This window comes from Ferruginibacter sp. HRS2-29, assembly GCF_024343615.1.
In the GTDB taxonomy this organism is placed as follows: domain Bacteria; phylum Bacteroidota; class Bacteroidia; order Chitinophagales; family Chitinophagaceae; genus Ferruginibacter.
Genome location: NZ_RJUB01000162.1, coordinates 57672 through 115342 on the forward strand (window position 1 = coordinate 57672; position 57671 = coordinate 115342).

Below are 57671 nucleotides of genomic sequence, written 5' to 3' on the forward strand. Positions count from 1 at the left end.
TATCCGTTATCTTATGAAACACCTGCCCGTTCAGCTTTCGCAGCCGGCTTGCCCTTCTTCCATCCAGCAACCTGCCTTTTTCATCAAAGGTTTGGGGGCGTTCAAAATAAGCGATGATATAATACTTTGGTGGCGATAACGGATACCGCACCACTACAGGTTTGATGCTGATGAAGATCAGTCTTCGCTCATTATCATTGACGTAATAGTCGAAATTGTTGATCCATGTGCAACTCACTTTTTGCATGCTGCCGATGAGTGCCAGCACACTGTCGGCCTCTAGTCCATATTTATGAAGCGTATCGGAAAGCCTTTTTTCACTTACCTCAAAATCATAGATGTAGGTAAGGCTGTCGGTGATCATTTCCACAGAAACCTTGCTGAGGTCTTTGTTGGTAAACGCAAGGCTGAAAGGCTTTTTACTGTACAGGCGTTTATAATTCTGCTCGATCTTCTGTAGTTCTTCACCATGCTCCTGGTAAAAATTCTTTGATACGATCTTTGCGGAGCAAGACCATAAAAACGCCATCACCGGCAACAACGATATGGTATGATTCAGTTTCATATCAGCTCATTTTTGGTGCAGAAACTGATGCCATAAATGATCTTCTTCAAAACTTTCGGGGTTATCTGTAACAATGTTTTTCCGCCATAATCCCAATAGGTGAGTGTTATGAGGCCATTATCTTCCATCCGGATATTTTCAAGCACCACAAAATGTGTGGGAATGGAAAGTTTCACTTTGTCGTGGTTCTTTTTGTGGATCACGCGGTTGTTGATGTACAATACCATCACACCTTTGCCCAGCCTGTCGTGCAGGTAACGGAAGGTGTTTTTCAACCAGGGATGAAAAAGGTCGCTGCCGACGGCTTTCGTTTTGTAATGGCACATCTTGCGCACCATGCGGTTGAATTTAGCGAAGTTGGTAGCAGCCCAGAAGCGGTCTTCATCGCCAAGATCATAATTTGGATTGAAGATATTCAGGTAACCTTTGAAATGGTCGGCCAGCACGAGGAACCAGATCTGCTCTGCATGGCGGATGTCAAGCACACCTTTGAACCGTAAGGTGCCCGCGGCGGATTTTATTGATTCTGAAGGCGTGAAATTGTTGCCGTTATAAGTCGCTTTGCCGGTCCGGTAAAGCGAGAGCATAAACTGTGCGTACCCCAACGGATCGTCTTTTATAACGAGATAAGACAATGCACCGTAAGCGCAAAAGTTAGTTCCCCGGCCAGGATAAAAACTCAGCGGCTGATGTATATTCAGCTTCAGGTTACTGAGGAACAACGTTGATTTCACATGCGGCCAGTAACCGCTTGGCTCGAGCGTTTTGATGGAATCGATGAAACTGATGGCCTGTTGCTGCGTAGATGTAGATGTTATGACGGTATCCGTACCTGATGCGAGCAGGCGGTTATTTACAAGAAAAAAAATAAAGATCAATAAAAAAATCCTGATGTTGAACTTCAATCCTGTTGGCGTTGGTTATGAATAGATTTTTTGAAAATTAATCTAAAAAACGGCAATAACCGCCATCCTTATTAAAACTTTTTAGCTTCGATCGTTGCCCTTGCCGGCATATCGTCTTTCAGTAAAGTCACATTTTCTTTGAGGTCGGCGCTACCGTTCTCATTCATAGTAGCCACTACTTTTTTTACACGGCTGATGAAAAGCGTGCGTTGTTTTTTGGAGAGTTCTTTCAGGGTGAAAGCCAGTTTATATTCGCCTTCGCGGCCATACGGGCCGATGCGGTCTGCTGAAATGGACTTGATCTTATTGGCCTTCCTGAATTTTGCGATATAATCAGTCAGTGGTTTGCTGCTCGGTACGCCGGAAGCGAAGCTGTGGAAAGAAACGACCATCTTGTAGTTGCGGGCAGAATCGGATTGTGCAAAAGCGCCTGAGAATAATAAACCGGTGACAGCGAGTAAAAATAGCTTCTTTAACATGATTGTTTTTTCTTTTAAGAGTGTTCTTTTTTGTAAATGTTTAATCCAATGGCAGATCAGGAGGCAAAACTATCCATTTAAAGGCTAAATGAATGGTTAAAAGCATTTTTGATACCTTTTATATATATCAAATTACACTCCGGAAGGAAAAAAATGCCTTTCGTTTGTCCATTTCTACCATTCGCTAACTGTATTATTAATGTAAAAATTACCGGATGCATCTTTACATTATCAAACAGCGGTACAACAGCAAGCAACGGAAAAAGCTTTTGATGCGTCTTTGGAATAAACAGATCTGTATAAAAATATTTTAAGACAGGAAGTAAACGATCCTGGCTTATAAACTCGGTTTTTCATAGGATATTGAATTTAAAACGGGGTTGGATTTCTATCTAAGCCCCCTTATTTTTTCTTAAGAACTTATAAAACTGACCGCTTGTAGGATAAAAACCGCCGTTTGTAGGATACGGTTGGCAGGGACAAAAAAGAAATGCATTTTTACAAGGTGGATATGAGGAAAGGACAGAGAGGGTTAAAACATAACACAACGAACACAAAAATATTGAGACAGGAATTAAACTCCCCTGGCTTATAAACTCGGTTTTTCATAGGATATTGAATTTAAACGGGGCTGGATTTTTATCCTGGCCCCTTTTTTTTCGCATGAATTACTGACGACTGACCACTGACCACAGACCATCGACGATTTTCAGCGGATGACCACAGGCTTTATAGAACTGTTGGGTTAATTATCTTCTTCGCGAATTCGTAGAATTTGTGTAATTCGTCCGGCACGGGCGGAAATTCGTGTAATTCATCTAATTACCCTAATTTTGCCGCATGACAATAGAATTACTTAAAGATATGAGAGACCGTTTGGTGGTTTTGAGGAGGTTTCTTTGACGTCGCTAACCGCGAATCCAAAATCAACAACGACAAACAATTATCACTCTCTCCCGGCTTCTGGGACGATAATGCCCGTGCCACCTCCATTTTAAAAGAGATCAATGCCAATGAGTATTGGGTCAACATGTACCATCGTGTATCTACCCTGGTAGAAGACTTTGCCGTGCTTTTTGAGTTCTGGAAAGAAGGCGAGGCTACCGAGGAGGAGGCACGACAGGCTTTTGATGCCGCCAATGCCGCCATTGAAGATGCGGAATTCAAAAGTACCCTCAACGATCCTTCCGATGCGCTTCCTGCCGTGGTGCAGATCAACAGCGGTGCCGGTGGTACCGAAAGCCAGGATTGGGCAGAGATCCTGCTGCGCATGTACCGCATGTATGGCGAAAAGCAGGGCTGGAAACTCACCGAAGTGGATTACCAGGAAGGCGATGGCGCCGGTATAAAAAGCGCTACCATCGAGTTTGAAGGACCATTTGCCTACGGTTTTCTTAAAGCCGAAAGTGGTGTGCACCGCCTGGTACGTATTTCGCCATTCGACAGCAACGCCCGCAGGCATACTTCTTTCGCCAGTGTATATGTGTATCCGCTCATCGATGATACGATCGAGATCGAGATCAACCCGGCTGACGTGAAAATGGAAACCTCGCGAAGCGGTGGCGCCGGCGGACAGAATGTGAATAAAGTAGAAACCAAAGTGCAGCTCACGCATATTCCTACAGGCATAGTAGTGGTTTGTCAGCAGGATCGCAGCCAGCTAGGCAACCGCGAGCTCGCCATGCAGATGCTCAAAAGCCGCCTGTACGAAATAGAACTTCAAAAACGCAATGCACTGAAAGATGCCGCCAACAGCAGCAAGAAAAAGATAGAGTGGGGAAGCCAGATACGATCATACGTTTTTCATCCTTATAAAATGATCAAGGACCACCGTACCGATTACGAAGTGGGCAATGTTGGCCCGGTAATGGATGGCGAACTCGATGGTTTCATAAAAGCATACCTGATGAGTGAGAAAGATTCGGAGGCAAATTAAAAAAGTTTCTGGTTGTTTGATCGTTTGCGTAGAACTCTGCGAAACCTTTGCGTTCTCTGGCTCTCTGCGGTATAGGAAACGTCGCGTGACCGCAGAGAACGAGAGTTAAAAGAGTTTTCGCAGAGAGAATAGGCTGAGCTTCGCGAACGATGAATGAACCCGCCACTCGTCACCTGCAACCAACTAATAAAAGATCCATTTATGAAATATTGCCTCATTATACTATCAGCCTCTGTTTTGTTTTCCTGTAATTCAGGAAGTGAAAAAAACACTACTGCCATATCGGATACTGCAAATGTACAATCTCCAGCTGCGGCGGATAACGCAGGTTATTCTGCTCCGCAAAACGGTTCATTGGCCGTCACACCTTTTGAAATGAAAGACGACAGCGTATTTGTAGATGGCTCAGTGCCCGCCAGTTGGGAAAACGCGGGTTTTACCGATGTAAAAGCATTCAAGCTTTTTTTGAAACAGGCACAGCTTTGGATCATGGATAACGACAAGCAAAAACTGGCTTCAATTGTACGTTATCCCTTAAAGAATATCAAAACTCCTGAAGAACTGGTAGAAAAATACGACGCGGTTTTTACCAAGGATGTAAAACTTTCTTTCGCCACGATCAACTTCAATCAGATCTTCCGCAACCAGCAGGGTGCCAGCACGGAAGGTGGCAAAGTCTGGTTTGCGCAGCAGGGAAAAGATTTTAAGATCATCGCCGTTAATTACTGAGCTTATTGAAGAAAAACACCTGGATACTGATCACCCTTATGTTGGGCACAATGATGGCCGCACTCGACAGCAGCATTGTTAATGTGTCCTTGCCCGTCATCCGTAACGAATTCCGGGAATCACTTTCAAATATCGAATGGGTCGTTACGGCATACATGATCTGTTTCTGTCTCTTCATTCCGCTTACCAACTGGCTCAAGCTCCGCATCGGTTATTACAACCTTTTTCTTTTCAGCGTGATCATGTTCACATCGGGCTCCCTGCTTTGCAGCCTTTCGCAAAGCCTGCCCATGCTTGTTACAGCCAGGGTGATACAAGCCACCGGCGGAGCCCTGATCTCTCCGGTTTCTCTTGCCATACTCAGCGAAAATTATCCACCCGAAAAACGAGGCAGCGCCATCGGCTGGTGGGGTATCGGAAACGTAATGGGGCCTGCACTGGGGCCTACTTTGGGCGGACTGCTCACCAACCTGCTGGGATGGCAATCCATTTTTTACATCAATATCCCGCTGGGAATACTCACCATTTTTCTTACCATACGTCATTTAGGGTTTCTAAAAGCGCAACCAGTTTCAAATACGAAATTCGACCTGGCAGGATATTTCTTTTTCGCCGTATTTATCCTGTCGTTACAATATATGGTCACCGCCATTTCCAGCTTTGGTATTTCCTGGCAACTGGCTGCAGGAGTGGCCGGCACAGGCATATTCCTGTTCCTGTTTCTCCGGTCGTCCACCAGGACGTTTCCATTACTGGACCTTACCGTTTTCAAATCCCGGGTTTTCCGCAAATCGGCCATCATCGTGGTCATTCGTTCGCTGGCATTGTACGGCGGATTATTCTTTCTGCCCTTTTTATTACAGGGGGTGATGGGGTTCACTTCGCTGGAATCCGGGCTCATATTGCTGCCCAATGCGCTGATGATGCTTTTCACCCGCCCGCTGGCGGGAAAACTGGCCGATAAAGGCATGGTGCGGAATGTGTCCATCACCGGGATCATTATCGTAGCGGCATCTTTTGTGCTGTTTGCTTTTGTAGAAAAAGGGGTTCCGCTCTGGTTCATCATACTGCCGATGGTCATACGTGGATTGGGGATGAGCCTGCTGGTGGCGCCGGTTTCCACGGCATTGCTCAATTCGGTTACCGCGGCGCAAACCAGCACTTCCACAGCCATCAACAGCCTGCTGCAGCAGATCGGTGGTTCCATCGGTATCGCATTGAGCGGCGTGATCCATACTTTTATCAATGATCATTATATCAGTAAACAGCATACTGCGGAAGTGGCCGAACATTTTGCTTTGCAGGATGGATTTTTCATTTCCGCTTTCATCATTGCTTTGGCGATCATCCCGGCGTTGGGATTGCCGGAGAAACAGGCGGTCAAAAATGCCGTGAGAACTTCAGTAGCAAATTGAGATCAGAGATTAGGGATTAGACTTTGGATGGAATAAGTTTGAACCTAAATCCTGGTCTCTGATCACTAAACCCTAATCTCTAATCTCTAATCCTTATTTTTGCCATCTAAAAATTACCATTATGCAATACGGAGATTTTTATTACCCGATGCCGGTCAATGAGCCTGTTCTTAACTACGCTCCCGGTAGTAAGGAAAAATTAGCCCTTAAAGCGGCATTGAAAGAATTGAAAAGCACCAAAACGGACGTTCCGATGTACATCGGCTCGGAACAAGTTCGCACCGGAAATACAGTAGAAATCCGTCCGCCGCACGAGCGTAAACATGTGCTGGGACAATTTCACCTGGGTGAAGCAAAACACGTGACCAAAGCCATCAACGCCGCATTGAAAGTGAAAGATAAATGGGCGAACATGAGCTGGGAAAACCGTGCAAATATATTCCTGAAAGCTGCCGATCTGCTGGCAACCAAGTACCGGCCTTACATCAATGGAACAACGATGCTCGGGCAAAGCAAGAATGCATACCAGGCTGAGATCGATGCTGCCTGCGAGCTCATCGATTTCCTGCGTTTCAACGTGCACTTCCTGAGTGATATCTATCGCCAGCAGCCTATCAGCGGCGCGGGTATGTACAACCGCCTGGAATACCGTCCGCTCGAAGGGTTCGTATTCGCATTGACCCCCTTCAATTTTACGGCTATAGGCGGAAACCTGCCTACCAGCGCCGCCATGTGCGGCAATGTGGTGATCTGGAAATGCGCCAATACACAGGTATACAGCGCACAGCTTTTCATGAAAGTATTAAAGGAAGCGGGTTTGCCGGATGGCGTCATCAACCTCGTATTCATCGACGGGCCAACGATCGGCGAAGTCATTTTCAATCACCCCGATTTTGCCGGGATACATTTTACCGGAAGCACCGGCGTATTCAATGGCATGTGGGCTACCATCGGGAAGAATATGAATACTTACAAAACTTATCCGAGGATCGTTGGCGAAACCGGCGGTAAAGATTTTGTGATCGCTCACAGATCGGCCAATCCCGATGTAGTGGTGACCGCACTTGCCCGTGGTGCTTTTGAGTACCAGGGACAAAAATGTTCTGCGGCTTCAAGGGCGTATATCCCTTCCAATATCGCAGCAGAAGTGAAGAAAAAACTGGTAGAGCAGGTGAAGACCATGAAAATGGGAACGGTGGAAGATTTTACCAACTTTATCAACGCGGTGATCGATGAAAAGAGTTTTGATAAACTGGAAGGATACATCAAAAATTCACGCAAGCGTGATAGCGGCGCCAAAATATGGGTAGGGGGAAAATGCGATAAGACCGAAGGTTATTTCATCGAACCAACCATCATCGAAGCCAGCGATCCGCATTATGTAACGATGTGTGATGAACTGTTTGGCCCGGTACTGACTGTTTACATTTATGATGAAAACAAATTTGAAGAAACCCTGAAGCTGGTAGACACCACTTCTTCTTATGCACTTACCGGTGCGGTGATAGCACAGGACCGCTTTGCGGTGGAACTGGCTACCAACAGGCTACGCAACAGCGCCGGTAATTTTTACATCAACGATAAGCCAACGGGTGCAGTAGTAGGGCAGCAACCATTCGGCGGTGCCCGTGCCAGCGGTACAAACGACAAGGCCGGCAGCCAGCTGAACCTTTATCGTTGGTTGAGTGCAAGGACAATTAAAGAAACATTCAATCCGCCAACGGAATATGGTTATCCGTTCATGCAGGAAAAGTAAGGGTAAATAAGGAATGAAAAATAAGGAATAAGGAAGTTGGATATCTCATGATGACACTTTTTTTATTCCTTATTTTATGTTTCTTATTATTTATAAAAAAAACGTAACCATTGCCTATATGAAGATGTTATTGCTTTTAGTATCGCTTTTTTATCTCAATGATGCAAGTGCTCAATCATCCATCAATATAGATTATGTAAGTATCGCTACAGTTCCATCGGATTCTGTGATCACCGAAGTATTTAAAGACCGTTTTCCGCCGTATATCCGAATGGTGATCAACGATTCATTTTCGCTTTCCTTTTTTTTATCTCACATTGAAAAAAAAGTCTACCGGAAAGCCATTATCGGCGATAAGCTGATCCATCATGCCGAATTCTCAAATTACATCACCGGCGAAACATTTTCTGAAAGTGACTGGCCGAAAAATAAACGATATCTCATCCGTTACGATTCTTCCCGCATAAATAAATGGGAAATGATGGCCGGGGAGAAAATGATCCTTAATTACAGGTGTAAAGCGGTAACATCTGTCAATAAGAATAATACAACAACCATCGTCTGGTATACAACTGAAATGAAGTTCAAACGGGGAGATCTGTTTTATCCTGGAGTTCCGGGTGTTGTACTTGAAGTGTACGATTATGGATGGAACGGGACCGGTCAGTATATCCGGGCAATCTCTGCCAAAGAGAGTGGGCAGGTACTGGTAGCTCCGAAACATACAAAAATTGTAACATTTGAAGAAATAGGGATAAGAAATAAGAAATAAGAAATGTTTAATAAGGAATAAGGAAGCAGGGCATCTTACAGGATGCACTTTCTTATTCCTTATTTTATATTTCTTATTCCTTATTTTCGTGTTTACAAATGAAAACGATCTTAGATAAGCAACAACTTCAGTTAACCATTCTCCGGCTGGCGCACCAGTTGCTGGAAAACAACGACGATCTTTCCCAGGTGGTCTTCCTGGGTATTCAGCCAAGGGGTGTGCAGGTGAGCCAGCGGATCGCGACTCATATACAACTGCTCAGTAAAAATACAGAAGTGCAATACGGCGTGCTCGATATCACTTTTTACCGCGATGATGTGCGTGATGAATTGCATGTAGCCGGCAAGACCGATATTAATTTTTCCATTGAAGGGAAACGCGTGGTGCTGATCGACGATGTATTGTACACGGGCCGTACCATCAGGGCCGCATTGGACGCACTACAGGATTTTGGCCGGCCAAGTAAAGTTGAACTTGCCGTGCTGGTCGACAGGCGCTTCAACCGCGAATTACCCATCCAACCCGATTTTTGCGGCATCGCCATCGATACGGTGGCTTCGCAAAAAGTAAAGCTGGAGTGGGACAAGGAGGAAGTTGTTCTTTATTAAATTACGAATTATCAATTACGAATTATCAATTACGAATTACGAATTACGAATTTTTTCATACTATCTTGGAATATTATTTACCGATCAGAAGATGGAATTGAGTAGAAAAAAGAAGCCAATAACAAAATTCGTAATTCGTAATTCGTAATTCTTAATTATTTGCCCTAGTTTTGTTCCTTAATGCAACTATCCACAAAACATTTACTCGGCATTAAAGACCTTTCCCCGAAAGACATTTCCCTTATTTTATCTACCGCTCAGCAATTCAAGGAAGTATTACAACGTCCTGTGAAGAAGGTTCCATCGTTACGGGATGTCACCATCGTCAATCTTTTTTATGAAAATTCCACGCGTACACGCATCTCTTTTGAGCTGGCGGAAAAGCGGTTGGGAGCCGATACGATCAATTTTGCGGCTTCCGCTTCTTCTGTAAAAAAGGGCGAGACATTGCTCGATACCGTCAACAATATCCTCAGTATGAAAGTGGATATGGTGGTGATGCGGCATAGCGCCAGCGGCGCCCCCCATTTCCTGGCGAAACACCTGCCCAACACCGGCATCGTGAACGCAGGCGACGGCATCAATGAACATCCTACCCAGGCTTTGCTGGACGCATTTTCCATTACAGAAAAAACCGGTGGACTTGAAGGAAAAAAGATATTGCTTATCGGGGATATCATGCACTCACGGGTTGCGCTCAGCAATATTTACCTGCTGAATAAAATGGGCGCCGAAGTGATGCTTTCCGGTCCGCCGACACTTATACCACCTTATATCAAAGAAGCGATGGGCGTGCAGGTAGAATACGATCTTAAAAAAGCCCTCAAATGGTGCGATGTAGCCAACGTATTGCGCATACAGCTTGAAAGGCAGAACCAGGTATTGTTTTCTTCCCTTCGGGAATACAATCTTTCTTACGGGGTAACAAAAAAACTGCTGCAGGAAGTGGATAAGGATATTGTGATCATGCACCCGGGGCCAATCAACCGTGGGGTGGAAATAGACAGTGATGTGGCGGATGGCAACCAATCGATCATATTGCAGCAGGTGGAAAACGGGGTGGCAGTGAGGATGGCAGCGTTGTATCTGCTGGCGGGAACAGCGAATTAATGGATAACGGGACAATGGATAATGGATAAATCCTTTAACTTGTATAATATTCAGATATTCGGATAACATTTAAACCGAAAACATTATCCATTATCAATTATAAAATTATCCATTCATGAGAATCTGTCTCTTTCCCGGAACCTTCGATCCCGTAACGCTGGGCCACATCGATATCATCAACAGGGCGCTTCCTTTATTTGATAAAGTGATCATCGGCATCGGCCGCAATGTAAACAAGCAACCGATGTTCAGCGAACAGCAAAGGCTGCAATGGCTCAAAGATATTTACCGCAATAACAACAAGGTGCAGGCGGTGGTTTACGAAGGGCTTACTGTTGATTGCTGCAAAGAATACAATGCCAATTTCATCCTCCGCGGCATCCGTTATGTGAATGATTTCGAATACGAAAAAGCCATCGCCGATATGAACCGCAGCCTTGCAGAACACATCGAAACGATCTTCCTTACCTGCCTGCCGCAATACACTTCCGTAGCAAGTACGCTGGTACGCGATGTGCTCAAGAATGGCGGCGATGTAGCGCAGTTTTTACCAGAAGAAGTGAATCACTCTATTTTTAAAGACAAGAATGGCGCAGAATAATAATGAGCCGATCTGGTTCAATAAACAACTCTCTACAAAAGATCTTTCTGGCGTTACACCCGATACCATGGGGCAGCACCTGGGCATGGAATTCGTGGATATCGGCGTGGATTTTTTAAAGATGCGCATGCCGGTCGATCAGCGTACCCATCAGCCTTACGGTTTATTACATGGCGGCGCCAGTTGCGCCCTCGCCGAAACCGTCGGCAGCGTAGCCTCTTTTTTGGTGATCGATACCTCAAAATTCATCTGTGTAGGATTGGAAATAAATGCCAATCACCTGCGGGGCATCCGCACAGGATTTGTTACCGCAACGGCCACACCTTTACATCTTGGCGGTACCACGCATGTGTGGGATATCAAAATTCAGGATGAGGAAGAAAAACTGGTTTGTGTAAGCAGGCTTACGGTGGCGATTTTGGTGAAAAAGTCAATAGTCAATAGTCAATAGTGAAACCTTCAACGTTCATACTGCCTGGCAGTTCTGTAAAAACTGCAGTTCAATTCGTGTAATCCGTAATAATTCGTGTAATTGGTGCTTATGGGGCATCAAAAAAACAATGCATAATATCCTTTATCGATGCATAGGTAGTTTCCATCGGTGTCTTGATATCCTTCGTTTTGATCCATTTTATTAACGTGATGTTTTCTTCCAGCTGGGGTTGCAGTTTCTGATGGCTGTCGCTGGTGAAGTAAAACCAATGCGTGGTTTTCAGGTAATGTTTGCCGTAGGCATTATAAGTATGGTAGGTTTCGCCGATCTTTTTCTTCAGTATGATGTCTTTCAACCCGGTTTCTTCTTCAATTTCCCGGGCAGCAGCTACCTCGATCTCTTCGTTTTCCTCCACTTTCCCTTTAGGCAGGTCCCATTTGTCAAGGCGGTAAATGAACAACAATTCTTTTTTATCATTCTGCACAATCCCGCCTGCAGCTTCTATAGTGGTGAAATGTTTGAAAAAGCTTTTCCTCAGCTTTTCCAGGTCATCGCTTAAGATCACACCGGCATGAAAATCTTCTTTTTTGATCTCATGCAGCAGCGAATTGATGGCCGGTGTGGAAAATTCATCGATAAACACCGCATCAGGATGATGAAGGATCTCTTTCAATTCTTCGCTCAGTTCGTCACACAGGTAAACCGGCTTTTCATCGAAATAGATCTTTAACTGCATGGGAGAAGTTTTTGTAAAAATAATACTAATGGATAATAGTATAATGGACAATGGACAATGTTTTCAAAATGAAAATTGTAATGAGTGGTTAGCAATTATAATCCTGACCTTCGTAAAACAATTTATCCATTATCCATTATACTATTATCCATTATAAACTATTTTTGCCGCATGACAAACGAAACTGTTGTAGCCGAAAAATTATTACAGGTAAATGCCGTAAAATTGAGCCCGGATACCCCTTATACCTGGGCGAGTGGCTGGAAAAGCCCTATCTATTGCGATAACAGGAAAGTGCTTTCCCATCCTTACGAGCGTGATTTCATCAAAAGCGAACTTTGCAGCGTAATTTTCGAGCAGTTTCCGGAGGTGGATGCTCTTGCCGGCGTGGCCACGGCCGGTATCGCCTGGGGCGCCATGGCGGCGGATCAGTTGAAATACCCTTACATGTATGTGCGCCCAAAGCCTAAAGAGCATGGGATGGGCAACCAGATAGAGGGGGATTTTACCGCGGGACAACGCATCCTGGTGATCGAAGACCTTATTTCTACCGGGAAAAGCAGCCTGCAGGTATGTGAAGTATTACGTAATGCAGGGATGGAAGTGGCCGGAATGGTCTCCATATTTAACTATGGTTTTCCGCAGGCGGTCAGCGCTTTTGAAGCCGCGGGGGTGCGTTTTCATTCGCTCACCAACTACGAAATACTCATCGAACTGGCCGTGAAGAAGGGCATCGTTTCGGCAGAGCAGTTAAATACATTGTTAAACTGGCGCAACAATCCTTCAGAATGGGGCAGATAAAATATCTTTATAAAAAATAACCTATATAAATATGAAAAAGTTTCAAATGACCATTTTCGCGCTGCTCGGACTGCTCATGGTGTCTTTTGCGCAGCAAAAAGCGGTGCAGAAAGCGGTAATTAAGACGCCTACGGTGCAATGCGACATGTGTAAGGACAAGATTGAAAAATACCTTTTCCGCACAGAAGGGGTGACGGCCGCCAAAGTGGATGTAAAGAAAAAGACTACCACAGTGACTTACATTACGGATCGTACCAACGTTGAAAACATCAAAGCAGCCATTGCAAATGCAGGGTTTGATGCAGATGATGTTGCTGCGGAAGAAGCCGCTTACAAGAAATTACCTAAATGTTGCCAGAAACCGGAAGAGGTGAAGGCTAACAAATAAGGAATAAGAAAGGTAAAATAAGGATAAGAAAGTGGGAGCTTTGAACGGTTTAGGCTGGTTTGAAGCTCCCCATTTCATTTAAATAAGGAATAAGAAAAGTAGAATAAGGAATACAAAAGTGGGGAGTTTTGAACGGTTGCTGAACCGTATCAAAACTCCCCACTTTTGTATTCAGCAGGTTCAGGAGGGTGGAACTGCTACGGAATTTACTTTCTTATTTCTTATTTTATCTTCCTTATTTCAAATTTATCTTCCTTATTTTCTATTTAAAAAGAGAAAAATTCTGCCTCGTGGTGTAATCCACATTAAAACTTTTGTACACTCCGGCCTTCCCGATCTTCACTTTTCCCAACAAACGTACCCCGATCTCTTTGCTGAAAAGACTGTTCAAACCATTTTTCAGCAGGTTTTTCATGTCCAGATCCACCTGTAGCGGAAGGGTAAAAACATTCCTGCGGGGGATGGCTACCTGGATATTCTGGCTCGAATGGCCAAGAAAACTGCTATCCACATAAAGGTCGAGATCGGTGCGATTAAGCTCCAAACCGAAATTATTCGGGTTGTAATAAACCAGGTCGACCTTCAGGATGGCCTTCGAAAAACTCAGGTTCTCGATGGTAAGGTTTTTAAATTCTCGGAATTCGAGGTCCTTTGGCTCACGACAGGATGTCATAAAAAGGATAGTGAGAACGATGAGGGAGAGATAGGTGAGTAGCTTCATTTTACCTTGGTTATTTTCTATTGCAATATAGGCAAGAGGAGTGAACTGTGAAAAATTCAGGCGACTATATACTTGTTGACACAAGGTAATTAACATTCAATTGATTAATGATTTTTGGTATTATAGGGATTTGCGATTTGTTTTAGGGAAAGTGAGGAGGAAGAAATGGAAATTTAGCCGGGAAGAAAAAAGGCGGCGGGGATGTGATATTTTACTTTAGATAAGATTATTATTGGGTATTTAAGGGAATAAAAAAAGCACCTATTTATCGATGCTTATAATTCTTTAATTTTCCTATTACCCAGCTATCATTTTATGTAGGGATTCGGTTATACCATTAATTATCGGTGCAGACTTTTTGTTTTCTTCTGTCGAAACAATTTCGTCAACTGTAAAATACAAATCCCTTAGGATGTTATACTCTTCCGTTTCATCAGAACTATCGCATCTTACTATTTCGTCTACCAGTTTTCCCTCTCCTGTAAATATTGAAAAATTCAAACATGGAATTTCTTTATCTTCCTCTTGGGCGAAATATTTATCCAGAAGCATTTTGCTATTATCTGGGGTAAGGGAAAAATATAGGTAACTATTGGTTAATTCCCTTTGCCAAGATAATTTATTCGCTTTTGTAGCATCTAGCAATACGGATAATAGGCTTTTATAATCGGGAGTACTCATTATATAGTTATTTTACTTTCACAATTTGATAATTCAGTAATTAGCTGATTAATGTCAGAACTTATACTTTGGCGCTGAAATTTTTTATATGATTTTTCAGTATCAATTTTCTGTAATCTCTGTAAAATTGCTTGATGTAAAGTTAGCGAATTAGTACAGTCTATTAGATTGTTGCCTGTTAAATTATCTTGTTGGATTTTTATAGATGATATGGTTGTTTCTGTCTTGTAAAAAGTAGATATACAGTCACTTAAAAGCTGGTCATCTATCAAAGGATGCCTTAAAATCTTGTCCCTGATAGTCATCAGATCCGCTTTTATTCCTGCAAGAGTACTGAGTGTCATCTTTTTAAAAGTGTTGGTTTCCGTTTGAGCTATAGTTTCTTTTTGGAAATCTTTACGACTTTTTAAGGCTGCAAGCTGATATATGGTTAGTAATAATGCAATAATCGTAAAAAGCCCGCATACCGTATTAAAGAAATTAATTTCTAAAGTGCCGAAGTGAACATATATGTCTTCATCAAACCATTTCCAAAGTAATAAAGAAAGCACTATGCTAGTTACTGCTATAACTAATAACTGTATAGAAAACTTAACCCAGGTACGGCGTAAAAAAGGGATCATCAATAAATATAAATAGTTTTTTTATATCTTACAAGTGTAAAACATATTAGCGTTTAGCTTCTTCTTGCTTTTTCAAAACTTGGCAGTTAAAAAATAAGCAGTACAGGAAGACAATAATAAACGCCTACGCTAAAAAGCGTGGGCTATTTATTTTGTCCCATTGTGCTGTAAGGTCTGCCAAGTACCTGAAAAAGCGATGTGGCTGATAAGTCCCACGCTTTTTTTATTCGACCTGCCTATAGGGATACAAGCAGACTATCTGTTCTTATGAGAGTACAAATAACGTTGGCTGTTATAATTGTTTTAAGTTTTCTTCTTGCTTTATGGGGAGGTAAGAAAAGAATTGGAGTATGGTATTCGCTTTTGATAAGCCTTTTTTTATCTCCCCTGGTTGCTGCTGTTTTAATATCAATCAGCCCGTCTTTAAAAAGTTACAAAGCGTATTTGCCAAATAGTGAGGGAAATCGTGTACTAGGGATTATTTGTTACGTGATCGCAGGGTTCATTACTGTTGCAATAGGCTATTCGTATTGGCGTTCATATGATAATGAAATTTTAAAGGAGAACTTAAACGTATGGCCTTCAATTGCAGTTGCATTAGGGTTTTATATTTTGGGTGATTATCTGTGTAGAATGCCGTTACCTGAAGGAGAACCTGTATCGAAACCTATTATACAAGAACCAATAAAAGAAATATTAGAAAAGCCCAGAAGAATAGATTATCAACCGGGAGGCAAGTATAATTCAGAAACAAAAAGCGTTGAAGTTAAGAGGTGGAATTTTAAATATTTAAAATCTGCATTAGCCGTTCTTCTTATAGTACTTCTAATTACAAACCCAGGCGTAAAACGATTTAAAGACTTTAGCGGAGATAGCAGCTATTCAGATTTTAAACGTACTCAGAATTGGTTTTTATTTTCAATTTATGAAGATTACGATCATACTGAATACATAGGAATTCTTTTTAATTCCTTTAAAACTTGATTCCATGAAAATTTAGGGATATGAGCCAGTTGAGTGTAATTAATTTTTTGAATCCTTGTCCTTTTTTACTAGCTTTTTCGGCAATGGTGTAGAGAGTGCTTTTTTCATAGCATTTGTAAAAGACATGGCAAGTCTAACGTTTTGCTGTGAATTTCTTGGATTTTCACCATTTGGAGCTGTATTCTTACTGTTAGCCATGATTGTAAATTTAAGGATATTCCTTGTACTTTACGGAGTATATGGTTATCATTGTTGATAGGTTGTTTCCAAAACTATCAACGTATGATCCCAAAAGCTATTACACAGTCTGAATTTGATGAATTTATCGATGGATTGTTACGAATGACTGGCGAAACCTCTCGTAATAGAATTGATTTAGTTAAAATCATAGCTGAATTTTCCGACACAAAAGACCTGGGTTGGACAAAACGACAACAGGGAGTTTTCAAAGAACGTATCTATGCTACGAAATTATTCAGGAGGTTTTTTAATGAAGGATTACCTGCTTTGACAGACGAGATATTTCTAAGTGACGAAGGGATTAAAGTTTTAGAAGAATATGATATGTATAAACAATATAGGAAGCAAATTGAATGGAAGGGGCGGAAGAAAAAATGGGCTGGAGTATTCCCTCATTTATTCAGAAGGGGGCGCAGGATTTTGGAATCTGGCTCATATTTGATAACTATCATTTTAGGAATAATAACAATATCGACCCTAGTAATAGGATCACACGAATTAACACAATTAAACCGGCGAGTAAAATTGTTGGAAGACAAAGCCAATGCAGTTCGGGTAAAACAGAATCCGATACTAGACACGCCCAAAGTAAAACCACATCCCGAACCAGTAAAAGGAACATCTCAATAATTTCTATTTTTTCTTCTTCTTTTTCCATTTTCGTTTAATTTTTAAGTTTGGTTTTGGATATAACAGTTTCCAGTATTCAGGGAAAGGAATCTGCATTTGTTTTCATTCAGGATTTGCCTTTGGTTCATAAGTCAAGTCAGCATATTTTAATCTGCCTTCTACGTTTTGTAACGTTTGATTAAAACGCTCCTTGTCGGTTATTTTACGGGTATTGTAGCGATAGGAGGTTTCAATACAATATCGTTGAAGGTGTTTCGGACTTACGGTGTGGTAAACACCAATGATCGACCGTTTGAGGCATGAAAAGAACCCTTCCACGCTGTTTGTGTAAGCTAAACCGTCCCTGAACTGCATCTGTGAGTGATTTACGGTCATGTGTCCGCCAAATTCCTCTGAAAGACCTACCTAACCCAGATGGCTATCGGTCATAACGGTGGCTTTTTTGTTCACGTTCTGCCTCACTACATCCTTAAAGCTGCTTTCTCCGATAACGGTCAGCCTACCTTTACCGTCCCTTTCTACAAATCCCATCACGGCAGTTTTGTTATCAATGCACTGTTCCTGGTATTTTTTACGCCTTCCCCGGTTCATATTGGCGAACTTTCCGCCCACATAAGTTTCGTCCACTTCTACGATATTTTCCATTGGAGCGGGGGCAGGATCTGACATGATTAGCCTAACACGGTGCAAAACGAACCACGCCGTTTTCTGGGTAATCCCTAAATCACGGCTCAATTGGAGGCTGCTCACGCCTTTTTTGTGAGCGGTGCAGAGATAAATTGCCGCCATCCAGGTCGATAATTTGACCTTTGAATTTTCAAAAACCGTCCCGACCGTCACCGTAAAATTCTTCCGGCAACCTTTATTTGAGCAGCGAAATGTCTTTCCGTCTTTCAAACGATACGGTTTTGTGGAGTTACAGTGAGGGCAAAACGGCGCTCCCTGCCATCTCATTTCTTCCATATAACTCCGGCAAACATCCTCATTGGACATTTTCTGCATCAATTCTTTTAAGTTTTTGAACTCTAACATTTTCATTTTTCCTCACCAAAAAGGTGGAAGTGTTAATACAGTTGTGAAAAAAATGTAACCCTAAGATTTTTAGAAAACTGCCATAACGGCAATAATATCTTCCAATCGGTAAAGCTAAAGCCGTTGGGAAAGTGGGAGAGAACTGGCTAAGATTTTTAAATCAGTTTGTGTGAAGACGCATATACTAGCCAAAATTCATTTTTAAATGTATGGAAAAATACTACTAAAAAAAGTAGTATTTTGATGCAAAGGGCAATATTTAAATACCGGAAATTCGAACTATTATACTTAGTGAATAACTTATAGTATAATTTACTGTTTAACAAAATTTAATTTACTTTAAATTAAATTTAAAATAATTATATTTACATGAAAAAAAGAACAAAACCCTAGTTTTTTGGAAAAGTATATTTTGAAGATACATTTGTTTTAATATCTTTGTTAGTTTACTGATTATTAACTTATTATGAGTTATAAATGAAATTTTAATTTATGAAATAAAATGAATTTTATAAAATATTAATACATCAATTCAACAAATCTTCATTTTTGGCTGTTTTTTGACTTGCCGGACAACTATGCCAGCCAGTGTCAAAACTCGAATAGCAGGTCTTAAAATGACACAAACGGAAGGATGAGTCTAGGAGGGAGAAAAGACGGACATTAAGGCAGTAAGTATAAAATTTCTTAAAAAACCGGCTCTTTTTTAAAGTTTTCAAAAAAATATGGTGCTGGATTGTGTTTTTGTGGGTTAAATTGATTTTTTATTGAATTTATTTCAAAAAAATACAAAAAAATGGATATTTTACCCAAATGATGTGGAAATTACGGTGGAGGCATTTTGATTTTAAAAAAACGCATATTATGTTTGCATCAGAAATCAGGAAATGGCTGTTACCTCTGTCATCCCGGTTTTCTTACCTCTCCAATTTTCTGCGATCAGATACAGATGTATCTGCATAACCGACCCAAACACCCAAACCGCAACGAAATGAGAAAATTTTACATATATCTTCAGGCTTTATCAAGCTCAACTATCAATCTTATCCATGTGCATTTTTTTCCAATGCATCAACCGGACAAATTAGAGAAAGTATATGTCTACAACAGAGATTACAAAAATCTCCCATAAGATCGGTTGCCGATGATCATCGGTTCTCCCTCATTTTTATCCATTATTCATTAAAAAACTTTATATCCGGAAAAACTGGTAAACCCAGTCGTATATTCAAAAGTTATATATAATGAAAAAGTTTTTTTTAGCAGTCGTAGTAATCGTAATGGTTAACTCAGGAGTTTTTGCCCAAAAAGCAACTATTGAAAGTGTGGTGGCAAAAGTTGATAAGGGGCATTTAATCGTCAACTGGAGCAGCAATCAGCAGGCAAATGCTTACTGGCAGATACAGGGTAGTGTAGACGGGAAAAATTACAGCACCATCGGTTTTGTAATGGGAAATGATCCTGCTGCGCAAAATAATTTTAAGTTCAAACAGCCGATGGCCAAGCTAAAGCCCGGTTTGAAATATTTCAGGGTATTGCTGATGGAAGATGCCGAAAACGGTATTGCCAGCAACAGCATACAGCTGACAAAATAATTCGCCAATCCTTCGGGAAGGTAAAGATGTTTTCTTTGGGGGTTACAGAACCAAAAGGTTCTTAACAAGGGCTGTATTTCTATACAGCCCTTTTCTTTTACAATCACACAGGTTTTCTGAAAGCGTTCAATATATGACCCACTTCTTTAATGTGTAATAAAAAGCCGCTTCCGGCATCATTTATCACGTATTTTCATTAGATTTGGTTCCATTTTTCCAATACCTGCCTCTACTATCACTACCACCAAAACTAGTATTACACGCATGAGAAAATATTTACTCCTGGTTACCAGTTTGTTTATTATAGAAGCAGCTTTTGCGCAGGATTTTTCCAATAAGGGGAAAGATTTCTATCTATGCTTTCCGCAGCATGTGGCAAACTCGACTCAAAATCTGGCGGTACTCAGTATATATATCACTTCCGATAAAGCAAGTTCGGGAACGATAACAATGGCCAACGGTCAATTTTCTGCCACCTTCAACATTGCAGCCAATGGGATCCAGGAGATACGCATACCCTTTAACGTAAACATTCACATTTCGAACAGTGAATCCAATACAGTAATAAAAAAATCCATCCGCATACAAACTGATCCGGGCAAACCTGCGGTGGTAGCATATGCGCAGCAATGGGCAGGTGCAAGAAGCGCCGCTACTTTATTATTGCCGGTAAATGTATTGGGGAAAAAATATTACGCAACGGCTTTCAATCAGTCAGGTGCCGATTTCAGTACGTACTCGTCCAGGTCGCAATTCCAGATCATTGCCGTTAAAAATAATACTACCGTAAATATCACTCCCAGGAAAAATGGGGTATTGGAGCCAACTTTCACCATCACTTTACCACTTGCCGGTGATATGTACCAGTATCAGTCTACTGATGCGAATGCGGCTACCCAGGATATTACGGGAACGTTGATCGAATCGGTAGCTTCCGGAGCCGGCGCTTGTCTGCCCATCGCGGTTTTTTCCGGTAGCTCCAATATTACGATCGGTGCCAATGCGGGCTGTGTTGCCGGTCAATCATCTTATGATCCCTTATTTCAGCAATTATATCCTGCCAGCACCTGGGGGAAAAATTTCGGTTTCATTCCTTTCGACGATTACCCGGGCGGGAATCCATACAGGATAATGGCTTCTGAAAATAATACACAGGTAAATATCAACGGGCTGCCGACAGTTGTACTGAATGCAGGAGAAATATATCCTGCAGAATATACGCTTACTCCAAAACTGTTGAGTGTGCCTACCAGCATCACTGCCAATAAACCTATTTGTGTTACGCAGTATATGCAACGAAATGGTTGCTCCGGACGTCCTGTCACCAGTACATTGGGGGATCCCGACATGGTGGTGCTCAACCCGATCGAACAGAATATCAGTGATATCAACATATTTTCATCTACCAACCAGGCCATTACCAAACAGGTAGTGAATGTATTGATCAAGACAAACGCTACGGCCAGTTTTAAAATAAATGGTGTGGCCCCATCGGCCGCCTGGCAAACTTTTACCAATTTGTCCGGTTATTCTTACCTCCGCCAGACCTTGTCGGGAAGTTCTGCACGACTTACAGCCGATAGCGGCTTCAATGCGATCGCTTATGGGATGGGAGCAAATGAATCTTATGCTTATTCTGCAGGTACAAACGTAAAAGATCTTTACCAGCAGATCGGTGTATCAAGCCTCTACGGAATTGAAACGACCCCATCGGTTTGTACCGGGTCTCCATTTAAATTCAAGATATCGCTTCCATACCAGCCGGATTCCATGTACTGGGACCTGAGCCCGCAGCATACCCCGGTATGGTTGAAAAGGGTAGCACCGGCGGTATTGGCTTTTGACTCCACCACTAATTTGAATGGTAAACAGCTGTGGTGGTATTCTTTACCATTGCTGTACACATACAATACTATTGGAGAATACCCGATTACGATCACTACCTATAATTCTAATTCAGATGGTTGTGGTAGTCAGCAGGAGATTGATTTCGAGTTGGAAGTATCCGATCCGCCGGTAGCTGGATTTACCTGGGTAGCGCCGCGGTGTGTAGCCGAAACGGTACAGTTCAATGATGCATCCACTACCGTAAAACCGACATATCATTGGTGGTGGGATTTTAATGACCCTGCCAGTGGTGCTGCGAACAACACTTCCAACCTGAAAAATCCTGCACATAAATTTACCACTCCGGGCACTTACAGGGTGCGCTATTCTAATATTACCACGCCGGGTTGTCTGAGTGATACGTTATTTCATGATGTGGTAGTACCGGCTATGCCAACAGCTACTATTACCGGTAATACATCTGTTTGCCAGAACGCACCTTCTCCCAATATCACTTTCACCGGTGCCGGTGGTTCTGCTCCTTATACTTTTTCTTACAGGATAAATGGAGGCGCTGTGCAAACGATCACTACCGTAACAGGTAACAGTATCACCGTTGCGGTGCCAACCACCACGCCCGGTAGTTACATTTATACACTTACGAATATTCAGAACACAGGTTCTACTTTGTGTACACAGGCTCAGACCGGCATAGCTACCGTTTTGGTGAGGCCACTGCCAACTGCAACCATTGCTGGTACCATCGCGGTCTGCCAGACCGGAACCTCTCCGAACGTTACCTTTACTGGTGCCGGCGCAACGGCTCCTTATACATTTACCTACACCATCAATGGTGGGGCGCCGCTCACGGTCACCACCGTTACGGGTAATTCGGTAAATGTACCGGCACCAACCAATACGGTGGGAGTGTTTACCTATACTCTTACCAATGTTGAAGACGCCAGCAGCAACACCTGCAGCCGTGCCATCACCGGCGCATCTGCTGTGATTACTATCCGGCAATTGCCAACAGCAACCATCAGCGGTACTACGGCTGCCTGCCAGAACGGAGCTGCACCCAACATTACTTTTACCGGAACCGGCGGCGTAACGCCCTATACTTTCACCTATAATATTAATGGCGGGGCAAACCAACTCATTACCAGCACCGGGAATTCAGTGACGGTACCTGTACCAACTGCCGCAACCGGCACCTTCACTTACACCCTCACCAGTGTACGCGATGCCAGTCCGAATATATGTACCAATGCAGTTGCGGGCGCAACAGCGGTTGTAACCATTCGTCCATTGCCAACGGCCACCATCGCGGGTACCACTTCCGTGTGTGAAAGCAGTACATCGCCGGCGATCACATTTACCGGTGCCGGAACCACCAATCCTTACAAATTCACTTATACCATCAATGGCGGCGCGCCGCAAACGGTGACTTCCACCGGCAACGTTGCTACGGTAAATGTGCCTACCAACGTGCCCGGCACTTTTGTATATAACCTTACATCGGTAGAAGATGCTACTTCTACATTGTGCAGCCGAACAATCACCGGTGCAAGCTCAACTGTGATCGTTCGTCCGTTGCCAACGGCCACCATTACGGGAGCTACTACAGTTTGTCTGAATTCAACAGCGCCCATCATCACACTTACGGGGGCTACCGGCACAGCGCCATATCGTTTTACTTATACTATCAACGGTGGAGCACCAATAACGCTCGTATCGGGAGCGGGCGGTGCTGTCACCGTGCCTGTACCTACCAATACCGCTGGTACATTCGTCTATGCCCTTACCAGTGTGACGGATGCCAGCAGCAATACCTGCAGCCGCATCAATCTTACAACCAGTGCAAGTGTAGTGGTAAAACCATTGCCTACGGCCACAATAACTACTTCATCAAGCGAGTTATGCCTGAACGCGGCCGCGCCGAATATCATTTTCACCGGTGCAGGTGGTGCCCCGCCTTATCGCTTTACGTATAAGATCAATGGCGGACCGGATCTTTTTGTTACCACTTCAAATACCAGCAGCAGCGTAAACGTTCCTGTGCCGACCGCTACCGCAGGAACTTTCAACTATACACTCGTAAATGTGCGGGAAGGAAGTGCCAGTCTTTGTGCAAGTGCCGCTACCGGATCCGCAAGTGTATTGGTAAATCCGCTTCCTTCACCGGGCTTTACCTATACGGTTCCTTCCTGTGATACGAGAAGGATCAGTTTCAACTCTTCCACTTCGGTGGCGAATGCCGGAACGATCACTGCCTGGCGCTGGAGTTTTGGCGATGCGGCCAGTGGTGCGGCTAACAATACTTCTACGGCTCCAAACCCGGATCACGTGTTTTCGGGCGCAGGAACGTTTACCGTTACCTTGACCATTACCACGAATAAAGGCTGTGTAAGCGCTGTATTTCCAAGGCAGGTGATCATCACCCCAAGACCGAAAGCAGGGTTCGTGGTACCGGAAGTTTGTCTGAATGATCCGTTCGCACTTTTGACCGATACCAGCAAGATTGCGGCTCCGGGCAGCATCACCGCCTGGGAATGGAATTTTGGCGACGCGGCCAATTCTACACCGGGTAACCCGAATACTTCCACGCAAAAAGACGGCCGCCATAAATACACGGCGGTAGGTGATTATACGGTACGATTGATCGCCATCAGCAACAGCGGTTGTCGTGATACCACCGAGAGCATACTTACGATCAACGGTGGCAACCCGGTATCAAACTTCATACCCGTTGCCACCAACAGGTATTGTGGAAATGATACGATCAGGATCCAGAATAAATCCACTATCGCTTCTGGTAAGATCACCAGGCTGGAGATATTCTGGGATGATGTTGCGGCGCCAACTGTTTTTGAAGCAGATGAAACTGCTACACCGGATAGTATTTTCAAACATAAATATCCGGAGTTTCAGAGCCCCGCTACCAAACAATATGTCATACGGGTGAGGGCTTATTCGGGCGCTACCTGCTTTAGCGACAGCAGGAGAACGATCGTGCTCAATGCTACGCCTGAAGTTGCTTTTGCAGCGATACCAAATGGTTGTATCGATGTACCTCCTTATCGCATCACGCAGGCAACCGAAACTGGTGGAGTAGCCGGAACAGGCGTATACAGCGGCCCCGGCATCATAGCGGTAAGTCCGGGAGTGTATAATTTCAGTCCGGCACTTGCAGGGCAGGGCACGCACACCATCAAATACGTGTATACATCAACCGCCGGCGGTTGCGTGGATTCCGCCAGCCAGCAGGTAACGGTATATCCTAACCCGGTGGTGAATGCCGGCCCGGACCTTACCATCCTGGAAGGGGGAAGCATCACGATTCAACCGACGGTAACCGGTAACGATCTGCGTTATTTATGGACAGTCAATCAATATCTAAATAACAACACCTTGAAAAATCCATTGGCGAGCCCGCCGGTAGATTTCACTTATACACTAACGGTAACGGCCAGGGGCGGATGTACGGCATCAGACCAGGTGTTCATCAAAGTATTGATGGCACCTAAGATCCCGAATACCATCACGCCTAACAATGATGGTAAACATGATACATGGAAAATAGAATACCTGGATACCTATCCGAATTGCAGGGTGAAAGTGTTCACCCGTACCGGTAAACTGGTATTCGAATCTATCGGCTATAAGAAACCGTGGGATGGAAATATGAATGGAAAATCATTACCGGTGGATACTTATTATTATATCATCGAACCGGAAAGCGGAAGAGCGCCGATCACAGGGTATGTGCAGATCATCAAATAACAGCATGCTGTTGAACTTATAAACCGATTGTTGCGAAGCAGCAAAGAAATGCAGGAAACATGAAGAAGACCTTTTTTTTTATCGTAGGAATATGCGCCGGCATTGCTGGTTTCGGGCAGGCCAAACCTTCTTATACCCAATACGTACTCAATAATTATATTTTAAATCCTGCGGTTACGGGTATTGAAAATTACGTGGATGTAAAATTCAGCAACCGCAACCAATGGACAGGGATCGCGGGTGCGCCGGTGACCACGTATGTGAGCATACATGGGCCTATCGGCAAATCAGACCTTCGTACCAGCGCCACTTCTTTCCAGGTACCGGGTGAAAATCCGCGGGGAAAACAATACTGGGAAGAATACACCGCTCCTGCGCCACATCATGGCATCGGTTTCATGGCGATGAACGATAAAGCCGGGTATGTCAGCCGATGGTCGTTGGCGGCTTCTTACGCATATCACAAGCCATTGGGTGTAAAAACTACGCTGGCCGCGGGAATCAATGCAGGCTTTAACAGTGTGAATGTGGATCAGTCTAAAATTGATTTTGCAGATCTGGATCAGAACGACCCGGCGATCGGTATTACCAGTGGCGAGCTGAAAAAAATAAAACCGGAAATAGGAGTGGGGCTTTGGCTGTATTCCGCAAAGTATTTTGCAGGCATATCTGTATTGAACATTATTCCCGGCAAATTCAAATTTGTGAAAAATGATAAATACGGAACTTATTATACGCCCAATTATTTCCTGACGGCCGGTTACAGGGTCAACCTGGATGATAATTTCAATTTTATCCCTTCGGTGATGGTGCAGTACTGGGAACCTCAATTGCTGGGGCTGCATGCCAATGCAAAACTGCAGTACCAGGACAAAGCGTGGATCGGTGCCAGCTACCGTTATGGGGATCTGATCTCCGGCTATTCGGCAATGGCCGGGGTGAATGTAGCCAACTTCTTCAATGTGAGTTATTCCTACGAAGTAGCCACCACGGGCAAACTACGGGCATACACCGGTAATACCCACGAGATCATGATCGGGTTCATCATAGGGAATAAATATGGTGATACTTGTCCGAGGAATGTATGGTAAGGCAATTACGGATTAAGAATGAAGGAATCTCCGTGATTTTGTATTCAGATGTAGGGTTATCGGAGTAGCAATAATAAAAGTTATACCTCATCAGGCAATTTCACTACTTGAGAAGTAATTCGAAAAATTCGTGTAATTAAAAAATTTATTGGGCCAGCGGAACCAGTTTCAATTTCCAGGTTGTATCCGCTACCTTCTTCAGCAAAGAATCCTTCGGTTTTGTTTCAGCGATCACCCAGAGTGGTTCACTCACCCAAACATCCCCTTTCAATTTTACGCGATAAGCACGGGTGATCATTTTACCGGTAGAACTTTCTTCATTGATGATCACTTCTTTTCCTTCATTGGCGGGCTCTGTGCTGGTAGTTAACGATACAGGAACTACTTTTATCTCCTGTATATGTGCAGGGGAGATATCATTCAGCGCTACGGCATCATCTTCGGTTAGGGCAGTTTCGTCTGTAACCATTGCTTTTTTCATCGCAACCGCAGCAGGTTTTATTGGCATAGGTTTATTTATTACCGGTTCGCTTGCATAAGCTACCGACTCAGGCAGGGCAGGGGCTTCGCTGGTAGTGATGATAGAATTGGCCGTTTCTTTTTGCAGCAGTATTTCCTTTACAGGGTCACTTAAAAGCGATACGGTGAAAAACAATAACAATAATAATCCCGCAAATGAAAAAGGCATGCTGGGGCGATTGCGCATGCTGAGTTTTTGCTCCACAGAAAAAAAACGGATACGGGTAAGCAACTGCGAATGGTTGAATACAGCGGCCAGCTGAAATGCTTTTACACGTTGCCTGAGCCTGGCAGTTTTCAAAAGTGCATCTGCGTAACCGATCGTGCAGTAATTGAATTGTAATACCTGTATATCACAATTTTTCTCCCGCTCCAGTTTTATTTTCCCAGCCATGATACGGAGGAAGGGGTTGAAAAAGTAAACCGTTTCCGTAGCCAGCAACAACCAGTTAAGGAGATAATCGTTGTAACGGATATGCGTAAGTTCATGAATGATGAGCGCTTCTGTTTCTGATACACTCAGTTGATTTACCAACGCCACCGGCAACAATATCACCGGTTTGAAAAACCCGAATACGATAGGTGTTTGTATGTTGGTACTGTACCAGAGCGTGACTTTTTTGACGATGCCAAACTGGTGCGCTTTCGACGTAGTGAACATCCTGGTATCTACAGGCGGTTTTACTAACGACAACGAATAGTTGCTTTTGAAATCGAGCCAGCTGCGCAATTGAATGGCTGATCTGATGATCACCACCACTACATATAAATAGAATATCCAGGGAGCGTACTGCTGCAACCATTGCCTGGCGGGCATTTCGGAAGGTAATAACTTGTAGAGGCCGCTTTGCAGCGAGGCGAACGAACCATTGTAATAAAAGCTGAAAGTAGCCAGCGAAGCCATCAGTTGTACTGCTATCATCCCGAAAAGAAGATTGCGTTTGAACAACGGGTGTGGGTTTCTCAACAGCAGGATGATCGCATAATACAGTCCCAGCAGTACGGCAGATTGCCATATACTGTGCATCATACTTACAGCGAAACTATAAGAGAATTGTCCCATGTATCAGTCGGTTATTTTTTGGCTTTTAATTCCGCTATCAGCGATTCGATCTTTTCCAGTTCAGCATTGCTGGCTTTATGGCCCCCCAATGCCTGCAGCACCAGGTCCGCAGATGACCCGGCAAAAAGTCCGTTGATCATCTTATTCAAAAACTGCTTCTGTGTTTTTTCCTTTGTTACCGCAGCCTGGTAAATATGTGTCTTGCTGCTGCTGTCACGCGTTACCAGTTCTTTCTCAAACATGATCTGCATGAGCTTAAGGGTAGTGGTATAACCGCTGTCTTTTGTTTTGCACAGCTCTTCATAAACGGTCCGAACGGTAGCTTCGCCTTTTTCCCACAGCACCCCCAGTATTTCCAACTCGCCTTCTGTAGGTTTAATTACTTTGTTCTTTAGCATAATACGATGTGTTTCGTATGGCAAAGTAGGAAATTATTCGTAAATGAGATGTAAAAATTTTGTTAAGAGGAGAATTGGGATGATGGCTGGAGAATAGGGATCACAGATTACAGAAGGATGAAGGGGATTACACAGATCATTTTTACCTCGTAAAAATGGAAATACAGTTTGTAAAAATCTCAATTCGATAATAAATATGAAATTCTTACAAACTGCATTTTCATTTCCTGCTTGCAGGAAATAATCTGTGTAATCCCCTTCATCCTTCTGTAATCTGTGATCTTCTTATTTAACGCGGTTATATTTCTTCAGCACCTCCATCACCAGCTTGTGCGGCAATCCATAAGCTTTATTGCTGTTGATGCCCTCCATCGTTTCCGCGGCCACCATCGCGTTGATGATCGCTTCTTCCACGGCCTGCACGGTTGCTTCAAATAATGGATTGATGAGGTCGTTCGGCAGTTGTTCTACTTTTGTAAAATCTTCCCGCTGAAACGCAGAAGGATTGGCGGTAGAGAAAGCGATGAAAATGTCACCGGAGCCATTCTCCCCACGTCCGCCTACTTTGCCCACACCTATCGGTATCCTGGCAGTGATACGCTTCAGCTGGTGCGGCAACAAAGGTGCATCAGTAGCTACCACCACAATGATGGAGCCATCCCCAGGCTGATAGGAGGGCGGCGCTTTGAATTCGTAATTCATAGTATCCTTCAACTCTTTTCCCACCGGTACACCGGCGATCGTGAGATTTCTTTTGGCGCCAAAATTCGACTGCACCAGTACCCCAACGGTATAGGCAGAATCTTTGATCTTCACTTTTCTCGATGATGTGCCCGTACCACCTTTGAAACCGAGGCACATCATGCCGGTGCCACCGCCAACATTTCCTTCTTTGATAAAACCGCTTCTGGCGCTGTCCAGCGCTTCATAAGCATTGCTCTCTTTTACATGAAAACCGTAGATATCATTCAGGAAACCGTCGTACGTTTCGGCTACTACCGGGTACGTATACCAGAAATCTTCTTTGTACCAGCCGGTCTTTACAAACCATTTCAATACGGCATCCCTTACCACACCTACGCTGTTGGTATTAGTGATCATGATCGGCGTTTCCAGGAAACCCGATTCCGTGATCCAGGTGGTGCCGGTCATTTCACCATTGCCATTGAGGGAATACCAGTTGGCAAAAACAGGATTGTTGTTGCGGCCTCTCGGCAAAATGGCTGTAACTCCCGTGCGTACCGGTCCCTGCCCGCGAACATTTTTTCCCTTGCCCGAAATGATCGTGCTATACCCAACTTCAACTCCCCTCACATCCGTGATAGCATTGAATGGCCCCGGGGTTCCGTCAAATGGAATACCGATATCTCTGGCCCTTGGTTTTTGGGCGAATGAAATTGTGCAGATGAGCAGCAGTAAGGCTGTGATTGGAAATTTGTACATGGGTGGTGAATGGTGAATGGTGAATAGTGAATGGTGAATAGTGAATGGTGAATAGTGAATGGTGAAAATAGGAAGTTTAATACATAAATGAAACTATGGCCTGACTAAACCCCTAAACCTCTCCTAAACCCTAAACCCTAATCCCTAAACCCTGAAAGTACGCACCACAGGCACGACCCTACACCATCCAATCCACGATGCGGTTCTCATAATCCTTTTGATGCGGGATCGTGATCTTGATGTAATTATCCGTATATCCATCCATCATGCCATTTTTATTGGCGATCTCGAAGAGAGTCCGGCGGCTCTGCCCGATATGTTGCGCAGTGAAAGCCTGCATTTTAGTGTAACTCAGGCTGCGGAGCATTTTGTTGCGCTCATGGCGCACGCTCATCGGCACTACCGGGCCAAGTGTAAGCGCATGTGTATTGTCCCTTTCGGAATAGGTGAAAACGTGGAGGTAGGAAATGTCCAGTCCCTGTAGGAAATCCATCGTTTCTTTAAAATGCTCCTCCGTTTCGCCGGGAAAACCAACGATCACATCCACACCGATGCAGCAATGCGCCATGAATTGTTTGATGAGCTGCACTTTTTCGGCATACAGTTCCCTTTTATAACGCCTCCGCATAGCCGCGAGGGTAGTGTTGCTGCCGCTTTGCAGCGGAATGTGAAAATGCGGCATGAACTTTTTGCTGTTGCTTACGAATTCGATGATCTCGTTGCCCAGCAGGTTCGGTTCTATGGAAGATATCCTGAAACGGTCGATGCCGTAAGGGTTGTTATCCAGTTCTTTTATAAGGTCGAAAAAATTCTCTTCATGTTTGCGGCCGCCGCTTTTGGCGCCTTTTCCAAAATCTCCAAGGTTGATGCCGGTGAGCACGATCTCTTTTGTTCCGCCTTCGGCGATAGCCTTCACACTGTTCAGCACGTTGTCGATACTGTCGCTGCGGCTTTTTCCGCGTGCCATCGGGATGGTACAGAAACTGCAATTGTAATCACAGCCATCCTGCACTTTCAAAAAAGTACGGGTGCGTTCCTTGATGGAATGAGATGCTTCAAAAATGTTGACTTCCTCAATATCGCAGCTGCAGATTTTAGCCGCATCGTTTTTACTGATCTCTTTAAGGTGAGCCGAAATATTGAATTTTTCGGCAGCGCCGAGCACCAGGTTCACCCCGGGAATGGCGGCAATTTCGGCTGGTTTCAGTTGGGCATAACAGCCGGTGATCACCACAAGCGCTTCCGGCGCCTGGCGGTTGATACGCCGTACCAGGTGACGGCATTCCTTATCGGCATTTTCGGTAACCGAACAGGTATTGATCACATATACGTCGGCCACTTCGTCAAATTCTTTTTTGACAAAGCCATCATTCTCCAGCAAACGGCCGATGGCGGTGGTTTCGCTGAAGTTGAGCTTGCACCCGAGGGTGTGGAGGGCGACTGTTTTTTGCATCGGGGGGCAAAATTACGTTTTTTTAAGTCAATAGTGAATAGTCAATAGTCAAAGTATGAGGTTTTTGGTGTATTGGAAAGACCCAATATCAGGCGTAAAACCTTCTTAGTGAACAAACTTCAATATCTCTGAAACCTTCAATGATTTGACTATTCACTATTGACTATTCACTATTTCGCTTAAATTGCATTCAGAAATATACATATGAGTAAAAAGCAACAAGGAAATTCCCCGCAAAAGAAATCTTCGCAAACGCAGATCTTGAAGGGAAAACTCGACATCAGCCGCAGCGGGATGGGGTTTGTAATGGTAGAAGGGCAGGAAAAAGACATCATGGTTAAACCGAACGATTTCGGTAAAGCGTTTCATGGCGATACTGTAAGAGTAGAGATACCCAAACATGCCGGGTTCGGCAAAAGGGTGGAAGGTAAAGTAATAGATGTGGCCGAAAGGAAACAGACAGAATTTGTGGGTAATGTGGAAGTAAATGGCAATATCGCGTTTTTTGTGGCCGGTGGCGAAAAGCCGGTGCCCGATTTTTATATACCCATCGAAAAATTGAATGGCGCTGCCAATGGCGACAGGGTGGTGGTAAAACTTACCCGCTGGGATAAGAATGATAAAAAACCTCAGGGTGAAGTCATCACGGTAATAAAAGCAGAAGACGAAGGCGATCTCGCCATGAAAGAGATCATCATCCAGGCAGGGTTCCCCTTGAAGTTTGAAGACGAGATATTAAAAATTGCGGCAGCCCTTCCTGATACGATCAGCCGGGAAGAAACCAAGAAAAGAAAAGATTGCCGCGACATTCTCACCTTTACCATCGATCCCGCTGATGCGAAGGATTTTGATGATGCCATTTCTATCCGCAACCTCGATAACGGTAATTATGAAATTGGTGTACACATCGCCGATGTGAGCCATTTTGTTACACCCGATAGTCCGCTCGATAAGGCCGCTTATGCCCGTGCCACCAGCGTTTACCTGCCAGACAGGGTGAACCCGATGCTGCCGGAAAGGATATCCAATGAGCTTTGTTCGCTGAGGCCGAATGAAGATAAATATACCTTCTCTGTCATTTTCCAGATCAACAACAGGGCGGAGATAAAGCACAAATGGATCGGCCGTACGATCATTCACAGCAATCACCGCTTTACGTACGAAGAAGTGCAGGAGACAATAGAAACCAGGGATGGCCTGCATTTCAAGCCATTGCTGCTGCTGAACGACCTGGCTAAAAAATTCCGTAAGGAAAGATTCGATAATGGGGCGATCAATTTTTCTTCTACCGAAGTAAAATTCCAGTTGGATGAAAAAGGAAAACCTGTCGGCATCGTAGTGAAAGAGAGTAAAGATGCACATAAACTGATCGAAGAGTTCATGCTGCTGGCTAACAGGACAGTGGCGGAGTATGTTTCCAAGATAAAGATCAACAAAGAACCCATTCCCTTTCCCTATCGTATTCACGATACCCCCGATGATGAAAAACTGGCGCCGTTTGTGGCTTTTGCAAGAAAGTTCGGGTACACTTTCAACATGAAAGATGAGAACCAGGTGGCGGCATCTTTCAACAAACTATTGAAAGATGTGCAGGGCAAACCGGAGCAGCATGTGCTGGAGCAACTCGGCATCCGTACCATGGCGAAAGCGGTGTATACGACCGAAAATATCGGTCATTATGGATTAGGTTTTGAAAATTATTGCCATTTTACTTCGCCGATACGCCGCTACCCGGATGTGCTGGTGCATCGTGTTTTGCAACAATGCCTGGATAAAAATGTGAAGATCGATAAGAAGATGGAAGAAAAATGCAAGCATTGCAGCGATCGCGAAAGATCGGCTATGGAAGCGGAGCGTGCCGGAAATAAATACAAGCAGGTGGAATATATGCAGCAGTTCATCGGCGACGAATTTGAAGCAGTGGTGAGCGGCGTTTCTACCTTCGGTTTCTGGACGGAAACAGTGGCGCACAAATGTGAAGGGCTGGTGAGCATCCGCGACCTGGTGGATTACGATGAATTCCGCCTCGATGAAACAGACTACTGCCTCGTAGGCCAACGTACCGGCACACGCTTCAGGATAGGAGATAAAGTGATGATAAAAGTGGTGTCGGCCAACCTTGCCAAACGCCAGCTGGATTATCATTGGATCCCTTCAAAGCCAGATAGGGCGGCACCTGCAGGAAAGGTTAAGAAAACACCTGCGGCACCTGCGGCTAAAAAAGCTGCTCCTAAAAAACAAACGAAAAACAAAAAATAAGAAATAATAAATAAGGAATAAGAAAGTGAGTTCGCATTTTCGGACGCTGCTTGTTTATTCCATTGTTAATTATTAATTATAATTATTAATTATTAATTGTCTCAATGTTCTCTTTCACCGAGCTCTCTTCCTTATTCGAACAACATTTCAATAAGCGGCAATTCCCGGTTTCTCCCGCCAATCTTTACGATCCTGCGCAATACATTCTGCAGATCGGTGGAAAAAGGGTGCGGCCGGTATGTGTGCTGATGGGGAACGAATTGTTTGGAGAGATCGACCCGGATGCATATCATGTGGCGACTGCTATCGAGTTGTTTCACAATTTCAGCCTTATTCACGATGACATCATGGACAAAGCGCCACTGCGGCGGGGCATGGAAACCGTGCACAGCAAATATGGCGAGTCTACCGCATTACTGGCCGGCGATGTGATGATGGTGCAGGCATACGATAATCTCAACCAGATAAAACCACTTCATCTTCAGAAGATATTATTTCATTTCAATAAGAGTGCGAAAGAAGTATGCGAAGGGCAGCAGCTCGATATGGATTTTGAGCAGCGCGATAACGTAACTATGGAAGAATATGTGAACATGATCACGCTGAAAACTTCCGTGTTGCTGGCCGGCAGCATGCAGGTAGGCGCCATCCTGGGGGGCGCCGGCGAAGGTAACCAGCAACATATCTACAATTTTGGCAAAAACCTCGGCATAGCCTTCCAGGTGCAGGATGATTATCTCGACGCATTTGGCGACCCGGAAAAATTCGGCAAGCAGGTAGGGGGGGATATCTTATCCAATAAAAAGACATTCCTGCTGATACATGCGCTGGACGTGGCTTCTGCTACGCAAAAAGAGGAACTGAAAAATTTGCTTTCCGGCAATGCGCCCGATAAAGTAGCCAGCGTATTACAGATCTTCCGCGATTGCAAAGTGGATGAATGGGCAGCGGAATTGAAAGAAAAATATTTCCAGGAAGCATTGAAAAACCTGGAAGATATCGCGGTCTCTTCTTCCCGTAAGAACGAATTGCGCAAGCTGGCGGAGTATCTTTTGCAACGCGAATCTTAATTTTACCACAAAGACCCAAAGCGACAAAGAAGCACAAAGGATTTCTATTGACTCTTTTGTTTTTATTCTTCGTGAACCTTTGTGTCTTCGGGCCTTCGTGGTCGAATCCCAAAAAATTTCCCTATTTTAGTTCGCACAAAACAAACTGACATGTCTACTTCCTTATTCAGAAAAAAATCTATTGATGTAATATTGAAAGACGCGGCCGCAGGGCTGGGGGATGGAGAACATGGCGGTGGCGGGCTCAAAAAAGTATTGGGCGTTAAAGATCTTACTTTCTTTGGTGTGGCCGCGGTTATTGGTGCCGGGGTATTCAGCAGCATTGGCAAAGCCAGCTACGATGGCGGTCCCGGCGTGATCTATCTTTATATTTTTACGGCTATCGCCTGCGGGTTTGCAGCGCTTTGTTATGCGGAGTTCGCCAGCACGGTGCCGGTCAGCGGCAGCGCTTATACTTATTCTTATGTCGCCTTCGGCGAAATATTCGCCTGGATCATCGGGTGGGATCTGTTGATGGAATATGCCATCGGCAACATCGCGGTAGCGATCAGCTGGAGTGATTATTTTACCAACCTGATGAACAAAGCCGGCCTGCACATCGCTGACTGGCTTACGATGGATTATACAACGGCGCATCATGGTTTTACTGCCGTAACCGAAGAACTTGCCAAAGGTTCTACCCTGGCTTCACTCGATCCGGCGATGGTAGAAAAATACAATGCCTGGATCACTTCACCGACAATAGGCGGGTTGCATTGCATCATGGATCTTCCGGCGTTTTGCATCGTAGGACTTATTACAGCCGTGGTATTCGTAGGAATAAAAGAAAGCCGGTCACTCAGCAACATCATGGTGATGATCAAACTGGCCGTGATATTCCTCGTGGTAGTGGTGGGGGCAAGTTATGTAAATACAGACAACTGGTCGCCCTTTACACCTAACGGTATCGGTGGTATCTTAAAAGGGGTATCGGCTGTATTCTTTGCCTATATTGGTTTTGATGCCATCAGCACTACTGCCGAAGAGTGTAAGGATCCGCAGAGGGATCTGCCGCGTGGCATGATCTATTCATTAATCATTTGTACTATATTATATGTGTTGCTCGGGTTGGTCCTGACGGGCATGGTGCGTTATACTTCTCTCAACGTTGGCGATCCGCTTGCACTGGTATTCGATCAGCGTGGATTGAAATGGATCGGAGCCATCGTTGCGTTCAGTGCCATAATCGCCACAGCAAGCGTGTTGCTTGTTTTCCAGATGGGGCAACCGCGTATCTGGATGAGCATGAGCCGCGATGGTCTGCTGCCGAAAATATTTTCCCGTATCCATCCGAAATTTCATACACCTTCTTTTTCTACCATACTCACCGGCCTGGTAGTGGCGATCCCTGCATTGTTCCTCAACCTGGAAGTGGTATTGGCGCTTACGAGTATCGGGACACTGTTCGCTTTCATATTGGTATGCGGTGGTATCCTCGTATTGCAGGGAAGAAAAGACAAGGCTGAAAGCAAATTCAAAGTACCTTATATCAACGGAAGATTCATTCTTCCCGTATTGTTTATTCTTGCCCTTTTTCTTGGCTGGAAATATAACAACGACAGCATGAAAGAGTTTTTTAACAACAAATTGCTGGTGGCAAAAGAAAATATGTATGACAGGCTGGGAGCAGATAGCGTGCAGTTGAAGACGAGTTTGCTGCAACTGGATGGCGACCATTTCAATCAATATGGCGGCAATGTGAAACAATACCTCGACAGCAGTTTTACCACTAAGTACCGCCCGGTTATACGTAAATCGGGTTTGCCGGAAAAGACAATTTACTACACCGGTTCGGAAGCTTTCCTGCTCAATTTTCCGCAATGGCTTTTTGTTATCGTGGCGCTGATATTTGTAATACTCACTTTTGTGAAAAAATTCTCGCTGATACCCGTACTTGGGCTCGTCAGCTGTTTTTACCTGATGGCGCAGGAAAGCCATACTAACTGGCTCCGGTTTTTGATTTGGCTGATAATAGGGTTGATGGTGTATTTTGTTTACAGTTATAAGAATAGTAAACTTTCGCCAAAAAAAGTTTAGAGATGAGCGATCAGGGTTGAATAAGTCTTAATGATTTGAAAAATTTCAAAAAGATACACCTAAACCCTCCACCCTAATCTCTAATCCCAAACCTGAAACCTGTACTTTTGCAAAATGAAATACGAAATAGGAGACAAGATCATTGTGCTGCACTCCGATGAAGAAGGAAAAGTGGTAGAGATCATTAATGAAAAAATGGTGATGATCGAAGTAAGGGGCGTAAAATTTCCTGCTTACATGGATCAGATAGATTTCCCTTATTTTAAAATGTTCTCCCAGAAAAAAGTAGTGGAGAAAAAGAAAATTTATGTGGATGATATCCGCAAGGAAAAGCCGGTGGCGAGAAAGAAAGTAGGCGATGGCGTTTTCCTGAGTTTCATCCCGGTATTCGATAAGGATATTTTTGAAGATGATGTGGTGGATAAACTCAAGATCTATCTTATCAATCAGAATGAAGAAGGCTATCATTTTACCTACAACCTTTTATTTTCCGGGGAAAGCAATTTTCAGCTGAAGAACAATATCGACGGGCTTTCCGAATTCTACCTGCATGATATCGCGTTTGAAGATGTAAGCGATAATCCACGTTTTGAATTTGAATTTTCACTGGTGAATGAACACAAGAAGAAAGCCCCTTTTTTTGAAGCATCGCTGAAAGTAAGCGGTAAAAAATTATTCAAAAGGGTAGAAGAACTGCAGGAAAAAAATGAAGCTTCTTTTAAATATGAATTGTTTACACATTATCCCGATAAAGTAGAAGAAGAACGTGTAGACCTCTCAAGCCTTGGTAATGCCGGCTTTAGGGTGTACGACGCCGGTAAAGGCCGTCAGCATTTACCGCCGGCAAGATCGGTGGTGGATCTTCACATCGACAAACTTACCAATGATTGGAAACATCTTTCCAACTTTGAAATACTCACCATTCAGCTCAATGAATTTGAAAAGTATTACGACCTAGCGGTAGCGCACAAACAGCCTACGCTCATCATCATCCACGGTGTGGGGGAAGGGAAATTACGTGATGAGATCCATGAAAGCCTGCGGTTGAAAAACGAAGTAAAATCATTTGTAAACCAGTTTCACCCGTTGTATGGATATGGGGCAACGGAAATATACTTTAAGTAGTTTAGGGATCAGGGTTTAGGTATCTTTCGGTTCAACGTCTAAACCCTGATCCCTAAACCCTAATCTTTAATCTTTAACTACAGATTCCTTTAAAATGATGCGTAGGAAAACCAGTCCGCTGATCGCGGTGATCAGTGATGCAGCGATGATGGCGATCTTGGCGGTGGAGATATGATGCTGATCCGTAAACGCGAGCAATGTTACGAATATACTCATCGTGAAGCCGATACCTGCCAGCAAGCCTGCGCCCAGTAAGTGTTTCCAGCGTAGATCGGAGGGAAGTGCACAAATGCCGGCGGTTACTGCCAGGAAGGAAAACAATAAGATCCCTACCGGCTTGCCGATCCCAAGTCCTGCGATGATGCCCATACTTTCTGTCGAGAACAGGCCATTTGTCCAACCAGCTTCAAAAACGATGGCGGTATTTGCCAGTGCAAACAGCGGCACAATGAAGAATGCGACAGGTTTATGCAGAAAATGCTGCAGGCGGTAAGAGACAGACCGTTCGTTGCCATCGCCGAAAGGGATAGCGAATGCAAGCAGTACGCCGGAAATAGTAGCGTGTACGCCCGATTGCAGCATGCAATACCACATGGCTACCCCGGCCAGGAGATAGATTGGAAGCCAGTTTACCTTCAGCCTGTTGAGCACACATAAAAAGGCAAATATGGCTAATGCGATTCCAAGATAAAGCAAGGAAATGCCGGAAGAATAAAAAATGGCTATCACAAGAATGGCGCAGAGGTCGTCGATCACCGCCAATGCAGTAAGAAATATCTTCAGAGAGGTTGGCACTTTGCTTCCCAACAAGGCCAGTACACCGATAGCAAAGGCTATATCAGTTGCCATAGGGATCCCTGCACCGCTTTGTGTAGGTGTTCCGTAATTGAGCACCAGGTATATTCCCGCAGGCACCAGTACCCCGCCGATTGCGGCTACGATGGGCAGCAAGGCATTTTTCAGTTCGGATAATTCACCTTTATAGATCTCTCTTTCGAGTTCCAGCCCGATCAACAGGAAAAATATTGACATCAGGCCATCATTGATCCAATGGGTGATGGAATGCCCAAAAGCCTGTAATTGCCAGAAGGAAGTGTAATCCTGGCTAAACCCGCTGTTGGCAAGTATCATAGACAAAACCGTACACACTATCAGGATAATACCACCGGCTTTTTCACTGTTGAAAAATTCGGAGAAAAGACGGGAAAGGGGCATGAGATATGAGTTATAAGTTATAAGTTATGAGTTGCGGACACTATGGGATTAGAAATCGGAATTTAAGAAGATAATCAGGAATTCATCGCTAAGTGTAATTCGTTACTCCTCACTTATCACTTATCACTCTTACCCCTGCAACCTCCGTTTCTTGATCATCCCTCCCTTCATATCCTTCACGCTGCTCATCACCACAAAAGCATTCGGATCTATCTTTTCCACTTCGAGCTTCAGCTTGCTTACTTCAAGACGGGTGATGATGGTATACACGATCTTCATTTCATATAAAAATTTTTCGCCGCTTTTGCCATAACCACGTTCGCCTTTGTAAACCGTAATGCCCCGGCCGAGTTTTTCGGTGATCATGCGGGTGATCTTATCCGCTTTTACAGAAATGATGGTAACACCGGTATATTCTTCGATGCCTTCTATGATGAAATCGACCGTTTTGGAAGCTGCAAGATACGTCAGCATGGCGTATAGCGCTGTTTCGACGCTCAGCAACCAGGCGGAAGACGCAAAGATAATGATGTTGACGATCAGGATCACATCGCCGATGGTAAGCCCCGAGCGTTTGCTGATGCCGATGGCCAGTACTTCGGTGCCATCGATCACGGCTCCGCCGCGAACAGATAAGCCGATGCCTGCTCCAAGGAAGAAACCACCAAATACCGCTACGAGTAATTTATCATGCGTCACTTCGGGATAGGGGATGAACGCGACAGCCAGCGCAAGCCCGGTGATAGCGAAAGCCGTCTTGATCGCGAATTTTCGGTCGATGATCGTATAACCCAACAAGATGAACGGAACGTTGATGAGTATGATGAGCATTGATAAGCTGATGCCGGTGAGTTGTGATATCAGTAATGAAATACCGGTGGCGCCGCCATCGAGAAAGTGATTGGGAAGGAGGAAGCCGCGTAAGCCAAAACCCGCTGCCAGTATTCCCAATGTGATGAGGAAAAGATCTTCGAGAAATTCGCGGACTTCAAGCCTGCGTTCTTTACTGCGTCGGGCATTGCTCAGCTTCGATAGTTCGGTATCTTCATTTTCCTTACCAAAAATGAGATCGAATAATATAGATCGTTTTCTGCCCATGTTTTAAATTTAAGTTTTTTTAAATAAACCTGAAATCCTCAGCCGGGCAAGCAATCGAAATCATATCATCAGAGTTCTTTTTTTCTTTTCTCTACCAGGGTACCAACACGATCAAGAAATATATCCATGTCAAATGGTTTACCCAAGAAATCATCAGCACCTGCTTCCCTGCAGGAGATCTCGGCATCGGGGTGTGCGGAGATCATCATTACGGGAATATCTTTTGTAGCTTCATTGGCTTTTAATGCCGTGCATATCTCGCGGCCATCGCTACCCGATAAAAGCATATCCATCAGTATCACCCGCGGCATCACCTGCGATAATTTCTCTTCGAGAAAAACAGGATTGGTCATACGTTGCACATCGTGCCCGGCAAATTTCAATAATGATTCCATCAGCAGGCAAAGATCAGGATCGTCATCTATCACCAGTACATCTATGATTTGTTTATTCTTCATGCAGTTTTTTATTTTGATTGAATGGGCAATGAAAAATAAAAGGTCGACCCTTTATCTTTTTCGCTTTTTACCCAGAGTTTTCCCTCATGCAGGGACATGATCTCGTTTACGATGAACAACCCGATGCCAAAGCCGGGAAATGTTTTTTCATCTTTACCTGATACTCTATAAAAACGTTCGAATATTTTTCCCTGGTCTTCTTCCGCAATTCCGATACCATAATCCTTTATCGAAACAACGGCCATGTTATTTTCATCTTTCTCCAGCCTTACCAATACTTCATCAGCTTTGGGCGAATACTTGAAGGCGTTGGTAAAAAGATTCAGCAATACCTGAGAGATCCTTTCCCTGTCTGCATTTACGGGCACTTTTAAATCCCGTTCGAAAATGATGCGATGGCTTTTGGAAGCGGCTTCCATATCCATGATCGTATCTTTTATAAGATCGTTTAATAAAAAAGATTCCTTGTTGAGTGGAAGGCTTCCGCGTTCGATCTTGGTTACATCCAGGAGATCGGAAACAAGGTTGGTCAATTTTGTTACCTGTTTATCTACCGTCGCCAGCGCATCTTCACTGTTCGCATGGGTTTTCATCAGCAACTGCACATATCCTTTGATGGTGGTCACCGGTGTTTTCAATTCATGGTTGGCCATTTTGATGAAATCATTTTTTTGCTGCTCATGCTTTTTGATCTCATCGATATCCGTGCTGGTGCCCACCCACATGGTGATCCTGTCATCTTCATCTTTTTGCGCCGTGGCCCGGCTCAGCTGCCAACGGTAGATACCATCCTTTCTCCTGAACCTGTGCTCAAATAAGAACGGCTCACCTGTATTGACACAATGCATCCATTTGCGGATATTCTCCTGCCTGTCATCAGGATGGATAACGCTGAGCCAGCCACCGGCCGACATCTCCTCCGGTGTGAGCCCTGTATATTCGAATACCGCATCATTGAAATAAGACAATATCCCATCCGGGCCGCCGGTCCACACAAACTGCGGCATCGAGTTGGCGAGGAAGCGGTAGCGTTGCTCATTTCTTTCCAGTTCTTCGAGCGCCAGTTTTTTCTCCGTAATATCCAGGACGGTTCCGGAAAACCTGTACGCTGTTTTTTCTTCTGTAAACTGCGCTTTGCCTTTGGCATGTACCCAGCGGAGTTTATTGCCGGGCAAACCCACGATACGATATTCCGCATCATAATTTTCAGCGATCGCGGGATCGAGTGCACGTTGCATTTTTTCCAGCGCAACAGGCATATCATCCGGATGAATTCTTGAAAAGAAAAGTTCGGTGGTGATCATTTCTTCCGGGGGCACGCCAAACAAGTCGCGGGAAGCGTTGTCCCATATCATCACACCCGTAGCAGGCGTGTAATCCCAGGTGCCGAGTTCGCTGGATAAAGCGGCGATGCGCAACCTGCTTTCACTTTCTTCAATCATTTGCTGGTACTGCTTTTGAGCGGTAAGGTCGCGGAGCGTACCGATGAACTTCAACGGTTGTTCCTTTTCATCGTAAAATAATTTTCCTGTAGCTTCCACCCAATGAATACTTCCATCTTTCCAGTTGATGCGGGTAGAGTAGTGCATCAGGCCGGTTTCCAAACCTTTTTTAAAAGCTTCGTCCCTGATCGCTCTATCCTCGGGATGCAGCGTCGCCAATAGTTCTTCATGAGTAGGCCTGGCATTTTTATCAAGGCCGACTATTTCCAGGTATCTTGAAGAATAATTGATCTCTCCTGTTTGCAAATTTATTTCCCAGGTACCAAGATCGCTGGCATTGAGGACGATATTGAGTTGTTCATTGTTTTCAGCGATCAGCCGTTCGCTTTGTTTTTGCCGGCTGATATCACGTGCTATCTTGGAAGCGCCGATCACTTCGCCCTGGGAATTTTTAACCGGTGAAGTGGTCAGGGAAATATCCAGCAGCTGACCATCTTTGGTCACCCTTTGTGTTTCAAAATGATGAATGAGGTTGCCCTGGCGTAACTGCTCCACGATAAGTGCTTCTTCATCCAGTTTATGGGGTGGTACAAGCACCGTGATCGATTTGCCGATGATATCTTCGGCTTTGTACCCGAATATCCTTTCGGCAGCACCGTTCCAGCTGGTGACGGTACCGTCCAGCAATTTGCTGATGATAGCATCATCGGAATGGCGTACGATGGACGCCAGCCGGGCACTTTGTTCTTCGGCATTTTTTTGTTGTGTGATATCGGCCAATGTTCCCAGCATACGCACGGGCTGTTGATTTTCATCAAATATCACTTTGCCGCTGGTGCGTATCCAGCGGATAGGGCCGTCAACAGGCAGTATACGGGCTTCGTAAGAATAATTACCTGTTTTAAATGCTTTCTCAAAAGCAGGTTCAACAAGAGCGATGCGGTCGCCGGGATGTATGATCTTTCGCATAGCCGCGTGCGTTAGCCGCGTGGAAGGATCGTGCCCGAAAATGACGGCTAGCCTCGGCGAATGAATCACTTCATAGGTGAGGAGGTTGAGATCCCAGGTGGCCAGCTGTGTTCCTTCGGTTGCCAGCAGGAGACGGTCGGCCGCATCTTTTATCTGCTGCCGCGTTTCTACTTTTTCAGTCACATCATTTACTGTGACCATGATGCCTGAAATTTTTTTATCGGCATCAAACAGTGGCGCATATTCATAATCCAGGTAAAAATTTCTCATTCCGCCCGGTCCGTTTACCAGGGCGAGTGCTTCGTTAGCCTTGTGAGGAGTTCCTGTTTCCAGCACTTCGTTCATCAGGATGGGAAATTCCTGTCCCTTCAGCTCGGGAAATATTTCGAGCAGCGGTTTGCCCTGTACTTCTTCCAGCGTGCGGCGCCAGATATTGCGCAGTAACGTGTTATTGGCCAGTTCTACAATCAGCTCTTTTCCTCTGAAAATAGCCATGGCTACGGGTGATTGGGTGACGAGGTCGCGAAATTGTTTTTCACTTTCCTGTAACTCCTGTTTTGCCCGTACCTGCCCGGTAACTTCAGTAGCGATCACGATGATGCCACTGATACTGTTGTCAGAATCTTTCAGCGGGTGATAAACAAAATTGAAATACGTGGTTTCTTTTTTACCATGGCGATGGAGCGGCACTTCAAATTCAATCCCGTAATACGGTTCACCGGTAAGTAATATTTGGGTGAGCAAACTGCCCACTTTATCTTTCACTTCGGGCATGGAATAAAACAAGGATCGGCCGATGAAATTTTCTTTTTTTCGGTCAACGATCTGCAGGTAGGTTTCGTTGGCCATTTCCACAATAAAATCTTTCCCCTGGAGGATGACGATGCCGATGGGGGCCTGCGAAACAATGTTGCGGAATTTTTCATCGCTCCTGCGTAATGCCAGTTCAATGTTCCTGCGCTCGTTCACATCCTGGAGAATGCCGCTGAATTTATAGGGGATTCCCTCTTCGTTGAACAATGCTTTTCCTTTTGCCAGCACCGTGCGTACCTCGCTGGTGCCGGTTTTTTTGATGCTGTATTCGAGTTCGTAATTGCCACCCGACGAAGGCCTTAATGCCTCGCTGATGGCATCGGTTACTTTTTCCACATCTCCCGGAATGATGGCATCGAGTGCATCTTTGAGGTCTATTTCATCCTGGGGTTGCAGCCCGAACCACTTTTTGAGGCGGTCGTTCCCCACAAAACGGTTGGTTTCCGGATTCAGGTCCCAGGTACCCAGTTCGGCGGAATCGATGGTAAATTGCAGCTGGTGACTATCGTCGGCGATCTTTTTAACAGCCTTTACCTTTTCGGTAGTTTCGTTACATACTACCAGTACGCCGTTTATAGCGCCTGTTTCGTCCATTACCGGGCTATAGCTGAAAGTCCAGTATACATCATCCAGTTTTCCATTACGGTAAATGGGGATGAACTGGTCTTCGTTCCAGGTAGCTTCGCCGGTATTCAGCACCTGGTCTATGAGTGGCTGGATGACGGGCCATATTTCCGGCCAGCAGTCTTTTCCCTTCTGGCCCAGTGCCCGCGGGTGTTTGCCTTCAATACCAAGGCTGGGGTGGTAGGCGTCGTTGTAAAACTGTATGAGGTCTTTTCCCCACCATAAAAACATCGGGAACCTGGAATTGAGTAAAATGCTGAGGGTGGTACGCAGGCTTTGCGGCCAGCCAGAGGGATGCCCGAGGGGCGTTTGAGTCCAGTCTTTTTCTCTGGTAAGGCTTCCCATTTCCCCGCCACCGGATAAAAATGGATAGTCTTTTTCAGGAAACAGTTTATGCATGTAACATTGGCTTTGCAGTAAGTTTTTTTTATGGATACTTTCCCTTTAAAGATAGCGCATAAAAAATGAAAATGCGGTCGTAAAGGGAGTTGTAGCAAATTGTGTGCCTGTTGGAGTTATAAGTTCTGAGTTATAAGTGATAAGTTGCGGGTGGCGGAACTTGCAATTCATAGCCTATAACTTCTTACTTATAACTCATAACTTAAAACTCCCAACTTATAACTATTTTCGCTTTTCTATCAGCCGGCTATCGTTCCAACCCCGGTTGGAAAGGAAAGTCCGGACAGCAAAGGGCGACACACCGGTTAAGCGCCGGCTTCCCGCGAAGGCGGGAAAGAGAAAGTGCCACAGAAAATAACTACCTCCTCAGTAATGTGGGGGAAAAGGTGAAAATGTGAGGTAAAAGCTCACGGTCCCGGATAGTAATATCGGGGATGGGTAAACCTTGTGTGCTGTAATGCCACGTATATCAACGTTCGAGGGCGGCTCGTCCGATCCCCGCAGTATTGTGGGGAACGTTGAAGGGTAGGCAGCAAGATTGTAACAGTAATGTTGCAGCTAGATAAATGATGGCCGTTCTCACAGTAATGTGAGGATAACAGAATCCGGCTTATGGCTGATAGAATTTTTAAACACTAATTACACGAATTATCTAAGAAACCCCGGAGGTTTTCAAAACCTCCGGGGTTTTAATTCGTGTAATCCCTTTTGGTTATTGTTTTAAGAATTTGATCAATCCTGTCATGTAAGTTTGCTGGTCATCGTACATCGACATATGGCTTCCATTCGCACATAATAAAAATTGCCCGTGTTGCACCTGGGTACTCATCCATTTCATGTGTTCGGGATCCATGGTGTCGAAAGACCCGCCGATAGTAAGGGTGGACACTTTTATCCGGGGAAGTTCTGCCTTCACATCCCACTTCAATAATTTACCCGCCACGCCAAACTCACTGGGGCCCTGCATTGTAACGTACAAGGAATGGTTCATTTTAGAGAAAGAACGGTTCACCGGTTCAGGCCATTGGCTTGCCGGACGGCGAAGAACATGTTGTTCATAAAAGTTGGGAATTAGTAATTCCATGTATTTCGGATTTTCAAAATCGGCTTTCGCTTCTATGCTGCGGATACTGTCGAGCACTTTCGGATCCATTTGTTTCGCTAACACTTCTTCGGCATATTTTCCATAATCCGGGGCGCTGCTCATCATATTTGAAATGATCAGTCCTTTCAGGTTGTCCTGGTATTTGAATGCATACTCCATGGCCAATATGCCACCCCAGGAATGCCCGAGCAGATAAAAATTATCTTTTGTAAGATTGAGTGCTTTCCGCACCTGTTCCAGTTCGTCCACATATCTCGGCAAATCCCACATAGAGGTGTCTTTCGGGTCATCAGAAAAACCTGTGCCCAACTGGTCATAATAAATAAATTCGATGCCTTCGGCAGGAAGAAAACTTTCCATGCATTCAAAATACTCATGTGTGGCACCGGGACCGCCATTGAGCAGGAGTAATTTTATTTTCGGATTGTTGCCGAAACGTTTGGTCCACACATTGAATTTCCCTTTCGGTGTTTCAATGCTGATCACTTTTACACCACCATTCAGCATGCCGGTATCAGTACTTTTGAAATAGGAAGAAGTGTCCGGATTGGCAGCTTGTTTATTTTCCCTGCAGGCGATGAAGAAGATCATCGCAGACAGCAAAAGACAAAATTTTCTCATAGCAATTACATTTAGATATAATAATAAATAAGAAAGATACAATAAGGAATAAGGAAGTTAAACGTTTCACGAAATTTACTTACTCACTTCTATTTTCTTATTACTTATTAAATATCCTTTCTTTGATTTCCGGCCATTCTTGCTTTATCATCCCAAAATAAACGGTATCCCTTACAAAACCATTTTCGGCAATCATGTGCTGGCGCAATATTCCTTCTTTGGTAGCGCCGATCCCTTCAATGGCTTTTTGAGATTTCAGGTTGAGGTGGCTGGTGCGGAGTTCGATACGATTGAGCTGCAATTCTTCAAAACCATACGAAAGCAACAAAAGTTTACAATTGCGGTTGAGCCCGGTGCGTTGCAAGGAGGGATCGTACCATGTCCAGCCAATCTCTACACGTTTGTGCAACAGGCTGATGTTACCGTAGCGGGTGCAACCACCGTATTTGTTTTGTTCTTTATCGAATATAGCCCAAACGTATGACAGGCCATCCTTCATTTCCTGCAAGGCAGTATCAACATATCGCCTGAAAGCTGCCTCCGAATTTATTTTCGCCGTAGTGAATTCCCACAATTCTTCCTGCTTTGCAATTTCCCACAACGGAATAAAATGTTTTTCTTCCAAAGGCTCCAGGCGGGCACGGTGGTTTTCAAGGATGATAGTTTGTTTTGTGAAGTCGGTCATACTCATGAAGGAGATTAGAGATTAGAGATTAGAGATTAGGGTTTAGGAAGTTTAGAGAGTTTAGGAGGTTTAGTGTTTTCAACTTAACCCTAATCCCTAAACCCTAAACTCTTCACCATTGCAGCTACAATTTTATCGATGGGCAATGTTACAGATGCTTCTGAAAAATCATCCCAATCAATGAACCGGAAGGTTTCTGTTTCACCGGTTTCTGTGTACACCCGCATTTGCGCATCGTCGAAGTCGAATGCTGAAAGCCTTAACGGGACTGCAATCGGCGCCAATGGTTTTACATAATAATAAATAGAGATGATCTGGTGATCGGGATTGAAGGCGCTCTGCTGGTAAAAATCGGTGGTATACAGATGGCCGGTAATTTCTACCGGGAGGTTCATTTCTTCCATGAATTCACGCCTGAGGCAATCGATGGTTCCTTCGCCGATCTCTAATCCGCCGCCGCAAAATTTGGTGATATAACTGCCGCGGATAAATTCGTCGCTTACCAGCACCTGCTTTTGTTCATTGATCAATATCCCATAAACACGTATGTTGAATGAAGGCATGTTATCTTTTATTTCTGCGTATATAATTCGCGATCACAAAACCGAGGATGATCAGGCAGATGGCTACCGGGATCCAGAAAGCGTAATGCGATTCCTGGAAGGGGAGTGGTACGTTCATTCCGTAAATGCTGGCGATCAACACCGGCACGCTCAAAAAGATGGTGAGTGTTGATAATCGCTTCAATACCTGGTTCTGGTTATTGCTGATGATACTGGCATATGCATCGAGCGTACTTACGAGAATGTTGGTGTAAGTATTCGCGGTTTCCAATGCCTGTGAGGTTTCGATAACAAGATCTTCAAGAAAATCTCTTTCATCTTCGTTCATGTGCAGGAAATTGGTACGGGCGAGTTTCATCATCAGGAGTTCGTTGCTGCGCAAGGCCGTAACAAAATACACCAGGCTTTTCTGGATGCGCATCAGCTCGAACAATTCTTCATTCCCGTTGGAGTCATACAGTTTTTGTTCCAACGCATTCCTGCGCTGATTGATCTCTTTCAGATGCTCCTGGAAATTGGTGGTGATCTTTTCAAATATTTTCAGCACCATCATATTTTTCTTATCCGGATTGCGGTTTTGAAAACTGTTGAGGAATTTTTTGATGGCTTCGTTTTCAAATGAATTTACGGTAACGATCTGGCCTGTTGTAAGAATGATACAAATGGGAATGGTGATGTAAAACGCATCACTTTCGTTGAACGAATTATTTTCTGTGGGTGTTTTGATCACGATCAGTTTTACATCGTCTTCAATTTCATAACGGCTCCTTTCATCAATATCCAATGAATCTTTGAGGAAGTCGATCGGGATATTCAAGGCATTGCTCAGCTCGGTAAATTCTTCCTGTTTGAGCGGGGGCAATACATTCACCCAACTGCCGGAAACAGGTTTGTCGATGGCGAGTGTTTTACGTTCCTCTATTTTGAAGTATTGAATCATTTTGGATTACACGAATTTTTACGAATTACACGAATTATGCCCCCAACCCCGGAGGTTTTCTAAACTTCCGGGGTTTTATCAATCAATGACCATTCACACTTATTGCTCCTTTGTATACCAGTTCTGCAGGGCCGCAAAGCCATATGTTATTAAAATGTGTTTCACTCACTTTGTTGTATTCTACGCTGAGCGGGCCTCCCGGTGTTTTTACTTCTACCCGGTTGAAGCCACGGTCGTTGTGGGCGCTTACGAGTGCGGCAGCGGTTACCCCGGTGCCACAGCTTAACGTTTCGTCTTCCACACCCCGTTCGTAGGTGCGTACAAAAATGGAATCTTCTCCGGTTCCTTCCACAAAATTCACATTGATGCCTTGTTCATGATAACGGCTGCTGTTGCGGATCGCCCGGCCATCATGCACTACGTCTGCGGCTTCCACATCGTTTACAAATTTTACATAATGCGGCGAACCTGTATTGAGTACGGCATGCGAATTATGTGATTCCACGTAATTTACATCTTTCATCTTCAGCCGCACGATACCGTTCATTTCTATTTCCGCTTCATGCGGGCCATCCACAGCCAGGAAGTTGTAAGTGTATTGGTGCATTCCCAGGTGATACGCAAATTTTACAAGGCACCTTCCGCCATTGCCACACATGCTGCTGGGGTGGCCATCGGAATTATAATAGACCATTTCAAAATCGAACCCTTCTTTCTGCTGCAGCAACATCAGGCCATCGGCGCCTATTCCAAACCTGCGGTGGCAAAGGGTTTTCACCTGTTTGTCGGTGATGCCGGAATATTCCCCGGTGCGGTTATCGATGATCACAAAATCGTTGCCCGTGCCCTGGTATTTATGAAATGCTATTGTCATCAGATGGAAGCTGAAATATTTTCTAAGGTTTTTACGATCAGGTTTTCTACAGCGGCACCACCATCCTTGCTGAATTCCTTGGTGATGCGGTTGGCTACAATGGCGCTCAATGACAGGCAATGATGCCCTAGTATTTTGCCCATACCATAAATAGCTGATGTTTCCATTTCGAAATTACTCACGCGATGGTTGCCAAAACTGAAGCTGGTCAGCCTGTCGATCAGTTGCGGGTGCGTGAGCCCCATGCGCAACACCCTTCCCTGCGGGCCATAAAACCCTGGACAGGTAACGGTGATACCGTGATGGAAACCATCTACAAATTCTTTCAGCAGCGATACTCCTGCGCCTGTGATGTAAGGGGAGGAGATGCCCTGGTGTAATTGTGTATGAGTATCGAAAGCCTGGAGGAGCTGTTTTTCCTCTTCGTTGCTGTCGTGTGTGTAAAAATTCAGGAGGTTGTCGAGCCCGAGGCCATGTGTGCTTGCCACAAAACTATCCACCGGGATTTCCTGCTGCAGAGAACCCGAAGTACCGACGCGGATGATATTGAGCGAAGTCAGTTTTTCTTTGATGGTACGGGTTTCAAAATCGATGTTGACCAGTGCATCCAGTTCGTTGAGCACGATATCGATATTATCGGGGCCGATGCCGGTGCTGGTTACGGAGATCCTTTTTTTGCCCAGGTAGCCGGTATGGGTCACAAACTCGCGGTGATTATTTTTAAATTCGATGCTGTCGAAATGTTTACTTACTTCTTTCACGCGATCGGGGTCGCCTACGGTGATGATGGTGTTGGCTATTTCTTCGGGGCGGCAGTTTACGTGATAAATGGCGCCGCGGTCGTTGATGATCAGTTCGGATGCTGCAATCGTACCCATATCTTTCTCAGAATTTTAATTTTAAAGCTTCAAATTTGAAATTATGGCTAAAAATACCCTATTTTTGCAAACCAAAATAATAATGACGTATCTATTTGATATTTATTACGTTATTAAATTATGGTCCTTTGGCCGAGTGGCTAGGCAAAGCTCTGCAAAAGCTTGTACAGCGGTTCGAATCCGCTAGGGACCTCCGAAAGGGGCTATCCATGCGATAGCCCTTTTTCTATTTTTACCTGGCCTTACTGTTAGTCCTTTGTTTGCAGAAGATAGTAACAGTTTTCCTTCTTTCTGCATTTACCTTCGGCTGCCCTTGCCCATAACACGAATTTTTGGAAACTTTTATCCTTGTTTTCTATAGCATTCAGAAGCGTTATTTTTTATAAATCATCTTCGGTAATTTTTTGTCTATCCCGAAATTAATCCACAATGCATAAGATTTTCTCTAAAGTGCTAAAAGGATCTTAAATAAATTTTTTAAAAAAAAGCAATGAAAATTTGGTGGAATACGAAATGTTCGTACATTTACGAAAATATCGTAGATATGGAAAAACTTACAGCGCAGGAAGAAGAAACGATGCTGGCCGTATGGCGTACAGGGGAGGGCACAGTTAAAGCTTTTGTTCAATTGATCAATGGAAACCTGCCATACACCACGGTGGCTTCAACCATTAAAAACCTGGAGAAGAAAGGCTACCTGCAAAGCCAAATGGTGGGCAACACCTACTTATACAAACCTGTCGTTTCAGAGGAGGAATATAAAAATAAGTTTATGGGCAATGTAGTAAAGGACTACTTTGATAATTCCTATAAAGCATTGGTTAGCTTTTTTGTAGACCAGAAAAAATTATCTGCAAAAGAGCTGAAAGAAGTAATACGGATGATAGAAAAAGAAAAATAAATTTCCAAAGGATCTTTTATGCTGCCAGATATGTTATATTTTTTGAAACTTTCGGTAAACATTGCCGTAGTCTTCCTGTTTTATTATCTGGTATTACGCAGGTTGACGTTTTATAACTGGAACAGGGTTTACCTGGTCGCTTGCACTGCTTTGAGCTTTGTTATTCCTTTGATCAATGTCACCCCTGTTGTACAACGTAATCGTGTTGCCAGCGACCTGGTAAACTGGGTTCCACCGATTCCGACGGGTAAATGGAGGTTTTCAGATCCGGGTATTGTGCCGCAGATTAATTCTTTTTGGAATGGCGGCGGGTGGCTACTCCTGATTATGTTGACCGGGATAGTAATATTATTCTTACGGTTTGTGATCCAGATAATCTCCGTTCGCCGGATGATGGCTGCTGCTGAAAAGATTTCAGACCATGGAATTAATGTTTACCAGGTAAATGATCACATCATTCCTTTTTCCTTCGGCAATTCCGTTTTTGTAAACAAGGACCTGCATACCGAAAGCGAGTTAGAGAAGATCATCGGGCATGAGTTTGTGCATGCAAAGCAAAAACACAGTGTTGATATCTTTTGGGCGGAGCTTTTATGCATGATCAACTGGTACAATCCCTTTGCCTGGCTGATCAGGAAAACAATTCGCCAAAACCTGGAGTTTATTGCAGATGATAACATGCTGCGATCCGGCATCGAAAAAAAACAATATCAGTATCTCTTATTACAAGTAATCGGCAATAATACATTCAGTATTGTTCCACAATTCAACTTTACTTCCCTGAAAGCCAGGATTGAAATGATGAACAAAAATAAAACAGCAAAAAAGCATCTTGTGAAATTTATTTTTATGCTTCCCGTATTTGTTTTCCTGCTGCTGGCATTCCGCAAATATGATCCTCTTCGAAGGGGTTCGGGTAGTGTCGTGAAAAGTATTTCTTCAAAGGTTGCCGGTCTACTCGATACGACGACCTCTATAAAAGCATCACAGCAGTTGCCGGTGTTAAAAATGCATCCAAATACACAGCCCCGGTCATCGTCCCCTGCCAAGCCGCTGCCGGAAACGGCAATAGCTACGGCTGATGTTAACGACGGTTTTACAGGACTAGAGGGTATCATCTTATACGACGATCACAACAGCGAAATCCTTACGACAAAGTTTGTAAAAATTAACGGAGCAGATCATTATTATACGAAACTCGGAGATCAGATCACTTACTATAATTTAAACGGCCAGGTAATTGACAGGGATGGTAACCTGCTCTCCGCGGTGCAAACCAATGCCTCCGGGGTTTTACCTAAACAATACATCCGGAATGTATATAAAAATGGTAAGATCGTCTGCGCCTTTCAGGATGATCTGCCACGCTCATCAAAATAAACCAATTATTTTATCACTTTTTAATCGTTAATCATGAAGTATTTACAAGTGCTTTTACTAGCCTTATGTGCCTATACCGGCGCATTTGCACAACATCTGAAGATGGTAGACCAAAATTATAAACAGGCATTAAACCTGGCATTACAGGAAAACAAATTGGTATTAATTGATTTTTATACTACCTGGTGTGTGCCTTGTAAAAAACTTGACAGATTGGTCTTTCAGAATGATAGTGTTCAGCAGCTATTGGGAAAAGATTTTATATTATTAAGATACAATGCTGAAAACGACAGTGTTTTTAATTTATCCAAAAAGCACCACATCTTTATTTATCCTTCAGCAGTTGTTCTCAATAAAAATGGATATGTAGTCAACAGGAATTACGGATTTTCGGGTGAAGACTTTTCGTCGTTAAGTAAAAGTGTTTTTGAATTTACCGGTCAAAGCCTTCAAATCAACCGGGAAAATAGTTTTATAAAAGGATATTCGAATACAATTGATATGAATGCTTATCCAAAATTCTATATCGACTATGTAAACCGCACCAATACAAAGCCTGCTCCGGCAGATATCAAAAAATATTTCGATGAACAACAACATAACCTTCTGAAAGAAGGCTATTTTTCTACCCTTTTACAATTTGGGTCTGAAAATGTCCCCTCAACTGTTATCGACAGTGTTCTCGTAAATAAAGACAAATTCATTGAGCTGTATGGTAAAAAGGATATTGATGCATTACTGTATATTTTCGCACGTAGTAAGTTTGATAACGCTATTGAAAAAAAGAATCAGGCAGACTTTGATGACGCTATCCTCTTTGTAGTAAAGACTTTGGATATGAACTATGCCTCCACAATACAATACTTTAAAACGGATTTTTTACAAGCCCAGGGTAAATGGAATGAAGTTCTTAAAGTGAACCAGGACCTCAAGAATAAGGGCGAATTCAGTGATGAAGCGGTAAATAATTTTTGTTGGGAAGTGTATAAAAAATGTGATGATAGGCAGGTAATTGAACAATGCATTTCCTGGATGAAAGAACTCACCGTACGGCGACCTGAATATGCGTATTTAGACACATATGCCTTTCTTTCTTACAAATCCGGAAATGCCGTGGAAACAAAAAAGATCGTTCAGCTGGCTATTGAAGCTGCCAGGAAAGAAAAGGAGAACTCTAAAAACCTGGAGAACCTGTTAAAAAAACTTTGATGTGCTGAAAGTAGCCTAGAAAAAATAAAAATTGGTTCGTTTGAGTAAACGTTTTATACCGAATCCGATATGAACCGTAAAGCCCGACTTCACACTAAGTTTAAAAATTTCGAATATGGTCCGGCAGCGCGTTATAGAGTATCGAATTAATCAAACACAGAACTGGCATATTTGGACTGAAGCCGGAACACGGTTATTTTTAAGGCTATAGAAATCGCCAGGAAAGAAAATAGACCTGCACTGATCGATTTTGCAGGATGTGGTTGTGAAACTTGCCGAAATATGGACGGGTTTCTGTGGGGTGAACCTGTTGTACAGCCTCTTGTCCGGGATGAACTGGTTCTGGCCTCCCTTTATGTCGATGACAGGGTAGATTCCCCCAGGTTGCTGCAAGCTGGGGGAACAGTTATCATTACCGCAAGGAACGCCCCCGAAAAAGAGAATAACAAACTGCATTTTATTCCTGCCGATCTGAGTAAGGCAGAAGGAACAAAAGTAGCCGATGAACCCCGGCGGAATAAAGGAGTTGTAGTGCCCGTGTTTTTGAGGGATACTGGGGCATTGTCTTAATCCTAAAGAGATCAGTTAGGAGGCAGCCGGGTGGAATTATTTGGGTGAACCAATGGTCTGATCGGCACTTGTTATTCTCTTTAAATCCAGATCCTGGAAATCAAAACTAAAATCAATACCCGGCGAAATGCCTCTCATTTTTATGGACGTTGCTTTTCCGCCTTCCGCCGACGAGAACGTAGCAAATACGTCACAGTTCATGTCCCGGTACTGCCACTTTACGGCAAAAGTATTTGAACTGTAGAAATGCATAGGCCCGGTCAATTTTGGTGAGCGCAGGCTTTTCATCCAGAGTTGTTTGCCTTTTAAGAAGACCTCGATTTTTCCAAACCACTTATCTTCATACATACCTGTGTAGTCACTACTTTCGATCTTAGTATTTTTTACAGAATCCACTTTTCCCCAAACCTTTTTTGTCACTTCATCTACATAGTTCGCATTTTTAGCAAAATTCTTCGCCCTGCTATCCACCCATCCTGCATCATCCAGGCCCCAATAGCTGTCCATGATTGCTCTTGTAACTGCAAAAGTAAGACCAGCCCCGCCGCTTTCTGTATTGGTTAAAATGATAATACCCAAATTCAAATCCGGGATCAGTGTGACCTGCGACAACATACCGGGTAAGCCACCAGTATGCGTAGCGACCAGATTACCTCTCATATCATTTAAAAGCCAGCCTAAACCATATCCGTTAAAATGCGTATTATATCTTTCAGATACATAATTTGGCAGTACTGTTTGTATAGTCCACATTTTACCGCTGTTAGCGGAAGAAAATAAGGAAGATTTCAAACTGTCTCCATATTTACCCCTGTTAAGTTGCATGATTGCCCATTTAGACATATCAGACACATTGGAATACATCCCTCCGGCTGCACTGATCATTCCGATTTTGAAACGATTGATCGCCTTTAACGAGCCTGTTGCAGAAGAATGCGGTGTAGCCAGATCCATTACTTCACTAACAGATCGATCTCCTACAAATGAATTTTCCATTTGCAATGGTTGCAGGATGCGCTTTTGAATAAAATCCTCGTAACTCATATTGCTCACTCTTGCTATTATTTCTCCGGCAATGATGTAAAGCAAATTATCATAGTTATATTTTGTTCGGAATGCAGATACCGGTTTAAAATGCTGGAAAAGGGTTACAACATCATTCACCGTAAAATCCGCTCCGTCGGGGTAAAATGTCAAATCGCCCGCTCCAAGGCCCAAGCCGCTTCTATGGGTTAAAAGATCAACAATATTAAAATTGTCAGTGACATACTCGTTATACATTTTAAATTCCGGGATATATTCTTTTACCTTATCGTCCCATTTTATTTTTTTTTCATCAACGAGTATAGATAATGCAGCCGTGGTAAATGCTTTGGTGTTGGAAGCAATTTGAAAGTTCGTACGCACGGTAACCGGCGTTTTGGTATCAATAGAACTAACCCCATAACCTTTTTGATGAATCACTTTCCCGTCTTTCACAATAGCTATTGCAGCTCCCGCTACCTTCAATTTGGTCAGCCCTTCTTCCATAAGCGAGTCAATTTTGCTGGAAGAAACCTGTGCAACACATGCCAGTGTTAAAAAGAAAAAAAATGAGGTCGATATAGCAAGATGGATTGTTTTTGTCATGTCGGTTAACTTTTTAAAACAGATGATTACCCTTAAAGATGCCCTGTAAGAAGAACGGGGTATTAAAGCAAAGAAAGTTCAAAAGTTATCGCCAAAATTGTAAAATTGTTACCGGCTAGATAAAAAGCCAGACATTCTTTTGATGGGTATCCACATTTTTAAAAAAACTTTTAGGGCTACTATTTGTCAGTGCCCTGAAGTCTTTAATAAGATGTGATTGATCGTAGAAGTAATTCTCATAGGCCAGTTCTGTTAGGCTGCGTATGCCGCTTTTATTACTTATCGCCTGCCGAAAACGGTATATTTTCTGGTATTCACCCGGCGGTTTTCCTAAATGTCGGAGAAACAGCGTATTCAAATGTTTCCTGGACATATCATATTTTCTGGCAACGGCCTCTATTTTCATGTTGGATTCAATATCTTTCAATATGTTTCTCATGAACTCCAGATCTTTTTCGGCGAAATTCAGCAGCCAGAATTTCTCCAGTTGTTGTATCTGCGCCTCGCGATCCTTCTCTGCAAATATTTTAAACATTTCTGTTTCAAAATTGGCCAGGGTAGCTGAAAAGCCAGCCATCCTTTTTTCCAAAAACAATGTCTCTATATTCTTAACAAAATGGTTCAACCCCAGTGGCTTGAAATAGATAGTCAGCTCGTGAATGGGCTTTTTATAATAAATTTCAATGGGATTGATGTATCGATGTACTACACTGGTGTGAATGTTTTCTTTCTTTGAAGGGAAAAACTTTATACTGTTTTCTGAAAGCAGCACGCGGGAGTTAAGGTTAATTGATACAATGCAAAAATTATTCGGGAAAGTCCAGTATTTTTCTGTTCCGCCCTTTTGATTATCTACGATAAAATAATACCCTTCTATTAGCTGTTGTAACAGTTTGTTTTTAGGGGTATAAAATTTTAGATTCATTGCAACCTTCTTGAATGTTGTAAAATTACAGATAATAAGGGAGTATGTATTAGCCATCTTATTTGTTCGGTCGCTATCTCTGAAACCCGTGCGCCCGTTGAGAATAACAATTCAGTTACTACAATATTTTGAAGGGCTTCAAAAAAGGTGAAGCTGTGGGCATTGGGAATCACTTCTTTGGTAGACGACTTTTAGGATTTTCTCTATTCCCCTTAACTCCATTAGACAAAGTAAATGCTTCACTGAAAGGTACTGGGGATCCCAGCCTGATCACGTGCTGATTAAAATGGAGCAGGCATATGTAAAGTTCATGTTTGATGATATTCTTTATCTCGAAGGGCATGACGATTACGTGAAAATACACATGAAGGTAAAAAAGCCGGTGCCGGTAAGGATGACATTAAAAAAGCTAACAGAAATACTTACTCCCGATTTTATAAGAGTTCAACGATCATATATTGTAAATGTAAAAAAGATCACCTCCGTTAAAGGCAAGAGTATTTTTTTAGGTGATACGGAAATTCCG

Annotated in this window: 49 protein-coding genes, 1 tRNA gene, 1 other RNA gene and 1 pseudogene (2 of these 52 cut by a window edge); 27 read left to right on the forward strand and 25 right to left on the reverse strand. The window is 43.8% G+C overall.

All coding sequences use genetic code 11. The features are described 5' to 3' along the window. The 3 genes from EGI32_RS20365 to EGI32_RS20375 form a co-directional block, all read right to left on the reverse strand. Nucleotides 1-565 carry the 5' portion of a hypothetical protein gene (locus tag EGI32_RS20365; protein ID WP_255157511.1) on the reverse strand. The gene continues 35 nt to the left of window position 1, outside the view, so only the first 565 of its 600 coding nucleotides appear in the window; its start codon is at nucleotides 563-565; its stop codon lies beyond the left edge, outside the window. Further along, nucleotides 562-1470, reverse strand: coding sequence for a hypothetical protein (locus EGI32_RS20370; protein WP_255157512.1), 909 nt, complete (start codon nucleotides 1468-1470; stop codon nucleotides 562-564). Before EGI32_RS20370 ends, EGI32_RS20365 begins: the two co-directional genes overlap by 4 nt. A gap of 71 nt (nucleotides 1471-1541) precedes the next feature. Further along, nucleotides 1542-1949 (reverse strand): hypothetical protein, encoded by a 408-nt coding sequence (locus EGI32_RS20375; RefSeq protein ID WP_255157513.1) that lies wholly within the window; start codon nucleotides 1947-1949, stop codon nucleotides 1542-1544. An 840-nt stretch (nucleotides 1950-2789) separates the two neighbouring features. Here EGI32_RS20375 and prfB point away from each other — a divergent pair. The 9 genes from prfB to EGI32_RS20420 all read left to right on the forward strand — a co-directional run bounded on the left by prfB (nucleotide 2790) and on the right by EGI32_RS20420 (nucleotide 11327). After that, a protein-coding gene (prfB, locus tag EGI32_RS20380) for a peptide chain release factor 2 (protein ID WP_255157514.1) occupies nucleotides 2790-3885 on the forward strand; the annotation gives its coding sequence in 2 pieces (ribosomal slippage) (nucleotides 2790-2849 and nucleotides 2851-3885; 1095 coding nt in all). Nucleotides 3886-4086: 201 nt separating this feature from the next. Next, complete coding sequence (locus EGI32_RS20385) at nucleotides 4087-4614, forward strand: hypothetical protein (protein ID WP_255157515.1); 528 nt, start codon at nucleotides 4087-4089, stop codon at nucleotides 4612-4614. A gap of 5 nt (nucleotides 4615-4619) precedes the next feature. Beyond that, entirely contained in the window at nucleotides 4620-6029 is a 1410-nt protein-coding gene (locus tag EGI32_RS20390; RefSeq protein ID WP_255157516.1) for a DHA2 family efflux MFS transporter permease subunit, read from the forward strand. A 121-nt stretch (nucleotides 6030-6150) separates the two neighbouring features. Beyond that, a complete protein-coding gene (gene pruA / locus EGI32_RS20395) occupies nucleotides 6151-7785 on the forward strand; it encodes an L-glutamate gamma-semialdehyde dehydrogenase (protein WP_255157517.1) in 1635 nt (544 codons plus the stop codon). A gap of 118 nt (nucleotides 7786-7903) precedes the next feature. Beyond that, a complete protein-coding gene (locus EGI32_RS20400) occupies nucleotides 7904-8557 on the forward strand; it encodes a hypothetical protein (protein ID WP_255157518.1) in 654 nt (217 codons plus the stop codon). Between the two features lie 98 nt (nucleotides 8558-8655). Continuing rightward, on the forward strand, nucleotides 8656-9165 hold the full coding sequence (pyrR, locus tag EGI32_RS20405) for a bifunctional pyr operon transcriptional regulator/uracil phosphoribosyltransferase PyrR (protein WP_255157519.1): 510 nt from the start codon (nucleotides 8656-8658) through the stop codon (nucleotides 9163-9165). A gap of 180 nt (nucleotides 9166-9345) precedes the next feature. Next, a complete protein-coding gene (locus EGI32_RS20410; RefSeq protein WP_255157520.1) occupies nucleotides 9346-10275 on the forward strand; it encodes an aspartate carbamoyltransferase catalytic subunit in 930 nt (309 codons plus the stop codon). 115 nt (nucleotides 10276-10390) lie between these two features. After that, a complete protein-coding gene (gene coaD / locus EGI32_RS20415; RefSeq protein ID WP_255157521.1) occupies nucleotides 10391-10876 on the forward strand; it encodes a pantetheine-phosphate adenylyltransferase in 486 nt (161 codons plus the stop codon). Further along, nucleotides 10863-11327 (forward strand): hotdog fold thioesterase, encoded by a 465-nt coding sequence (locus EGI32_RS20420; protein ID WP_255157522.1) that lies wholly within the window; start codon nucleotides 10863-10865, stop codon nucleotides 11325-11327. Before coaD ends, EGI32_RS20420 begins: the two co-directional genes overlap by 14 nt. An 88-nt stretch (nucleotides 11328-11415) precedes the next feature. Here EGI32_RS20420 and EGI32_RS20425 read toward each other — a convergent pair whose 3' ends face one another. Continuing rightward, nucleotides 11416-12045 (reverse strand): NUDIX hydrolase, encoded by a 630-nt coding sequence (locus tag EGI32_RS20425; protein ID WP_255157523.1) that lies wholly within the window; start codon nucleotides 12043-12045, stop codon nucleotides 11416-11418. A 171-nt stretch (nucleotides 12046-12216) separates the two neighbouring features. Between EGI32_RS20425 and pyrE the strand changes: the two genes are divergently transcribed. Together pyrE and EGI32_RS20435 are read left to right on the forward strand one after the other, a co-directional pair. Beyond that, the gene (pyrE, locus tag EGI32_RS20430) at nucleotides 12217-12846 is read left to right on the forward strand and encodes an orotate phosphoribosyltransferase (protein WP_255157524.1); all 630 of its coding nucleotides are present in this window, start codon (nucleotides 12217-12219) and stop codon (nucleotides 12844-12846) included. A 31-nt stretch (nucleotides 12847-12877) separates the two neighbouring features. Beyond that, entirely contained in the window at nucleotides 12878-13234 is a 357-nt protein-coding gene (locus tag EGI32_RS20435) for a heavy-metal-associated domain-containing protein (protein ID WP_255157525.1), read from the forward strand. A 262-nt stretch (nucleotides 13235-13496) separates the two neighbouring features. Here the strand turns inward: EGI32_RS20435 and EGI32_RS20440 are convergent, their stop codons facing one another. The 3 genes from EGI32_RS20440 to EGI32_RS20450 form a co-directional block, all read right to left on the reverse strand. Continuing rightward, on the reverse strand, nucleotides 13497-13955 hold the full coding sequence (locus EGI32_RS20440) for an LEA type 2 family protein (protein WP_255157526.1): 459 nt from the start codon (nucleotides 13953-13955) through the stop codon (nucleotides 13497-13499). A 297-nt stretch (nucleotides 13956-14252) separates the two neighbouring features. Next, on the reverse strand, nucleotides 14253-14636 hold the full coding sequence (locus EGI32_RS20445; protein WP_255157527.1) for a hypothetical protein: 384 nt from the start codon (nucleotides 14634-14636) through the stop codon (nucleotides 14253-14255). Then, nucleotides 14636-15259, reverse strand: coding sequence for a hypothetical protein (locus EGI32_RS20450; RefSeq protein WP_255157528.1), 624 nt, complete (start codon nucleotides 15257-15259; stop codon nucleotides 14636-14638). Before EGI32_RS20450 ends, EGI32_RS20445 begins: the two co-directional genes overlap by 1 nt. A 267-nt stretch (nucleotides 15260-15526) precedes the next feature. Here EGI32_RS20450 and EGI32_RS20455 point away from each other — a divergent pair, with 267 nt between their 5' ends. Beyond that, nucleotides 15527-16243: a hypothetical protein gene (locus EGI32_RS20455; protein ID WP_255157529.1), complete on the forward strand. Its 717-nt coding sequence runs from the start codon at nucleotides 15527-15529 to the stop codon at nucleotides 16241-16243. Nucleotides 16244-16282: 39 nt separating this feature from the next. On the opposite strand, the gene EGI32_RS20460 is transcribed toward EGI32_RS20455, so the two are convergent. Beyond that, entirely contained in the window at nucleotides 16283-16441 is a 159-nt protein-coding gene (locus tag EGI32_RS20460) for a hypothetical protein (protein ID WP_255157530.1), read from the reverse strand. Between the two features lie 84 nt (nucleotides 16442-16525). On the opposite strand from EGI32_RS20460, the gene EGI32_RS20465 reads away from it, so the two are divergent. After that, nucleotides 16526-17113, forward strand: a complete 588-nt coding sequence (locus tag EGI32_RS20465; RefSeq protein WP_255157531.1) for a hypothetical protein — start codon at nucleotides 16526-16528, stop codon at nucleotides 17111-17113. A gap of 102 nt (nucleotides 17114-17215) precedes the next feature. Here the strand turns inward: EGI32_RS20465 and EGI32_RS20470 are convergent. Beyond that, nucleotides 17216-18151: pseudogene (locus tag EGI32_RS20470) on the reverse strand (IS1595 family transposase). Between the two features lie 1238 nt (nucleotides 18152-19389). Here EGI32_RS20470 and EGI32_RS20475 point away from each other — a divergent pair. The 3 genes from EGI32_RS20475 to EGI32_RS20485 all read left to right on the forward strand — a co-directional run bounded on the left by EGI32_RS20475 (nucleotide 19390) and on the right by EGI32_RS20485 (nucleotide 26441). Next, nucleotides 19390-19740, forward strand: coding sequence for a hypothetical protein (locus EGI32_RS20475; protein WP_255157532.1), 351 nt, complete (start codon nucleotides 19390-19392; stop codon nucleotides 19738-19740). A 264-nt stretch (nucleotides 19741-20004) separates the two neighbouring features. Next, on the forward strand, nucleotides 20005-25350 hold the full coding sequence (locus EGI32_RS20480) for a PKD domain-containing protein (protein ID WP_255157533.1): 5346 nt from the start codon (nucleotides 20005-20007) through the stop codon (nucleotides 25348-25350). A gap of 59 nt (nucleotides 25351-25409) precedes the next feature. Next, a complete protein-coding gene (locus EGI32_RS20485) occupies nucleotides 25410-26441 on the forward strand; it encodes a type IX secretion system membrane protein PorP/SprF (RefSeq protein ID WP_255157534.1) in 1032 nt (343 codons plus the stop codon). A gap of 145 nt (nucleotides 26442-26586) precedes the next feature. On the opposite strand, the gene EGI32_RS20490 is transcribed toward EGI32_RS20485, so the two are convergent. The 4 genes from EGI32_RS20490 to mtaB all read right to left on the reverse strand — a co-directional run bounded on the left by EGI32_RS20490 (nucleotide 26587) and on the right by mtaB (nucleotide 31317). Next, on the reverse strand, nucleotides 26587-28023 hold the full coding sequence (locus EGI32_RS20490; protein WP_255157535.1) for a M56 family metallopeptidase: 1437 nt from the start codon (nucleotides 28021-28023) through the stop codon (nucleotides 26587-26589). 11 nt (nucleotides 28024-28034) lie between these two features. Next, nucleotides 28035-28421, reverse strand: a complete 387-nt coding sequence (locus EGI32_RS20495; protein ID WP_255157536.1) for a BlaI/MecI/CopY family transcriptional regulator — start codon at nucleotides 28419-28421, stop codon at nucleotides 28035-28037. A 285-nt stretch (nucleotides 28422-28706) separates the two neighbouring features. Next, nucleotides 28707-29864 (reverse strand): P1 family peptidase, encoded by a 1158-nt coding sequence (locus EGI32_RS20500; protein WP_255157537.1) that lies wholly within the window; start codon nucleotides 29862-29864, stop codon nucleotides 28707-28709. Between the two features lie 178 nt (nucleotides 29865-30042). Further along, nucleotides 30043-31317 carry a tRNA (N(6)-L-threonylcarbamoyladenosine(37)-C(2))-methylthiotransferase MtaB gene (mtaB, locus tag EGI32_RS20505; protein WP_255157538.1) on the reverse strand — a complete coding sequence of 425 codons (1275 nt, stop codon included), beginning with the start codon at nucleotides 31315-31317 and terminating at the stop codon, nucleotides 30043-30045. Between the two features lie 204 nt (nucleotides 31318-31521). On the opposite strand from mtaB, the gene rnr reads away from it, so the two are divergent. From rnr to EGI32_RS20525, 4 genes are all read left to right on the forward strand, one after another. Then, on the forward strand, nucleotides 31522-33576 hold the full coding sequence (gene rnr / locus EGI32_RS20510; protein ID WP_255157539.1) for a ribonuclease R: 2055 nt from the start codon (nucleotides 31522-31524) through the stop codon (nucleotides 33574-33576). 104 nt (nucleotides 33577-33680) lie between these two features. Then, complete coding sequence (locus EGI32_RS20515; protein WP_255157540.1) at nucleotides 33681-34646, forward strand: polyprenyl synthetase family protein; 966 nt, start codon at nucleotides 33681-33683, stop codon at nucleotides 34644-34646. 150 nt (nucleotides 34647-34796) lie between these two features. Next, a complete protein-coding gene (locus EGI32_RS20520; RefSeq protein WP_255157541.1) occupies nucleotides 34797-36722 on the forward strand; it encodes an amino acid permease in 1926 nt (641 codons plus the stop codon). 114 nt (nucleotides 36723-36836) lie between these two features. Then, nucleotides 36837-37847 (forward strand): Smr/MutS family protein, encoded by a 1011-nt coding sequence (locus EGI32_RS20525; RefSeq protein ID WP_255157542.1) that lies wholly within the window; start codon nucleotides 36837-36839, stop codon nucleotides 37845-37847. Nucleotides 37848-37913: 66 nt separating this feature from the next. Here EGI32_RS20525 and nhaA read toward each other — a convergent pair whose 3' ends face one another. From nhaA to EGI32_RS20545, 4 genes are all read right to left on the reverse strand, one after another. Further along, the gene (nhaA, locus tag EGI32_RS20530; protein WP_255157543.1) at nucleotides 37914-39062 is read right to left on the reverse strand and encodes a Na+/H+ antiporter NhaA; all 1149 of its coding nucleotides are present in this window, start codon (nucleotides 39060-39062) and stop codon (nucleotides 37914-37916) included. Between the two features lie 129 nt (nucleotides 39063-39191). Then, nucleotides 39192-40160, reverse strand: coding sequence for a YitT family protein (locus EGI32_RS20535; protein ID WP_255157544.1), 969 nt, complete (start codon nucleotides 40158-40160; stop codon nucleotides 39192-39194). A gap of 68 nt (nucleotides 40161-40228) precedes the next feature. Next, nucleotides 40229-40618, reverse strand: a complete 390-nt coding sequence (locus tag EGI32_RS20540) for a PleD family two-component system response regulator (protein WP_255157545.1) — start codon at nucleotides 40616-40618, stop codon at nucleotides 40229-40231. A gap of 8 nt (nucleotides 40619-40626) precedes the next feature. Then, complete coding sequence (locus EGI32_RS20545; RefSeq protein WP_255157546.1) at nucleotides 40627-44865, reverse strand: PAS domain S-box protein; 4239 nt, start codon at nucleotides 44863-44865, stop codon at nucleotides 40627-40629. Nucleotides 44866-45099: 234 nt separating this feature from the next. On the opposite strand from EGI32_RS20545, the gene rnpB reads away from it, so the two are divergent. Further along, an RNA gene (gene rnpB / locus EGI32_RS20550) (RNase P RNA component class A) lies at nucleotides 45100-45494 on the forward strand. A gap of 83 nt (nucleotides 45495-45577) precedes the next feature. Here rnpB and EGI32_RS20555 read toward each other — a convergent pair. The 6 genes from EGI32_RS20555 to EGI32_RS20580 form a co-directional block, all read right to left on the reverse strand. Further along, the gene (locus tag EGI32_RS20555) at nucleotides 45578-46591 is read right to left on the reverse strand and encodes a proline iminopeptidase-family hydrolase (protein WP_255157547.1); all 1014 of its coding nucleotides are present in this window, start codon (nucleotides 46589-46591) and stop codon (nucleotides 45578-45580) included. Nucleotides 46592-46691: 100 nt separating this feature from the next. After that, entirely contained in the window at nucleotides 46692-47276 is a 585-nt protein-coding gene (locus EGI32_RS20560; protein WP_255157548.1) for a GNAT family N-acetyltransferase, read from the reverse strand. 89 nt (nucleotides 47277-47365) lie between these two features. Continuing rightward, complete coding sequence (locus EGI32_RS20565; protein WP_255157549.1) at nucleotides 47366-47839, reverse strand: NUDIX domain-containing protein; 474 nt, start codon at nucleotides 47837-47839, stop codon at nucleotides 47366-47368. 1 nt (nucleotide 47840) lies between these two features. Continuing rightward, nucleotides 47841-48779, reverse strand: a complete 939-nt coding sequence (locus EGI32_RS20570) for a magnesium transporter CorA family protein (RefSeq protein ID WP_255157550.1) — start codon at nucleotides 48777-48779, stop codon at nucleotides 47841-47843. 82 nt (nucleotides 48780-48861) lie between these two features. Beyond that, the gene (gene dapF, locus EGI32_RS20575; protein ID WP_255157551.1) at nucleotides 48862-49653 is read right to left on the reverse strand and encodes a diaminopimelate epimerase; all 792 of its coding nucleotides are present in this window, start codon (nucleotides 49651-49653) and stop codon (nucleotides 48862-48864) included. Beyond that, entirely contained in the window at nucleotides 49653-50531 is an 879-nt protein-coding gene (locus EGI32_RS20580; RefSeq protein ID WP_255157552.1) for a nucleoside phosphorylase, read from the reverse strand. Before EGI32_RS20580 ends, dapF begins: the two co-directional genes overlap by 1 nt. A gap of 122 nt (nucleotides 50532-50653) precedes the next feature. On the opposite strand from EGI32_RS20580, the gene EGI32_RS20585 reads away from it, so the two are divergent. The 5 genes from EGI32_RS20585 to EGI32_RS20605 all read left to right on the forward strand — a co-directional run bounded on the left by EGI32_RS20585 (nucleotide 50654) and on the right by EGI32_RS20605 (nucleotide 54591). Further along, nucleotides 50654-50724 (forward strand) — tRNA-Cys (locus EGI32_RS20585). A 351-nt stretch (nucleotides 50725-51075) separates the two neighbouring features. Then, complete coding sequence (locus tag EGI32_RS20590; protein WP_255157553.1) at nucleotides 51076-51432, forward strand: BlaI/MecI/CopY family transcriptional regulator; 357 nt, start codon at nucleotides 51076-51078, stop codon at nucleotides 51430-51432. Between the two features lie 30 nt (nucleotides 51433-51462). Further along, complete coding sequence (locus EGI32_RS20595; protein ID WP_255157655.1) at nucleotides 51463-52812, forward strand: M56 family metallopeptidase; 1350 nt, start codon at nucleotides 51463-51465, stop codon at nucleotides 52810-52812. A gap of 33 nt (nucleotides 52813-52845) precedes the next feature. Then, nucleotides 52846-54021, forward strand: coding sequence for a thioredoxin family protein (locus tag EGI32_RS20600; protein ID WP_255157554.1), 1176 nt, complete (start codon nucleotides 52846-52848; stop codon nucleotides 54019-54021). Between the two features lie 213 nt (nucleotides 54022-54234). After that, nucleotides 54235-54591 (forward strand): thioredoxin family protein, encoded by a 357-nt coding sequence (locus EGI32_RS20605; RefSeq protein ID WP_255157656.1) that lies wholly within the window; start codon nucleotides 54235-54237, stop codon nucleotides 54589-54591. A gap of 36 nt (nucleotides 54592-54627) precedes the next feature. Here the strand turns inward: EGI32_RS20605 and EGI32_RS20610 are convergent, their stop codons facing one another. Both EGI32_RS20610 and EGI32_RS20615 read right to left on the reverse strand, forming a co-directional pair. Further along, a complete protein-coding gene (locus tag EGI32_RS20610) occupies nucleotides 54628-56220 on the reverse strand; it encodes a serine hydrolase (RefSeq protein WP_255157555.1) in 1593 nt (530 codons plus the stop codon). 115 nt (nucleotides 56221-56335) lie between these two features. Beyond that, the gene (locus EGI32_RS20615) at nucleotides 56336-57145 is read right to left on the reverse strand and encodes an AraC family transcriptional regulator (RefSeq protein WP_255157556.1); all 810 of its coding nucleotides are present in this window, start codon (nucleotides 57143-57145) and stop codon (nucleotides 56336-56338) included. A 310-nt stretch (nucleotides 57146-57455) separates the two neighbouring features. On the opposite strand from EGI32_RS20615, the gene EGI32_RS21455 reads away from it, so the two are divergent. Next, on the forward strand, nucleotides 57456-57671 hold the 5' portion of the coding sequence (locus EGI32_RS21455) for a LytR/AlgR family response regulator transcription factor (protein ID WP_369681694.1). 51 nt of this gene lie beyond the right edge of the window; only the first 216 of its 267 coding nucleotides appear in the window; its start codon is at nucleotides 57456-57458; its stop codon lies off the right edge, out of view.

What these genes read in the sequence shown, in the direction of transcription:
- EGI32_RS20570 (WP_255157550.1), bottom strand. Translation starts at nt 48,779, where the DNA reads ATGATTCAATACTTCAAAATAGAGGAACGTAAAACACTCGCCATCGAC.
- EGI32_RS20385 (WP_255157515.1), top strand. Translation starts at nt 4,087, where the DNA reads ATGAAATATTGCCTCATTATACTATCAGCCTCTGTTTTGTTTTCCTGT.
- EGI32_RS20440 (WP_255157526.1), bottom strand. Translation starts at nt 13,955, where the DNA reads ATGAAGCTACTCACCTATCTCTCCCTCATCGTTCTCACTATCCTTTTT.
- EGI32_RS20515 (WP_255157540.1), top strand. Translation starts at nt 33,681, where the DNA reads ATGTTCTCTTTCACCGAGCTCTCTTCCTTATTCGAACAACATTTCAAT.
- dapF (WP_255157551.1), bottom strand. Translation starts at nt 49,653, where the DNA reads ATGACAATAGCATTTCATAAATACCAGGGCACGGGCAACGATTTTGTG.
- EGI32_RS20465 (WP_255157531.1), top strand. Translation starts at nt 16,526, where the DNA reads ATGATCCCAAAAGCTATTACACAGTCTGAATTTGATGAATTTATCGAT.
- EGI32_RS20420 (WP_255157522.1), top strand. Translation starts at nt 10,863, where the DNA reads ATGGCGCAGAATAATAATGAGCCGATCTGGTTCAATAAACAACTCTCT.
- EGI32_RS20535 (WP_255157544.1), bottom strand. Translation starts at nt 40,160, where the DNA reads ATGGGCAGAAAACGATCTATATTATTCGATCTCATTTTTGGTAAGGAA.
- EGI32_RS20400 (WP_255157518.1), top strand. Translation starts at nt 7,904, where the DNA reads ATGAAGATGTTATTGCTTTTAGTATCGCTTTTTTATCTCAATGATGCA.
- EGI32_RS20495 (WP_255157536.1), bottom strand. Translation starts at nt 28,421, where the DNA reads ATGCTAAAGAACAAAGTAATTAAACCTACAGAAGGCGAGTTGGAAATA.
- EGI32_RS20480 (WP_255157533.1), top strand. Translation starts at nt 20,005, where the DNA reads ATGAGAAAATATTTACTCCTGGTTACCAGTTTGTTTATTATAGAAGCA.
- rnr (WP_255157539.1), top strand. Translation starts at nt 31,522, where the DNA reads ATGAGTAAAAAGCAACAAGGAAATTCCCCGCAAAAGAAATCTTCGCAA.
- EGI32_RS20500 (WP_255157537.1), bottom strand. Translation starts at nt 29,864, where the DNA reads ATGTACAAATTTCCAATCACAGCCTTACTGCTGCTCATCTGCACAATT.
- EGI32_RS20455 (WP_255157529.1), top strand. Translation starts at nt 15,527, where the DNA reads ATGAGAGTACAAATAACGTTGGCTGTTATAATTGTTTTAAGTTTTCTT.
- EGI32_RS20560 (WP_255157548.1), bottom strand. Translation starts at nt 47,276, where the DNA reads ATGACCGACTTCACAAAACAAACTATCATCCTTGAAAACCACCGTGCC.
- EGI32_RS20595 (WP_255157655.1), top strand. Translation starts at nt 51,463, where the DNA reads ATGTTATATTTTTTGAAACTTTCGGTAAACATTGCCGTAGTCTTCCTG.
- EGI32_RS20555 (WP_255157547.1), bottom strand. Translation starts at nt 46,591, where the DNA reads ATGAGAAAATTTTGTCTTTTGCTGTCTGCGATGATCTTCTTCATCGCC.
- EGI32_RS20540 (WP_255157545.1), bottom strand. Translation starts at nt 40,618, where the DNA reads ATGAAGAATAAACAAATCATAGATGTACTGGTGATAGATGACGATCCT.
- EGI32_RS20525 (WP_255157542.1), top strand. Translation starts at nt 36,837, where the DNA reads ATGAAATACGAAATAGGAGACAAGATCATTGTGCTGCACTCCGATGAA.
- EGI32_RS20615 (WP_255157556.1), bottom strand. Translation starts at nt 57,145, where the DNA reads ATGAATCTAAAATTTTATACCCCTAAAAACAAACTGTTACAACAGCTA.
- coaD (WP_255157521.1), top strand. Translation starts at nt 10,391, where the DNA reads ATGAGAATCTGTCTCTTTCCCGGAACCTTCGATCCCGTAACGCTGGGC.
- EGI32_RS20445 (WP_255157527.1), bottom strand. Translation starts at nt 14,636, where the DNA reads ATGAGTACTCCCGATTATAAAAGCCTATTATCCGTATTGCTAGATGCT.
- pyrR (WP_255157519.1), top strand. Translation starts at nt 8,656, where the DNA reads ATGAAAACGATCTTAGATAAGCAACAACTTCAGTTAACCATTCTCCGG.
- EGI32_RS20545 (WP_255157546.1), bottom strand. Translation starts at nt 44,865, where the DNA reads ATGCATAAACTGTTTCCTGAAAAAGACTATCCATTTTTATCCGGTGGC.
- EGI32_RS20425 (WP_255157523.1), bottom strand. Translation starts at nt 12,045, where the DNA reads ATGCAGTTAAAGATCTATTTCGATGAAAAGCCGGTTTACCTGTGTGAC.
- EGI32_RS20580 (WP_255157552.1), bottom strand. Translation starts at nt 50,531, where the DNA reads ATGGGTACGATTGCAGCATCCGAACTGATCATCAACGACCGCGGCGCC.
- EGI32_RS20520 (WP_255157541.1), top strand. Translation starts at nt 34,797, where the DNA reads ATGTCTACTTCCTTATTCAGAAAAAAATCTATTGATGTAATATTGAAA.
- EGI32_RS20450 (WP_255157528.1), bottom strand. Translation starts at nt 15,259, where the DNA reads ATGATCCCTTTTTTACGCCGTACCTGGGTTAAGTTTTCTATACAGTTA.
- EGI32_RS20475 (WP_255157532.1), top strand. Translation starts at nt 19,390, where the DNA reads ATGAAAAAGTTTTTTTTAGCAGTCGTAGTAATCGTAATGGTTAACTCA.
- nhaA (WP_255157543.1), bottom strand. Translation starts at nt 39,062, where the DNA reads ATGCCCCTTTCCCGTCTTTTCTCCGAATTTTTCAACAGTGAAAAAGCC.
- EGI32_RS20490 (WP_255157535.1), bottom strand. Translation starts at nt 28,023, where the DNA reads ATGGGACAATTCTCTTATAGTTTCGCTGTAAGTATGATGCACAGTATA.
- pyrE (WP_255157524.1), top strand. Translation starts at nt 12,217, where the DNA reads ATGACAAACGAAACTGTTGTAGCCGAAAAATTATTACAGGTAAATGCC.
- EGI32_RS20485 (WP_255157534.1), top strand. Translation starts at nt 25,410, where the DNA reads ATGAAGAAGACCTTTTTTTTTATCGTAGGAATATGCGCCGGCATTGCT.
- EGI32_RS20460 (WP_255157530.1), bottom strand. Translation starts at nt 16,441, where the DNA reads ATGGCTAACAGTAAGAATACAGCTCCAAATGGTGAAAATCCAAGAAAT.
- pruA (WP_255157517.1), top strand. Translation starts at nt 6,151, where the DNA reads ATGCAATACGGAGATTTTTATTACCCGATGCCGGTCAATGAGCCTGTT.
- EGI32_RS20600 (WP_255157554.1), top strand. Translation starts at nt 52,846, where the DNA reads ATGAAGTATTTACAAGTGCTTTTACTAGCCTTATGTGCCTATACCGGC.
- EGI32_RS20410 (WP_255157520.1), top strand. Translation starts at nt 9,346, where the DNA reads ATGCAACTATCCACAAAACATTTACTCGGCATTAAAGACCTTTCCCCG.
- EGI32_RS20610 (WP_255157555.1), bottom strand. Translation starts at nt 56,220, where the DNA reads ATGACAAAAACAATCCATCTTGCTATATCGACCTCATTTTTTTTCTTT.
- EGI32_RS20435 (WP_255157525.1), top strand. Translation starts at nt 12,878, where the DNA reads ATGAAAAAGTTTCAAATGACCATTTTCGCGCTGCTCGGACTGCTCATG.
- mtaB (WP_255157538.1), bottom strand. Translation starts at nt 31,317, where the DNA reads ATGCAAAAAACAGTCGCCCTCCACACCCTCGGGTGCAAGCTCAACTTC.
- EGI32_RS20565 (WP_255157549.1), bottom strand. Translation starts at nt 47,839, where the DNA reads ATGCCTTCATTCAACATACGTGTTTATGGGATATTGATCAATGAACAA.
- EGI32_RS20590 (WP_255157553.1), top strand. Translation starts at nt 51,076, where the DNA reads ATGGAAAAACTTACAGCGCAGGAAGAAGAAACGATGCTGGCCGTATGG.
- EGI32_RS20375 (WP_255157513.1), bottom strand. Translation starts at nt 1,949, where the DNA reads ATGTTAAAGAAGCTATTTTTACTCGCTGTCACCGGTTTATTATTCTCA.